The following is a 56,642-nucleotide window of genomic DNA, read 5'->3' on the forward strand; positions in this document are numbered from 1 at the left end:
CCGGTCAGCTCGGCCAGGAGCGCCAGCGCCACCAGCCCCGGCGCGAGGTTCAGCCGCCCCGGATGCGGGCGGAAGGGCGATGCGCGGCCGCTCGGGTCCAGCACCTCATTGGTGACGGGAACCGTGATCCGCGCCAGCGCGAGCGCGAGCAGGCCAGCAAAAAGAAATCCCGCAAGCCTGATGAGGCGCGAAGCCGCCTCTGCCTCGCCCAGGGCCATCTGAACCCTCGCCCAGAGCGCGAGCGCCGCCAGCGCCAGCACCCAGCCGGTGAAGGAAAGCACCCGGTCCGTGCGCTTTTTCCAGGACAGCGCCAGCAGATAGCAGGGCAGAAACCCAAGCCAGATCAGATCGGCAATCGCTGCGGGCCAGATCAGCAGATCCGCGCCTGTCAGCCCGCAAATCCGTGCAAATCCCCAGGCGGCGACCAAAACCCAGAGGCTCCGCCCTTGCAGGCGCGGCGTGTCGGTCCATTCCGGGGCGGCGGTGGTCAGAAAGCCGATCAGCGCCGCGCCCCAGGCGCCGAAGACCATCTCGTAGCCATGCCAGATGCCGGGCGGCAGATCGCGCGCGAAAGGCAGCTCAAACGACCAGAAGAGCACCCAGACCAGCGGCCAGAGACCTGCATGCAGCGCCGCCAGCGGGAAGAAGATGCGAAACCCCTCATCCGAGAGGATCCGGTGCAGCGGCGGATGCGTGCCCTGGCTCATGGCCGCAGCCTTTCATCAAGATCGTGGATATGGGCAAAGAGCGGATCCTCGCCAAGAAAGGCCTCGCGCTGCGCGAAGACCGAAGGCTCGCTGCGGGTGGCGGGATCGCCTGCGATGATCCGCTCGCCCGTGATGCCCTGGCCCATGGGATCAAGGACAAGGATGCGGTGGCTGATGCGGATCGCCTCCATCAGATCATGGGTGATGAAAAGCGCGCTGAACCGGGCCGCGGCGGCGGCGGCGATCACCAGATCCTGCATCCGCCGCTTCAGCGCGACATCCAGCGCGGTGAAGGGCTCGTCAAAATAGAGGAAATCCGGCTCGGTGACGAGGGCGCGCGCAATGGCGCTGCGCTGGCGCATACCGCCGGACAGCTCGACCGGGTATTTGTCCAGGTCTTCGGGCATCAGGCCAGCCGCAAGCGCCGCCGCAAGCACCCGGCTCACGCGGGTTTCGCGCGGCACATGCGCCATTTTCAGCGGGAAGGCGATATTCCCGGCGACGGTCGCCCAGGGCATGAGGCGCGGCTCCTGAAACACCATTGCGTGGTGGCGGTAGCCGCGCGTGATGCGCCCGCTGCGGGGCGTGATCAGCCCCGCCGCGATATGGGCGATGGTGGATTTCCCGGATCCCGAGGGGCCGACGAGCGAGACGACCTCGCCCTCGCCAATCGAAAAACCGATCCCGTCCAGCACTTTGCGCCCGAAATAGGAATGGCTCACGCCCTGCAATGTCAGAAGGCTCAATGCTTTACCCCCCAGGGCCGGGCGGCCTCGCGCCAGCGTTCCAGCTCGGCCTGGATCGGGCGCAGCACTGCATATTCCGCAACGATCAGCACCGCGACCGCCAGCAAAACCCAGGCCATGGCGCCCGAGATATCCAGCATCGACCGCGCACGGGCCAGCGCGCCGCCGACCCCACCAGCGTTTGACAAAAGTTCCGCCATCACCGCCACCTTGAAGGCCGATCCAAGCGCCAGCACCAGCGCAGGCAGCAGATGCGCCGCGATCTGGCGGCTGGCGATATGGGTAAAACGGCGGATCGGGCCGGCACCAAACACCTCTGCCATGGCGTCAAGGCCCCGGTCGCGGGTGGTGACGCCCTCGACCGCGCCCATGAAGACGACCGGCGTGCCCGAGATCACGATGGTCAGCGCCACCGTCATCATCGAGGCCCCGAACCAGATAATCGCCAGCACGATCCAGGCAATCGGCGGCACCCCGATCACCACTGTCAGCACCGGGCGTGACAGGCGCAGAATGGCGGGGGAATAGCCGGCGATCACCCCCGCGACGGTGCCGATCACTGCGGCCAGCGCGAAACCAAGCGCGGCCCGCAGGCTGGTCAGCCATAAAAGCGCCTGCGCCTCACCCTCCCGGATCAGCGCCGAGGCGGCTTGCAGCGTCTCAAGCGGCGCGGGCAGGATGAAACTGCCATAGGCCTCATGCCCCAGCTGCCACAGTGCCGCGAGCAGGCAAAGCCCGGCCAGCCCCGCCCAGGCGGACCAGAGGAAGCGGCCAAGGCGGGACAGACGGTCGGTGACGGCGCGGATCATGGATTGTGACGGGTTACAAAGCGTAGAAAGCGTCATCCGGCAGCGTGCCGCCGATGATCGCCGCATCGCTCGCCGCCATCAAAGACAGCATGGCCTCGATCTGCGCCCGCGCCGCAGTTGCGGGCCGCGCCACCAGGTTTGATCGCGGGATCGACGCTGCAAGGATCGGCGCGGGCAGGTTCAGGGCGCGCGCGGCCTGTTGCGCGGCCTCTTCCGGCGCGGCATTGACCGAGGCTGCCGCCAGGGAAAGCGCCGCCTGCAAGGGGGCGATCAGCTCGGGCGCGCGCTCCAGAAAGCCGGGCGTCACCGCCAGCCCCGCCTGCGGGATCACCGCGCCATGGCCAGAAATCGCCCCCCATTCCACCTGGAGATCGACCGCGCGGGCAAACACCTTTCCGACCTTCGCGCCCATGATCTCAACCCCGCTTGAAGCGGGCTCCGACAAGAGCGCCGCGTCGATGCGCCCGGTCAGCAAAAGCTGCGCGGCCTCGATCGGGCTGCCGACCGCCACCTGTTCGATCTGATCCGCCACACTGTGATGCGCCAGCACGGCGCGCAGGATGAAATCCGGGGTGTCATTGACGAAGGGCACCGCGAGGCGTTTGCCTTTCAGCGCTGCGACCCCGGAAACCCCTTCGGGCGCCATGATCGTCATCAGCCCGTCGGTCATCACATTCACCAGCCTGAGCCCGAGGCCCCGGTTGTAAAGATTGGCCGCCGCCTGGACCGGCACGACCGAAAGCTCCATCGCGCCCGAGGTCAGCCCCGCCCGCAGTTCATCGGGATTGGTCCAGGTGGTGAGCGTCACCTCCTCCGCCAGATCCTTCAGGAACCCCGCTGCCACCGCATGGGCCAGCGTGATCGAAGGCCCGGCGGGCGGGCCGTAAAGCGCCAGCTGCCGGGGCCGCGCCCTGAGGATCGACGGCGCGGCAAGGGCGGCCAGAAAGACCGTGTTACCTAGGAAAAAGCTGCGGCGGGTGAGGGACATGATCAGGCCTCCGGTTCAGGTGAGGGCGTGCGGGGCCGGCTGGGGCCGCCCCCCGAGCGGCATCAGAATTTCAGCTTCGCGCCGATGGAAACCGTCCGGCCCGTGCCGGGGATGAAAGCGGCCTGAAGAGGCGAGGCCTGATCCAGCACGAGCGTCGAAGAGGCATAGGTCTCATCAAAGAGATTGCTCACCTCGGCAAAGATCACCGCGCTGTCATTCACCCGGTATTCCGCCCCCAGATCGACCAGCGCATAGGACCCGTTGAAGACGGTGTTCATATTGTCGACCGGGGTTTTCCCCGGCACCCAATGCAGGCGGGTGTTCAGTGCCAGCCGCTCGCTGGCCTGCCAGTCGAACGTGAGCGAGATCACATGTTCAGGTGCCCCCGCCAGCCGGTTGTTGCCCCGCACAGGGTCGTTGTCGAAGCGGAAATCCTGCCAGGTCCAGGACAGGCGGGCGGCGAGGCTGTCGCTCAGATCGGCACCGACGCCCAGTTCCAGCCCGGAATGGGTGGTCCGCCCGGCATTCATCGCCGCAATCGCCGCGCCGGAGGTATCGCGCAGTGACAGCAGCTCGTTCTTCAGCCGCGCATGATACGCCACCGCGTCCCAGCGGACCCTGCCCGCCTCTCCGCGCCAGCCGATTTCCAGCGTCACGGCGCTTTGCGCCTTCAGATCCGGGGTCGAGAACATCGCGGTGCCTGCCGAAGGCGCGCCGGGATTCGGGCGCCCGGGGCCGGAATTGGGCGTGCCGCCGGTGGTGCCCAGCAGATCATCATGGGTCGGCGGCTCGAAACTGCGCGACAGCGAGATCCAGGCAAGCTGATCCGCTGTCGGGGCCCAGGACAGCGCCAGCGAGGGGGCAAAGCCCGAATAGCTGCGGTCGTAATCGGTGGGTGCTGTGGAAATCGCCCCGCCAGGCAGGGGCTGGCCCGGGTTCATCGGGCTGAACCCCACGGTCGGGCGCAGGCCGCCGCCCCAGCGATCCGCGTTTTCGCGGCTGGCATGGATGAAGCTGACCGAGGGCGACAGCGTGAAGCGCCCCAGCTCGATATTGCCGCCGGCATAAAGCGAGACCGTTTCCGCGCGCAGGCGGTTTTTCCCGAAAACCGCCCCCCGCTCGCCCCGGATATTGTGGGAATAATCGCGGTCAGAGGCGCCTTTCGACCAGCTCAGGCCTGCCTCGAACAGGGGCAGAACCCCCTCGCCCATCAGGCTGTAACGCGCGGTCAGGGTTGCGTCATAGCCTTTGGTATCGCGGAACCCGGCCGAAATCGGGAAGGCAAAGCTGTCATCGGTTCGGGACGCGCTGAAGCCGATATCGAAAATCTGGTTCCCGGCCTCCCATGTGGTGCGCGCGCCCAGCAGCGTCTGTTTCGTCTCGCGATGCGGCAGGTCGCGCAGCACATTGGGGCCGGGATTGGTGGGAGTGCCGCCGACGACCACCGGGCCGGTATGATTCTGCGTCGGGTCGGCCTGCAAGGCGGCCCAGGTCAGGGGGCCTGCCACATCGAATTTCAGATCGGTATGGCGGAAGAAAAGCCGCGTGGTGGCCTCGCCCGTGCGGAAGGTCAGATTGCCGCCAAGCACCGTCCGCTCCGAGCTGTTATAGTCGCGGAAACCATCGGCCTCGCTATGTTCGGCAAAGACCCAGGCGGCGTGGTTCTCGCCCGCCACACCATAGCTCAGCCTTGCGTCAAAGCGCCCGAAGCTGCCCGCGCTGATCGCCGCGTCAAAACCTGGCGCCTCCTCGCCGGAGGGTGAGGTGAAATTCAGCGCGCCGCCGATCACCGCCGCGCCCAGACGGTTGGCGCTGGCGCCGCGGAAGACCTCGATCCCGTTCGCAGTGCCGGGTGAGGCAAGACCGACCACATAAGAGCCGTCGGCGCGGTTGACCGGCATCCCGTCGCTCAGGATCAGAAGGCCCCGCTCAGCCGGGTTCTGTTGCTGGCCGGACCCCCGGATCTGGATGCGCGGCTGGTCATTGCCGCCGAAAAACTCCTGTACCACGATGCCCGGCTGGCCCAAGAGCGCGTCGGACAGGGTGGGGGCGGCCGATTTCTCGCCGCCGGTCGCCCCGATCAGATCGACCGCTCCGGGCGTGACCCCCATCCGCGCGCGGGCGGGATTGTCGGCCTCAAGGTAAACCGTGCCAAGCTCGATCACCGCGCCGGGCGAGACGGATTGGGCCAGGGCAGGCTGCGCCACCAGCGCCGACATGCCCGCGAGAACGGCGGTTCCGATGCCACGCATCGCTGAGGAGGGGATCATCCGATCATCCTTGTCATGGCCAGAGAGCTGCCTCTGACACGGGGTTTAACTGTGATCGGCTGGCATCATTGCTGGCACCGGGCGCGCGGCCCGGAGGCCGTCATGGCCCATTCCCCCTATGGCAGAGCAAGGGCCGCGCGAATTTGCGCCAGCGCAAAGAAGCGACATGACAGTCAGAGGCTGCAGCACCGGGCGCGGTCGGGGGCGCGGTTGGGGGGTGGACAATTCGTCCAGTTGGGCGCGGCGGGCAAAGCGCCCTAACCCTTGGGGCATTGCCCCGAACGGGACCGGCTCAGAGGCCGTCTGCCTCGCCGCCCGGACGACAGAAAGCGGGCAACAGATTAAAGAAGGAACAGGCCATGTCCGGCACGCCCCAAACACATTTCCCCCCTCCCGCCGGTTTTCGCATCTCTGCGGCAGCACGGCGATGGCCGCGCTGATCGCACTGATCGCCGCCCCCGCTTATAGCCAGAGCAGCGAGGACGGTACCCATGCGGAACACCTGGGCACTGTGCTCCTGAAAGCCTATATGCCCGGCAATGCGGCCTCCCTCTCGTCGGGCGAAGCACCGCTTGCCGGGCTGGTTACGACCACCAGCGACAGCGCGGCGCTGTTTTCGCGGATGACCGGGGTGTCGCTGCAAGGCGCGGGCGGGGTTTCGGCGCTGCCCGTGGTGAATGGCTTTGCTTCGGACCGGGTGAAGACGGTGGTGGACGGGATGCAGATCACCGCCTCCTGCGGCAATTTTATGAACCCGGCCCTGTCATACATCGCGCCGACCGCCATCGCGGATCTGGCGCTTTACGCGGGCCTCACCCCGGTTTCCGAGGGCGGCGACAGCATCGGCGGCACCATCCGCGCCAACAGCCCCGAGCCGGAGTTTTCGGAACCAGGCGAAGGGGTGAAACTCTCGGGGCAGCTCTCGGCCTTCGGGCGCTCAAACGGCGATGTGCGCGGTGCGGCGGCGGCGCTTCGGGTCGAGGGAGAGCGGTTCAGCCTGTCTTACGACGGGTCACACAGCTCTGCCGGGAATTACAAGGATGGCAGTGGTGCCGAGGTGAAATCCACCGAATACAGCGCCGGCAATCACAAGATCAGCGCGGCGGCGCGGTTTGGCGATCACACGGTCGGGCTGGCCTATGGCTGGCAGAACATCCCCTACCAGGCCTTCCCCAACCAGGCCATGGACATGACCGACAATTCCAGTTCCTCGCTCAATGCCTTCTGGAAGGGCAGCTTCGACTGGGGCGATCTGGAGGCACGGCTCTACCAGAACAAGGTCCGCCATTCGATGGATATGCTGGCCGATAAATCGGGCACCATGCCGATGGAGACCGATGGCAGGGATCGCGGGTTGACGCTGCATGCCGGGATGGATGTCAGCGCAGAAAGCCGCCTGCGCCTGGGCGCGGAATATCTGACCTACCGGTTGGATGACTGGTGGCCGCCGGTGGGCATGATGGTGGGGATGATGGGGCCGGATACCTATCTCAACATCAATGACGGCCAGCGCGACCGCGCAGCGGTGTTTGCCGAGCTGGACACCCAGTGGAACGACCAGTGGCAGACCGTCTTTGGCCTGCGCTATGAGCGCGTGACCACCAATGCCGGCGAGGTTCGCGGCTATTCGATGATGTACCAGGCCGAAGCCGATGCCTTCAACGCCCGCGATCACAAGCGGGTGGATCACAACCTGGATCTGACCGCGACCGCGCGGTTTACCCCCGCCGAGGGCCAGGCGCTGGAATTCGGTCTCTCGCGCAAGACCCGCTCGCCCAACCTCTATGAGCGCTACACCTGGTCTTCGATGGCGATGGCGGCGTCGATGACCAACTGGTTTGGCGATCTGAATGGCTGGGTCGGCAATGTCGATCTGAAGCCAGAAACCGCCAATACCCTGGCGCTGAGCTATGAATGGCATGATCCGGACCAGAATGACTGGCACCTGAAAGCCTCGGCGCAGTATTCCCGGATCGAGGATTACATCACGGGTGAGCGGATCGGGTCGGCCTCGATGGGGCGCCGCGCGATCTACCGCTTCGTGAACCATGATGCCGATATGTTCAGCCTGAACCTGGAGGGCGCGAAGGTGCTTGGCGAATGGTATGGGAATGGAACATCAGCGGCCAGCTTTCCTACACCCGTGGCAAGGACCGCACGACCGGCGTGAACCTCTACAATATCATGCCGCTGAACGCAAAAATCGCGCTTGGGCACCAGGCTGGCAACTGGACCAATGCAATCGAGCTGGAGGCCGCATCGGGCAAGACCCGTCTGGCCGAAGACCGGATGGAGGCCGCGACCTCGGGCTATGGTCTTGTCAATCTGCGCTCCAGCTATCAGGCGGGCGCGGTGCAGGTGGATTTCGCCGTCGAAAACCTCTTTGACCGCGACTATGCGCGGCCGCTTGGCGGGGTGGACCGGGCAAAGTTCCGCGACGGGGCCAATGGATCGGATGCGCTGGTGCATGGGCCGGGCCGTTCGGTCAGCCTTGGCGTCAGCTATAAATTCTGACGCCTGCCCTGAATCTGGCCGGAAGGTTCCTCCGGTCGACCGTTCCGCATGGCCCCGCATCGCGTCTTTCCGGGCCGTTGCCGGAAACCCCTGCCGGCAACCCCTGCCCCTGGCCTTTGGTCGGGGGCTTTTTCTTTGCCGGTTCACAAATTGCCTGATCTGCCGCAAAGAAGCAGGCAGTGAAAAGCCACAATCAGGGGCAGAGATCGCAAACCGCCGCTGACGGAAAGGCCGGGAATGGACGAAGGCTACAGCACCCGCGCGAACCGCCGGACACTGGCCCTGCTGGTGCGGCTGCGCTGGCTTGCGATGGCGGGCCAGGCGCTGACCATTGCCATGCTGCATTTCGGGTTCGACCTGCGGCTGCCGCTTTTGCCGATGGCGGCGGTGCTGGCGGCGCAAAGCCTTCTGAACATCGCCTGCCAGGCCCGGGCCAGGCGCGGTGCACCGGTGACGGAACGCGGCATCCTCGCGCTTTTGCTTTTGGATGTGCTGGCGCTGGCGGTGCAGCTGGGCCTGTCCGGGGGAACGACAAACCCTTTCATATCATTGTTCCTGCTGCATATCATCCTTGGCGCGATGCTCTCCGGCCCGCGCGCCGCCTGGGTGTTGACCGGGTTCAGCGCTCTGGCCTGGATGGTGCTGTCGCGCGTCAATCTCGCGCTGGAGCTGCCCCATGACCACGGTGCCGCGCCTGGCGGTGACTTTCTCGACCTGCATCTGTGGGGCATGTTCATCTGTTTCCTGCTGGCGGCCGGGCTGATGGTCTGGGCGATCACCCAGATCCGCGACACCCTGGCCGAGCGGGACGCGGCGCTGGCGGCGCTCCGGCTGCAGCGGAGCGAAGAGGACCACCTTGTTCATATCGGCCTGCTGGCCTCTGGCGCGGCGCATGAGCTGGGCTCGCCGCTGGCGACGATCTCGGTGATCCTCGGCGACTGGGCGCAGGAGCCCGCGATCCGGCAGTCACCGGAGCTCGGCGCCGATCTGGCCGATGTCACCACCCAACTTGCGCGCTGCAAAAGCATCATCACCGGGGTGCTCGCCTCATCGGGCGCGGCCCGCAGCGAAGGCGCCACCCGCGGCGATCCGGCGGTGTTTTTCGATCAGGCCCTGCGGGACTGGCGTGCCCACCATCCGGGTCCGGGCCTGGATTTTCGCAATGACCTCGCCCCGGGGCAGGAGGCGATCCTGGACCTCTCGCTGCGCCAGGCCCTGTTCAACCTGCTGGAAAACGCCGAAACGGCCGGGCCTGGCACGGTCGCGCTGCATATCTTCCGCGAAGGCGATCTGGTCACGCTGCGCGTCACCGATCGCGGCCCCGGTTTCGCGCCGGAAATCCTTGCGGCCCCGGCCCAGCCCTGGAACTCGACCAGCATGCGCGAAGGCGCGGTGCTCGGGCTTTTCCTCTGCCATAATGTTGCGCGCCGGTTTGGCGGCTCGCTTTCCCTGCGCAACCTTTCCAGCGGTGGGGCAGAGGCGGTGATGCGCCTCTCGCTTTGGCCGATTGCCGGAGATCTGTGATGGAACAGCTTCTGATCATCGAAGACGACCTCGCGCTGGCGGGCGCGCTGACGCGATCCTTCGAGCGGCGCGGCTATGCCGTGCGGCATCTGGCGCGCTATGAGGATCTGGCGGAAACGCTGGAGGGCACCCAGCCCACATGGACCCCCACACGGGCCATTGTCGATCTGAAACTGGCGGGCAGCCCCGGCCATTCCGGGCTTGATTGCGTGCGCGACCTGCACCGCCATGATGCCGGAATGCGGGTGGTGGTGCTGACGGGCTTTGCCAGCATCAATACGGCGGTCGAGGCGATTAAGCTGGGCGCCTGCCATTACCTGCCGAAACCCGCCAACAGCGACGATATCGAGCGGGCGTTTAATATGGGCGAGGGTGGCGATGATCTCACCAAGGTCGCCCGCCTTCGCCCAGAAGTTGTCCGAGGTGATGTCAAAGGCAGCCTGAGTTCTGGACAGGATCCCGGTCATGCCGCCAGCGCCTTGTCAGCATCGCGGGCCGCTTTTTGACTCGCAATCAGGGCCTCATTCTCCTTAGAAAGGCTACGGGGCTTCCGTTCGGGGTAGCGAACAGGGAACAGTTCGGCGGCGGGCACACCGAGATATTCGGAGATAGCCCTTTCGGCGGGCCGCACCACGCGCGATCAGACGGCCCGGAAATTTTTGGGATTAAGACCCTTGAGCTCGGCGAGACCCGTCATGGTCATGCCGCGCTCTTCAAGGGAACACTATTATCCTGACTTTTGTCCAGGGCAGTTTAGCCATGGGATTCCTCCGGCTTGGGCGGGCTGTTGGCGCAGCTCGCCTTTGTTTGGGACTGTGAAACGCAACAGCGGGGCAGATCAGCGCACCGCACAAGCATAGGGTCAGCAGAAAAATGCCAATCATAAAGCAGAAAACTGCTTGATTTGGTGTTTTTTGCCATCAGGCACATGGAAGGTCTGGGAGAACGAATGAGAGCTGCCGCTGAGCGTATCGGCGGGCTGGATGCGCTGTCTGAGCGCTTGACAGATGTTTTCCGACACACACTTACCGATTGGGCGAGTGATAAGACGGAGCCTCGAGCGTCATCCATAGCAGAAATCTGCGAGCTTACGGGCGCGACGTATGAATGGCTTCTTGCCGGGGAAAAAATAACCGACCCGACCATGGGTAGCGCTGGTTTCTTAGTTACCGCCAGCGAGGCAATTCAGGCTACTAAGAGTGATGAAGCATTGATCGCATTACCATTTTATGAAGATGTGGCGGCGTCTGCTGGCCATGGCGCGATGGCGGGGTATGAGCGCTCAGACGCAATAATTGCCTTTGCCCGGAAGTTCCTTCTCAGTAAGGGAGCGGCTCCCGAAAACTGCACTATCATCCGCGCGACGGGCGATTCCATGCAGCCCAATATTCCTGACGGATCCTTACTGGTCATAGATCACGGGCAGACCGAGGCCAGGAACGGGCACATCATGGTCATCAACCCTGGAGATGATCTTCTGTAAAGCGCATCCGGCGCCGCCTCGATGGGCTGGTCGATCTAATCTCAGACAACCCTGCTTATGCGGCAGAGACCGTGGGAGTTAATCGAATACAGCAACTGCGCATCATCGGGCGTGTCGTGTACTTCTGTCGGGCAGGATATCCTCCCACAGCCCGGCCACGGTCCAGAGACGGAACTGGCGGCAGACCGACGACCACCTGCCGAACTCTTCAGGCAGGTCTCGCCACGGCGCTCCCGTCCGTGCTATCCAGAAAATTCCCCCCAGAACAAGACTATGATTGGATGCCTTGCGCTCGTTCTGACACCGGATTGCCAGAATGAAGTCCGCGAAAAACGCCCACTCATCGTCGGATATCAGCTTGCGCGCCATGGTCATCTCCCATGTGGAAACGAGCTTGAATCACAGGGCGCAGCTCAAGGAAATCCCTTTTGTCAAAACATCCTAAACTCGCCGCCCGCTCCAACGCAACCTGGATCAACGTTTTTTGTGAATCCAGCTTCACCGCGCTCTTCCGTTGCGGCGATTTCTGTAAATCCAATGAGAGCAATACCTTTAATAATAATTCGAACAAGAAGTTCAATTTTTATACCTGACACCACACCATTTAATATACGGATCGCTTTTCAGATTACACGCCTCAGGCAATAATAAAATTGGCGTTTATTGATAAATCGTCAATATTATTCTATCAACGGCGGCGGGCTCTGATGATGTGATCACGACCCCGACGGCACCGACGTGCCAAGGCGGGATTGCAACAATCCATTTTGGGAGGCGGTCATGTCGGAGCTTACCACTGTCGTACTCGATCTGGCGAAGAGTGTGTTCAGGCCCACGGGGCAGATGCCTCCGGTCGCACTGCGCTGCGCAAGAAGCTGCGGCGGGATCAGGTGTTGGACTTTTTTGGTCGGCTTCCCTCCGGCGGCGGCTGAGCGGGCGGTTCTGACCTCAGGTAACCACCAGTGCGGGCGCGGCGCAGGGGTGATCCAGCAGCGCGGTCAGATCCTTGTCCAGATGCATCAGGGTCAGGGAAACGCCCGCCATATCCAGCGAGGTGTAATAGGGGCCGACAAGGCTCAGATGCACCTCGATCTGATGCGCTTTCAGCCGCTGCCGGATGCGGCGCAGGATGATGTAAAGCTCCATCGCGGGCGTGCTGCCCAGCGAATTGACCAGCACCGCCACCCGGTCGCCCGGCTCGGGCCGCATCTCTGCGAGGATCCGGTCCAGCAGCAGATCGGCCGACTGATCCGCCGAGGCCAGCGGCTGGCGCAGGATGCCCGGCTCGCCATGCACGCCGACGCCGATCTCCATATCATCGGGGCCCAGCTCGAAACTGGGACGGCGGGTTTCGGGCAAAGATGACGGTTCCAGCGCGAGGCCCATCGTATAGGTGCGCGCATTGGCGCGGCGGGTCAGCGCCTCGACCTCGGCCAGCGGCAACAGCCGTGCCGCTGCCGCGCCAGCGATCTTGAAGATGAACACGTTTCCCGCCACGCCGCGCCGCGCCGCCCGGCTTTCAGCGGGAGAGGAGGCGATGTCATCGGTCGTCACCACCGAGCGCACTTCGATCCCGGCACTTTCGGCCATCTCGGCGGCCATGTCGAAATTCATCACATCGCCCGAGAAATTGCCGTAGAGGTAAAGCACCCCTGCCCCGGCGCTGACCGCCTTCGTCGCCTCCATGATCGGACCGGGGGGCGGGGCGGCAAAGATATTCCCGACCACTGCCGCATCTGCGAGGCCCTGGCCGACATAGCCCCAGAAGCCCGGATCATGGCCCGAGCCGCCGCCGATCACGATGCCGACCTTCGCGACCTCGCGCCGCCCCCGCGCGACCACCACACGGGGCGAGCCCTCAAGGCTCTCGATCAGCCGTTCATGCGCCGCCAGCGCGCCTTTCAGGCTTTCATCCACCGCATCCTGCGGCGCGTTGATCAGCTTCTTGATCCTGGTCCGCGCCCCGATGGGCCGCAAGGGCACGGCCTGACGGTCACCCGGCGGGCGCAGACTTGTATCGGAATAGCCCTCAGCCGTCAGAATGCCGCGCCCGGTCGAGGTATCGGTAACCAGCACATTGACATAGCCGCCGCGCAAGGCCGCGAGGATCGCCGCCACCTTGTCGATACCGCCTGCCACCGCGATCCGCTGCGGAATTTTCTTCAGCGCCTCCAGATCAAGGCCAATCGTGCGCTCGTTCAGCGGCCCGATCACCGGCGCGCCGCGGCTGGAGATGAAACGGCCGATCAGGCAGCCGACCGCGTCCTGATACCAGGTATGCTGGGTCTGGCCATCCAGAAAGCCCGAAGTATGGATGGTGCTTTCCGGCCTGAGCGACGATATCCCGAGGATGATCCGATCTGCCTCGGCCAGCACGCCCAGCTGTTCCGTCAGCACCGATTCCGCCAGCAAAACCTCTCGCACCGCCGCCGAAGAGACGATTGCCGGAGCAGAGAGCGGCACGCAACGCGCCCCAAGCGCCTCGGCCATCCGCGACGCACAGGCTTCGGGCGTCCAGGGAATTTTCCCGGTGGTGCCTCCGGTGGCCTGGACGATCCGCACATCCGCAAGGCCCGGATGGTCCAGCGCCTCGGCCAGCGCCAGCATGGTGCGCCCCCAGGTGACCGCAATCGTATCGCCGGGCCGCGCGAAACGGGTCAGAACCTGCGCCCCGGCTGCGCCCAGCCGTTCGATCAGCGAGCGCTCGCCGCCATCCGACGGGATCACCAGGCAATCCTGCAACCCGAAATGGTCCTTCAGCGCCCGCGCGATGGAGAGGCTGCGAAAACGGTCCTGCTCGATCTCAATACTGACAATGCCCCGCGTCCGGGCGTCCTGGAGATAGGCATTGACCGAGGCCCGCGACAGGCCCATTTCCTGGGCAATATCGCTTTGGGTCATGCCCTCTTCGTAATAAAGCCAGGCCGCCCATAAAAGCGGGTCATCGCCATAGCGCAGAGGCATGACGCCACTTTCAGCGCGGATCGCGGGCTTTCCGGCAACGCGCGGCGCCATCAGGCAAGTCCTCGCGCCAGCAGATCATGCATCGCCTCGATCAGGATCACGGCCGAGACCGCGCCGGGATCGGTATGACCGAGCGAGCGCTCACCCAGCCGCGCGGCTCTGCCACGGGACGCGACCATCGCCCGGGTCGATGCCGCCCCTTCGCGTGCCGCCTCAAGCGCCGCGCGCATCTGCGAAAGCGGGTCTTCGCCACGCTCGCGCGCCGAAAGCACCGCCCGCGCTGCCGGGGCCCAGGCATCCATCATGGTCTTGTCGCCGGGACGGGCCTTGCCGCGCTCGGTGATCCCCTCGGCAAAGGCGGGGATCAGCAGCGGAAAATCCGCAACCGTGATCTGCGGGCTGTCGCCGCAAAGCTTTGCCGCCCGCAACAGCGCGCTGGCGTAAAGCGGGCCGGTCGTGGCCCCGACCGCGCCGAGAAACTCATGCGCGGCGCTGGTGAAGATCTCGCCCGGGGGGCCATCGGCCTGGCTGACCGCCCGCAAAACCGCACTGAAGCCCGCCGCCATAGACGATCCATGATCGGCGTCGCCAATCACCCCGTCCAGCATGCCCAGCTCATCGCGCGCCGCCATCATCCGTTCAGAGATGATGCGAAACAGCGTGATGATCTGAGCCGGACCGAGGGCGTCGATTGCGGGTTCCATCCGGCCATCAGTAGCCAAACCCCCGGCCATGGCAAGCACCCTCAGCCGAGGCGTCGCGTGATGGCATCCGCCAGCGTGGTCAGGATCAGACAGCACGAGGTCGCGCCCGCATCCGGCACCCCGCGCGAACGCTCCCCGAGGCGGCTGGCGCGGCCAAGCTTCGCCACCAGGTCGACCGTGGAATCGCGGCCCCGGATCGCAGCCCCGGACATCTGCACCAGCGCCGGAGCAAAGCCTTGAGCCTTCGCGGCTGAAAACGCCTCTACCGCAGGGACGAGGCAATCGACCAGCGTCTTGTCACCAACCTGGGCATTGCCGGTCTTGCGCACGCCCTTCAGCGCCGCCGCCAGCACCGCGTCAAACCCGTCGGCATCCAGCGCCGGGCGACCCGCGACTTCCGCCGCCATCGCCTCGAACATGAAGCCGTAAAGCGGGCCCATCGAGCCGCCGATTTCGCTCATCAGCACGTCGGACAGGATCGCCAGTGCCGCATCAAGGCTGGCATCCGCCGGGATCCGCTCTGCCGCGCGGCCAAAGCCCTTGGCCATGTTGATCCCGTGATCCCCGTCACCGATCAGCCCGTCGATTTCCGACAAATGCGCCTTGTTAGAGACGATAACCGCCGCCACTTCGCGCACGATCCCGGCGCTGCCCGCCACCGGAACCGAAGCGCCGGTGATGCTGACATCCCTCGCCACAACCTGCCGCGCCGCGGCCTTTACGGCAGCGTGGCGGCTTTGTCCCGCGCCCGCAGCAGTGGCGGCCGCCACCTGACCCGTCATCATACCGGGCGCTTCGGCGCCAAGGTCGAGCAGCTCTTTCATCTCGGCATCCAGCGCCATGATCGTCAGCGTGGCGCCGACCATCTCCAGCGAGGTGAAGTAATTGCCGACAAAGGCCTTATGGACATGGATACCCTTCGCATCCAGCTGGCTCTCAATCCGGTCGTAAAGAACGTAAAGCTCGTTGATCGGGGTGGCACCAAGGCCCGAGAGGAGGACCGAAACCTCGGCCCCCTCAGCGAGGCCATGATCCTCCAGCACGATCTGAAGCATATCATCGGCCACCGCATCTGCGGTTTTCAAAGGCTCCACCCGGACGCCGGGCTCACCGTGATGGCCGATGCCAACTTCCATCGTGCCCGGCTCGATCCTGAAATTCGGATGGCCCACCGCAGGCAGGGTGCAAGGCCCGAGGCCCACGCCGACCGAGCGGCAGGCATCAATCGCCTTTTGCGCCGAGGCGATCACCTCGGCAAGGCTGCCACCCTTCGCGGCCTTCGCGCCGCCGATCTTCCACATGAAAATCTCGCCCGCGACCCCGCGACGGCGCTCGCGTTCGGACAAAGGCGCCGAGCAGACATCGTCATTGGCGACAACGGTTTCGACCTCGATCCCCTCGGGCGTCACCATCTCTTTCGCCATGCGGACATTCATATTGTCGCCCGCGTAATTGCCGTAAAGCACCGCAACCCCGGCGCCGCCATCGGCCGCACGGATCGCATCGGCAAAGCTCTTCGCGGTTGGCGAGGAGAAGAGTTCCCCCACCGCCACCGCATCGACCAGATTGCGCCCGGTATAGCCGATAAAGGCCGGCTCATGCCCCGAGCCGCCGCCGGTCACAATACCAACCCGCCCCGGCTGCGGCGCGGAGGTCGAGACGACGACCCGCGGATTGGCCGGGTCCAGCCGCACAAGGCCGCGATGGGCGCGCACAAAGCCCGCCACGGTTTCATCGACAATATCGTCGGGATCATTGAGAAAACGCTGCATCCTCGCCTCACTTAACCGTATAGCCGCCATCGACCAGCAGGTCGGCGCCGTTGATCATTGCCGCCTCACCCGAGACGAGGAACACCGCCGCCGCCGCGACTTCTTCGGGTTCGGCAAAGCGGCCAACCGGGATCTGCGCCTTCATCGCATCCCCCTTTGGCCCGTCCCAGGCCTTGCGGCCCAGATCGGTCAGCACAACGGTCGGCGAGATCGAATTGACCGTGATGCCGTGACGGCCCCATTCCAGCGCCAGCGTCTTCGTCACCCCGATAATGCCGAATTTTGACGCGCAATAGGCCACATGGCCATCAATCGCCACCGATCCGGCCTGGCTCGCGAGGTTGACGATACGCCCGCCTTTGCCCGCTTTGATCATCCGCTGCCCGACCGCCTGCGCCATCAGGAAACTGCCGGTCAGATTGACGGCAATCGTGCGGTCCCAGGCGGTTTGGCTCAGCTCTTCCGCCGGGGCGAGATCGACAATCCCGGCGCTGTTGACCAGAATATCCGGCACATCGTACTCCGCCGTCACCGCATCCAGCGCCGCCGCGACCGAGGCCGCATCCGTCACATTGCAGCTGTAAGCCCGCGCCTCCGCGAAGCCTGCCGCCAGCGCCGATGCCGCCGCAAGGTTCATATCCAGCAGCGCCACTTTCGCGCCCCTGGCGGCAAAAGCGGTCGCAATCGCCGCGCCAATGCCGGAGCCCGCGCCGGTCACGACCGCGACTTTACCAAGCAGTGAAAAACCGAAATCGGGGGCGGCCATGCGGCACCTCATCTGGCTGTCGAAGGGAAATTCGGGAGAGGTGCGCCGCCGGAACCGGCCCGGCGGCGCGGGTTGTCTTACTGACGTTCCGCCAGCAGAGCGTCGACGTTTTCAGCCGTCACCGGCGTCCAGGGCACGTTATATTCCGCGTCCTTGCCGCCATTCCAGGGCATGTCAGGATATTTCTTCCAGATCGGCGACATCGGCTCATAGCCCGGGATCGCCGAGGCAATCGCCAGATCCAGCGCGCCCTGGGCCTGTGCCGCGCCATCCTGGAGGATCGAGGCCATATCGCCCGCCTTCACGGCATGAAGCGCATCGGTCACGCCGTCGATCCCGGCAATGGCGAAATCCCCGACATTGAGGTTTGCCGCCTTGATCGCCTCGATCGCGCCAAGCGCCATCTCGTCATTCTGGCCGATCACCCCGTTGATTGCGCTGCCGTGTTTGGTCAGCCAGTTCTCCATCAGGGTCTGCGCCTCGGCGCGGCTCCAGTTGGCGGTCTGCTGTTCCAGCACCTTCACATCCGGGCATTCAGCCAGCGCTTTCTGGTTGCCCTCCAGTCGCTGAATCTGCGCCGACTGGCCGATCGGCCCCTCGATGATCACCACATTGCCTTTGCAACCGATCTTATCGAGGATGTATTTTGCTTCCATATAGCCGGATTCAACATCGTTCGAGCCGACATAGGCGGTCAGCTTGTCGCTGTTTACCCGTGTGTTAGAGCCGAAAACCGGGATCCCCGCCTCGGCAGCGGCATCAACCGCAGCCGCACCGGCTTCGATATCAATCGGCACGAAGATGATGGCGCTGTAGCCCTCGGTGATCATGGTCTCGAACTGTTCCTGCTGGACCAGCGCGTCATAGCGGCCATCGAACACGGTCAGCTCAACGAGGCCCTCTTTCACCGCCGGATGGTTCTCGGCCGCATCAGCCCAGATCTGCATGAACTCGGCATTCAGCCCGTAAACCGCCGCCCCGATGCGCGGCTTACCCTCGGCCAGGGCGGCACCTGCCACCAGCGCCAGCGCGCTTGCCGTCACCATCGTCTTCGCAATCGTCTTCCTGAGCATCCGGTATCCTCCCATGGATGGCCTTTGTGAACTCTCTGCCGCGCCCGAAGTCGCGCGGCCTATTCCTGTTTGTTGCGCGAGCGGTCCAGCATCACGGCCGCCACGATCAGCGCGCCTTTGATGACCTGCTGGTAGTAGGATTCGACCCCGAGCAGATCGAGACCGTTATTCACCACCCCGATCAGCAGCGCCCCGATCAGCGTCCCCGAGACCCGGCCCACACCGCCCGCAAGGCTGGTGCCGCCGATCACCACTGCGGCAATTGCGTCCAGCTCATAAGCCGTGCCCGCCTGGGGCAGCGCCGAGCCGGTCCGCGCCGCAAGGATCATCCCCGCCAGCGCCGCCAATGCGCCCGAGATCACATAGACCATCAGCCGGATCCGCATCACCGGCAGGCCGGAGACCTTGGCCGCATGCGGATTGCCGCCCACCGCATAGACATGGCGGCCGAAACGGGTCTGGGTCAGCACCAGATGCGCAACCACGAACACGCCCAGCAGCAGGAAGATCGGAATCGGAATGCCGAAGGCGCTGCCGGTGCCGATCCAGCGGAACTCGGGCGTCAGCGCAGGGATCGGGCGGCCGCCCGAATAAAGCAGCGTCAGCCCCCGCGCCGCCGAGAGCATGCCCAGCGTCGCCACAAATGCAGGCACACCAAAGCGCGAGACGAAGACCCCCGAAACGCCGCCACAGGCCATGCCGACCAGAACACCGATCAGAATCGCCGCCGCCGCAGGCCAGGGCGCGCCGGGGATGAAACTGGCCGAGGTCGTCGCGAAAGAGGCCGCCACCACCCCCGCCAGCGCCACGACCGAGCCGACCGAAAGGTCGATCCCGCGCGTCAGGATGACGAAGGTCATGCCGATCGCCAGGATCCCGTTGATCGAGGTCTGCCGCAATACGTTCAGAATATTGCGCATTGTCAGGAAGTTGTCGCTGATCACGGTCAGCACCGCGCAGCACAGAAGCAGCGCAAGGATGATGCCGTATTTCTGAATGAGCTGAACCGCCCCCTGGCCGCCCGCTCCGGTTTTCGTCACATCCATCGCCACAAATCCCTCCCTCTCGCGCCCGCCCGCTTCAAACCGCGAGATGCAGCAGTTTTTCGGCCGAAAGCTCGCTCCGGCCCAGTTCTCCGGTCATGCGACCGTCCTTCAGCACGATCACCCGATCCGCCATGCCCAAAAGCTCATCCGTCTCGGAGGAGACCATCAGCACGGTTCCGCCCGCGCGGGCGAAATCCGACATCACGCGATAGATCTCGCGCTTGGCGCCGACATCGACGCCTCGCGTCGGTTCATCCAGTAAAAGGATGCGCGGTGCGGTCAGGAACCATTTCCCCAGCACGACCTTTTGCTGATTGCCGCCAGACAGGCTGGAGACCCCAAGCGCATCGCTGGCCGTCTTGATCGACAATTCGCCGATCATCCGCGCCGCCGCCTCGCGCTCGCGCGCGGCGCTCATCACGCCAAGGTTTGAGACCCGCTCCAGCGTGGTGAGACAAAGATTGTCGCGCACCGAGCCCGACAGCACGAGGCCCGAGCCTTTGCGATCCTCGGTGACATAGGCGATCCCGAGCGCGATGGCGTCCTTGGGCGACAGGATCCGCGCCTCGGTTCCGCCAATACGGATCTGCCCGCCATGGGTCGTGGACAGACCGAACAGCCGGTCGAGGATCTCGGTCCGCCCCGATCCCATCAGCCCGTAAATGCCGAGGATCTCGCCCTTATGCGCGGTAAAGCCGATGCCCGAGACACCCCGGTCTGCCGAGAGCGCCTCGACCTCCAGCACCTTTTCGGTGCCGGGGGTGTTTTCCTTGACGAATTCCTCATTCAGCGAGCGCCCGACGATCAGACGGATCAGCTCTTCCTTGTCGATGTCGCTGATCGCGCCGTCCTGGACGAATTCGCCGTCACGAAACACCGTATAGCTGTCGCAGATCGAGAATATCTCCGAGAGCCGGTGGCTGACATAGATCACCGCCCGGCCATTTTCGCGCAGGGCCCGGATGGCGCGGAACAGCTGCTCCGCCTCCGCCTCGCCCAGTGCCGAAGTCGGTTCATCCAGAATGATCACCTCGGCGTCAAAAGACAGCGCCTTGGCGATCTCGACCAGCTGGGTCTGCGCGACCGTCAGATCCATCATCAGCGTCTCGGCGCGAATACCAAAGCCGAACCCGTCCAGCAGGTCCTGGCTGCGCTTGTTCATCGTGGCAAAGTCGATGCGGCCCAGGAAGCCCACAGGCTCGCGCCCCAGCCAGATATTCTCGGCGACGCTCATGGCGGGGACCGGTGACAGTTCCTGCTCAACCATGGCGATTCCATTCGCAAGCGCATCGGCGGGCGACGTGAAGCTGACCGGCTTGCCGTTGCGGCTGATCGTGCCGCCATCGCGGGCCTGAATGCCCATCACAATCGTCAGAAAGGTGGATTTCCCGGCGCCATTGCCGCCGCAAAGGGCATGAACAGAGCCGTGTTCCAGCCGGAAGCGTCCATTGCGCAGCGCTGGCACGCCGGAAAAACTTTTGCGCAGGTTCTCAACGTCCAGAACTGGCTGCATCTCCCCTCCCCAAGGTTCCGACAGCGACGATCACGACATTATTCATTCGAGTTCGACTTTTGTAATAGAGGTCATATCTGACCTTTGTCAATCATGTAGTGAATAATGTCCGACCGGCTGCTTTTCCATTGCGACAAAGGGGCATTGGGCATTGTTGCAGAAGTCAGGCCGTTGCCGGACGCCCCCCCTTGCCGCGAAACGTCTCCGGGCGATGCAGGCGGCACGCGACCTGATCATGGATCGCAGCGGGTTGCTCCACACGCAGCTTGAGAAGGCCGTGGGCGAAGCACCCCACAAGGTTCGGGCACTGCGGGAAGCCAAGCAGAAGGCAGACAAGGCGTTCTCGCTCTGATCCAACCCTGAAGAGATCAAGGAAGCCGCATGTCGGACGCATCTGAAACCACACCTACGAAATGGGTGAAGGGTAAGCGCTTGGCGTGCATCGCGTCCGCTGCGTGGTCATGCTGGCCGACAAGCCTAGTGTAAGCACACCAGCGGAACTTCGCTTGCTCGCTCCATCAACTGATAGTAGCGTCATCCGTCATAAGCGCAAATGGAGGGAAGAGATGGACGGTGTGGTGACCTCGATAGCTCCGATGGCTAGGTCATGTTGACAAATGGCGAAGCCATAGCCTGATGCAGGCAACGTCTACGAAGCCGAGGAAACTGTCTGCGGTTTTGTCGTAGCGGGTTGCCAACCGACGGCTGTTTTTCAGCTTGTTGAAGCAGCGCTCGACCATGTTGCGCAGGGTGTAGATGGTCATGTCGACAGCCTTGCGCACCCTTCGGTTCTTTCGCATCGGTATCATGGGCAGGGCGTTGCGGTTCTCGATGTCTTCCCGAATTTTATCAGAGTCATAGCCCCTGTCGGCGACCAGAACTGCTGGCTGCGGCAGGTTGTCGGCCATCACCAGATCATAGCCGGTGTAGTCGGAAACCTGCCCCGGCGTGATCTCAGTCCTCATCGGGAGGCCTGCGCCATTGACGCGGAGATGGATCTTGGTCGAGAAGCCACCTCTCGAACGGCCAAGAGCCTCTTTCGGAGTCCCCCTTTTGCGCCCGCAGCATGATGATGAGCGCGGATCACAGTGCTGTCGACCATCTGGAGCTTGTCTGGCGCGATCCCAGCGTGGTTCAGCGCATCCAGGATATCCTCCCACAGTCCCGCCAAAGTCCACCGGCGGAACTGACGGTAGACCGAGGACCACTTGCCAAACTCTTCGGGCAGATCACGCCATGGCGCACCAGTCCTTGCGATCCAGAAAACTCCATCGAGAACAAGACGATGGTCCGCAGGTTTCCGCCCGTTAGGGTGCCGGACGGCACGAATGAAGCCCTCGAAGAAGGTCCACTCGTCGTCGGATATCAGGTTGCGTGCCAAGTTCATCTCCCACGTAGAGATGAGCTTGAATCATAGGACGAATGCCAGCGGAATCCCTTTTGTCAACACGACCTAGAAATCTAAAATGGCCGTTTGGTCACGGCAAAAGCATGTCCTGCAAGACTGCGTATCGGGTCGATCCCTTCGGAGCGAACGCCGCGATAGTGTAGCTCCCAGAAAGGGCCTGCGGCTCGGTCAGCCGCTTGAACACGGCCCATCGCTCCGCGCTGGTCATGTCTGGCGGCAAACCGGCATCACGGGACTTCTGATACCATGCTTCGGCCTCTGCGGTGTAAGCGGCATGTGCTGCGCTGTTCCCTCGGGGTTTCCGCTTACCCACGGCCTGCCATGTATCTGCCACCCCTTCCCAATACCCCGGTTCAAACATGATGCGGGTGGTCTCGGGGCTTGGCTTCATCCAGAGGCACCGCTTGCCCTCCCAGAAATGCGCCTCGGCTATGATCAGGCCCGCCGAAACAAGATAGTCTTTGGCTCGGTGAAACGATCTTTCCGCAGGGCGGTTCTCGCCCTCTTGCAGCTGGTCAAGCCAAGCTGGCACGGACCGGACGCACCATCGCTCATAACGGCCAAGGTCAGCATTCCACCGCGCGTTGCGAGACTGGTGGTGCCAAAACTCCGCATCCCGCAAGATGGCAACTGCCAGCGGCCCCCCGCCTTTGGCCAGTTTCGTGATGATCTTTTGCCAACCTTTCCGGCGAGGCACATGCGAGTGCATGAGCGGGGACTGAGGAACAATTGCCGCGCCCGTCTGGGTGAGGCTCACCGCCTTTGCGGTGGTGCTCGTGACCTGCCACAGCGGGAGAGCGGCCAATTCTTCAATGGTCTCTGCGGCGGCTTCATCCGCTGCGGCAACTGCATTATGCGGAGCAAGCCACGCCTGCAATTCGGCCTTGGCAGTGGGGGAATGCAGATGATCGGACATCGCTGTTTTCCTTGCATCGGGGGCGAGGATCAGCGACTCTTAGGCCGATCCTGTTGCATCGGGGTCAACAGGGGGCGTAGCCATGGCCGTGGCTCGCCCCCTTTCTCTTTTCAGGTCGCCGCCAGCTTCGCCCAAGTGTCAGCGTAAGCCCTGCGGAAGGTGGCTCGGGCTTTAAGCATGTCAGCAAGGGACGCCTTTCTCACACGCAAGAAAGCGGCAAGGCGATCCTCTCCCGCATCCATGCTCAGGGCGATCAAGTCCCCGGAGGCGCGGGGGGCACCGTTGAAAAGCGTTTCAGCGCGATCTTCGCGCCATGCTTTCGCAGTAAGCCAATGCGGATGCTTTTGGGTCATTGAAATGCCCCCGACTCACCCCAAGGTGCCCGGTATGCGCCAGGGGATACCAGGGAGTTTTCCAGGGAGTTTTCGTCCCTAAACAGGGATTTTGGCTCCCTTTCGTTCCCTTTGACGCCTTCCAAGCCCCCGAAGGGACTTGCGATTTTTCGTTTGTTTTCAGGGGGGGGGGGTAATTGGTCGGAGCGAGAGGATTCGAACCTCCGACCCCCTGCTCCCGAAGCAGGTGCGCTACCAGGCTGCGCTACGCTCCGACCATTGAGGCGGGGATAGCCTTCAGGGCGGAGTTTTGCAAGGGGGCATTCCGGGACGATAGAAGGAAAACAGCTCCGGTGTGCCGTCCGAAGTCAGATCGGCCCTCTTCCCCGCGAAAAGGGGCTGGAAAGGGTCTGATACGGCTCTGTGCGCGGACTGCCTTTCCGATTGCGGGGCGGGATTTAACCGGCACACAAGGTCGGGAGGGTTCCACGGATTCTCGTAAGGGTGACTGCCGCTGGCGGGGTTCGACAAGGCGGTGTCCTGGGTTTTCCAGTGGCTGTGGGCTCCTCCAGCCGTGGCCCTCAGGACCAAACAAGGCGGGTATCGCATCCGTCATTCTCCCTTCAGAAAGACCAGATGGTCGCCTGACACTACGCCCGGGGTACAAATCCCAATGAAGCGGATGGCCAGCATTCTGCGGCCTGCCGATATGCCGACAATTCGACAGATCCGGCCCGCAAGAGGCTTCAATCAATGAGATCCGCCGGGCAGCAGTTCCGTCGGGACCGGGCAAGCCTTCTGTCCTGGGGCTGGATCCGGCACAGGCTTTGTGACCGAATCCGGTTATTGCAACATCGAGGTTCCACAGCTGTAATCGTCAAGGATCAGATCGGCCTGAGCCACGCTGATCCCCAGCAGATCCAGCAGCGACTGTATGATCGCATCCACACCCAGCGACGCCAATACCCAAGCGATGCTGCTGATCACGCTGCTGAGGACAGAGAGCAGCGCGGCGAGCGCGGCGTTCACCACCGTGAAAAGCGGGCATATAAGCAGCGACAACAGCCCCCCTGCGCAGGCATTCGCATCCACCTGCGCCTGCAGATCGTCGCTGACGGTGTCAAGGAAGGTGCCCACATCCGCGACCAGCCCGGAAAGCGTCAGCGGATTGCGCACCGGCACCGGTTGGCGGAACTGGTCCAGGCGAATCGGCACGTCTTTCACGCCGCGCGCCAGTGAAACGCGACCCATATCGGCAGGAGCGACGCCTGGTCGGGAATCCAGAAGCCCGATCCGCAGCGCCAGCTCGACCGGGGCGGTTTCGGCGCGGAACAGGGCCAGCTGGTCCGAGGGCTCGCTTGCGCCGCAATTGAGGCTGAGCGCCACCGCATCCGCCGTTCCCACGCCCACATTCAGCGCCACCCGCAACAGGGCGCCGTTGCCCTCGCCCAGCACATCGGCACCAAGCGCCACATCGACCTGCGAGACCGAGGCGCGCGGCGGTGGGTCGTCTCCGATCCGCCCGATACCGATCACCGGCGGCCGCACGAGGCCGATCTTAAGCCCGACATTGGCCAAAGGCGCGAGGTTGAGGCCGGTGCCGATATCCAGCCGCTCTTCGGGATCGGCGGCGAGGCCGAGAAAGGCCATCATCAGATCATAGGCATTCACCGTCACATCCGGCAGCACATCGCCGATCCGCGCCTCCAGCAGCGAGGGCGAGACGCTCATCACCTCGGCCAGGGTCACCGGCTGGCCACCATGCGGCAGCGGCGGCAGCGCGCCCGAAGGCAGGCCGCCCGCCTGGGACAGGCCGGAAAACAGCCGCGGCCCGGTCAGCGGCAGATGCAACACGTCGTTGAAGGTGAAAACCTCGGCCGCAAGACCCAGTGAAAGCAGCGACAGCAGCTCCTCGACCTTGACCCTGGTATTGGCCAGCCCCTCATAGCTGAGGACCGAGACATTCAGCCCGATCCCAAGGCCCGACAGCACGGGATCCAGGATCGATTCCCGCGTATTTACCCCCAGCAGCCGGTTGCGCAGGGTGAAAACCACCACCCCACCCTTCTGCCCTGCCACCGCCGAGCGCCGGATCACCACATTCTCGTCGCGCATCACCGGGCCAAGAAGCAGCGGCCGGTAGCGCGAGGGCACCTTGACCATCACCGCGCTGGCACCGGTCGGGCTGGCCTGGTCCGGATGCGGTACGAAGCCACCAACGGCCGTGAAACTGCCCAGCAGGATATCGGAATCCTGCAACTGGATCTGACCATAAAGCGCATTCACCGCCACCACCCGGCGGGCAATCGCGCGCACCCTGACCGGATCGGGCAGGAAACGCGCAGCACTATGCGCCGCCAGATCGGCCTGGGACTGGGTATAGCGTTTCTGCGCATTCAGCCGCACCGCATCGGTTGCCAGCCCGCCGATCAGCATCAGAAGCGGAAAGATCACCACGAAAAAGATCGTGACGCTGCCTGTCGTATCGGCAAGCCATCGGCGCAGAGCGCCCATATGCGGAAAGCGGATCATCGCTGGCGGAATTGTCCGGAAGGGCTGCGGTCATTCGGAGGTAGTTTTCCCAGTCTGACCGCAGCCCCCTGCTCCACCAAGAAGATTAAGCCGCTGTTTCTATTAAACTTTGAACGATCTGTTCAGTCAGCAGCAAGCCGGCGCACCCGCACCTTGTCGATGGCGCGGCCATTCATCGCGACGATCTCGAATTCCAGACCGTCGAAATCCAGCTTTTCACCCTCGACCGGCATATTGCCGTGGCGCCAGAGAATATAGCCGGCGAGCGTCGAATAGCGCTCGGTCTCGTCCTCAAGATCCGTCTCGAACAGCTGCGAGGCGCGGCGGATATCCATCCAGCCATCGACCAGCCAGGACCCGTCCTCGGCGCGTTCCTCGGTCAGCGGCTCCTCATCCTCGTCGGGGAAGTCGCCGGCGATGGCCTCCAGAACGTCGGTGGGGGTCACGATCCCCTCCAGCGAACCGAATTCATCGACGATCACCGCCAGCTGCACCGGGGCGCGGCGCAGCTGCTCCATCAGGCGCAGGACCGAGACGCTTTCATGCAGCACCAGCGGCTCGCGCACCGAGCGCTCGACACTGATATGGCCATCGGTCAGAAGGTCGCGCATCAGGTCGCGGGCCAGCGCGACGCCTTCGAATTCGTCAAGGCTGCCGCGCGCGATCAGGAAACGCGAATGTTTCTGATCAAGGATCTGCTCACGGATCTTTGCCTCATCCGATTCAAGGTCGATCCAGTCGATCTCATTCCGGGGGGTCATCACCGAGGTTGCAGGCCGGTCAGTCAGGCCCAGCACGCCCTGGATCATCTCCTTCTCCTCCTGCGCGAACAGCTCCTGCTCGGCCGAGCGGTCGGCGATCACATCCGCCGTGCCACCCAGATCCTCACCCTTGCGACCGCCGAGGAGGCGCAGCACCGCCTCGGCGGTGCGGTCGCGCAGGTCGCCGGAGGTGATGTAACGTTCGCGATTGGCACGGCCGATCTGGTTCAGCGCCTCGATCCCCACCGAGAAGCCGATCGCAGCGTAAAGATAGCCTTTCGGGATGTGGAAGCCGAAGCCCTCAACGATCAGCGAGAAGCCGATCATCATCAGGAACCCAAGGCAGAGGATCACCACGGTCGGGTGTTTCGAGACGAAATTCATCAGCGTCTTCGACATCAGCAGCATGACCGCCATCGCGACCAGCACGGCGATATACATAATGGACAGATGCTGAACCATGCCGACGGCGGTGATCACCGAGTCGAGCGAGAAAACCGCGTCCAGCACCACGATCTGCAACAGAACCTGCCAGAAGGCGACCTGGACGACCGAGCCTTCCTTATGACCGGAATGGCCCTCAAGCCGCTCATGCAGCTCCATCGTGCCTTTGAACAGCAGGAACAACCCGCCGAAGATCAGGATCAGATCGCGCCCTGAGAAACCATGCCCGAATATGGTGAAAAGCTCATCCTGCAGCGTCACGATCCAGGCGATCGAGGCCAGCAGCACGAAACGCATCCCCAAAGCCAGCGACAGGCCAATGAGCCGGGCCTTGTCGCGCTGATGTGCCGGCAGTTTGTCGGCGAGGACGGCAATGAAGACGAGGTTGTCGATCCCCAGGACGATCTCAAGAACGATCAGCGTCGCGAGGCCGGCCCAGGCGGCCGGGTCTGACATCCATTCAAATAACACGAGGTTTGGCTCCGAAGTAAGAAAGCCGCGCGAGGGGAATCCCGGCGCGGTTGAGGAAAGAAATGCATGAGCGGGCCGCCGCGCGGCGGGGCCGGGCGTTCCTTTGGGCGTTCAGTAAAACGGAAGGCCTTCCAGCGAAGGCGGTGCGTCGTCGTATAGCGGCAGGCTGCGGGTCGGGACTTCGCCCGATACTACACGACCCGTCCCCGGCTGAAGCGGGCGCGGCGGCGGGTTCGGTCGGGGTGGTGCCCCGCCCGGCCGCCATGGGTGCATTGGTCATGGGCGCATTGCTACTGCGTCCCCGCATCCTCGCGGGGGCGCGGCATGCCGCACCGACTGACCTGCGCGCCTGCTGCGCTCTGACGTGACCGAGTTTCACCCGTGATCCCATATTTGCCGGCCCCGGAGCACGATCCGGCAGGTTACCCCCCGTTGCGCGCAAATCCGATGCGGCGGCCAGTTTTCTTCATGTCGCCGCCAGTCGCAAGCATTTCCACCCGGGATGGGCGGATTTGCCGGCACTATGGCGCTGCAGCCATGATCCGGATCAGGATTCCCCTAAAATTGTGAAGATTTTATAATCTTCCGGCGTCGAAACGGGATCTGCTGTTCTGTAACCAATTAATCCGCAGTGTTACCAATTAGGCCGCAATGGCTGGCTGAAGGCGGCTATTTCCGGGATTTGCTGGTGTAGGCCAGGATCAGCCGGTTGAGGTATACGGCGCGGCTCGATTGAAGCGCCGCCACCACCTGCTGATAGAGGACCGCGAGACCCAACGCTCGGCCGGAAACGTGGCGCGAACTGCGCTGACGATCTGATCATAGGTCTGGCTGCCGATCCGGTCGAGAATGAAGGCTCTTAGTTCCGGGTCAGCGTCGATTCTGGGTGGGTGCCCACTGCGGTGCTGCGCCCGCCATTCGGCTGGATTTAAACCCGTGTTTAAGGGGGGATTAAATTGCCCCTGAAGTGCGGCTGAAAGCTCTGTCATGCCATTCTGCGCCCGCCCGATATCTGCGGCGACCGCCCGAGCGAGGCGGGCCAGCGGCGCTGTTCTGCGTGTTTGTTCGGTCATGCCACACGCCCTGCCGAGATGTAGTTGCGAACTGTCACATCCGTAGCCCGAAGGGTGCGGGCGATCTGGGCGGTGGAATACCCCTGCCAGTGCAACATGAGTGCAAGCCAGCGCCGCGCGAGCGGCACCCTGCGGATGTGGTTTCCGATCCGATGGTGGGCGACCATTCGTCCCATAGCCTCACGGCCAACAAGCGCCTCGACCCCGCCCCCATTCTGGGGGTTGGCGGAAATGTAGAGTTCTGCGCCTCCGAACCGCAGCAGGAACTGCATCGCCAGTTCCGGCCCGAGGCATTCGACAAAGGGCGCAACCTGTGCGGAAGCTTTGGGCATCGGGCTGGCGGGCAAGGACATGGGAACCTCCGGCAGGATGAGAAAAGACCCGCATCCCGGAGAGTCACAGCCGGGATGCGGGCGGGTGGCGCTGGCTCCGCCCCCAACGAACAGAGCCAGCGCCGGGCGGATCGGGACGGGACAGCCCGATCCGGGTTCAGTCAGCCAGTGAGCCAGGTTTCAGGCCGAGTTGTTCGCAGATTGCGAGAGCAACGGGACTGTCTGCTGCGACGGGCCGGATCTGGGATGGCGGCAACGCGCTGGTATGCGACGGCCTTTGCAGATGCGAGAAAACCGGGCCGGCGCTCTGAATGAAGGTATCAAAAGCCGCCTCATCCGAGTGGCAAAGAGCCAAAGCCCAGGGCTTCATGCCTGCCGTCAGGTAGCCATCACGCATTGCCTGATCGACCTTCGCCCCGGCGCGATCAGCCGTGATTGCGCGGCGCTCCTGCATACGTTCGACCAGCATGGACTGCACCGCTGTAACCGGCATGTATTTGGCTGGGTCAGGCTCAGCGCCAAGCCGCTCTTTCAGCGCTGCCAGAATGTCTTCCGGTTTGGCCGTGAGTGGCAGGCCGGGAAGATCGGCCAGCGCCTGCCCGAAGCGAGCGAGATCGGGATTGGCGGTCGTTGCAATCCTGTCGAAGGGGGCGGGATTCATGCGGTCTTGCCTCGCTGGCCAGCGCCCGTGAGGCAGAGATTGGGGCTCTGAACCAGACCTGCGCCTTTCAGGCGGACAATCTGTCGGGTTTTCGGGTGGAACAGAAAGGACGGGCTGAGGGTGCGGTATTCCTTCCTCCCGATCATTTCATATGCGGTCGCGGTCCACTCGACGCGCTCCCGGATCCCGCTTTCGTCGGCTCGCAACTCCCTGATCCGGCCAGCGGCGGGCACCGGGCCGTTGAGCCTTGCTTCGGCTTTGTCGTTCTGGTGCTGGTAATCGACCGGAAGATCGATGCCCGAGGCCTGGAATGCGAGAATCAGCCCCGAGGGGTCCGGCAGGTCAAAGCTGCGACCATCCCGCCCGGCAACGGGGCCGGACGGCGACAGGTGAACCCATTCAGGCACGAGAGCCAGCTGGCGGAAGCGCAAGGTGACAGGTGGCGGTCTCGAGGTCGTTCATCCTCCCCGCCCCCCTCAGGCGATCCACGGGGTAACGATCAACTCTGCGGTCCCTTTCCAGACGTTCGACCCGCCATCGGGATTGAGAAGGGCATTGAGAATGTGCAATGCCTTCTGTTCCAGAACGGGCGGCACAACCAGGATTGTCGGCTGAATACCGGGAATGCGATCCCCATCGGCGCGGAAGTTCATCATCGCAGCACGGGCGCCGGCATAGCTTTCCGTCGTCAGGTCCTGTTTCGATCCCCAGCCGAGGTGCCAGAGGCCGAAACCGGCATTGACCCGTGCCCGGACGCAATAGATGTATTCATCATTCATGAACAGATGATGGTCATTGCTGTCGGTGATCGACTGGAACTCGTATTTTGCGCGCTCCTGCCAGATGATGGGGCGAACCCCGCGCGACACATCGAGCAGGAACCAGGGCGCGCCCGAACCGCCATCGGTATTGGCAACGGATTTGACCGCGCCATCCGAGCCGATCACCGGATGGTCAGTGTCGAAGTAGTTCTGACCATCGTAGCAGTTCGTGCTGAAGCCAGACTTCAGCAGACCGAAAACCAGTTCGTCGGGATGGCGGCGGGCATTGTTGCCCATCTTCGAGAAGGCCGGTTTGAAGATCCCGAGCCGGTCATCCTCGATATCGGTGCGCTGCACCGCCACCGTCGATTCGAAGCGGCGGTTCGTGATGGTAAAGCTGTGGGCGGCAAGGTTGTGGATGATGCGTTCCGCCAGCCATTCGCGCATCGCCGGGAACTGTCCTAGGCCAGCCATAGGTTTCATCGCGGCTGGAACTGGGCACAGTCATCGCGATCTTGTCGAAATGTGACGGCGCGGCGAGACAGGCATCGGAATAGACGGTTTTGAAGCCCTTGAAGGCGAGATCAAGGCTTTCCCGGTTGGCGAGCATGAACATGTCCCTTGGTAACTGACGGGCTGAAGCCCGTTCAGGACAAGGTGTAACAACGCGAGATAAGTCGGGATAAGCCACAACGGTTTGCGGGGGGCCGAGGTTGTAAACCGATGTCAGCAGATGCAGACGGCAGGGCCTCCCGATCCGGTTTCCCGGCAACCCTGCATGGCGCTCCGGTCGGCTGACCGTGATACGGCCGGGAGAATATCACCGCGTCACGCCTGCTCCTGCATGGTGCCAGAAGGCCTCACACTGCGCAACGGGGCTGATGCAGACGGCAGGGCCCCGCAGTCCGGTTGCCTGGAAACCCTGCATAGCGCTCCGATCAGATGATCGTGCTACGGCCGCGAGAATATTACCGTGTCACGCCTGCCCGAAAAGCATGATCAGGATGCGTGAAAAAGGCAAGGTCGGTCACCCCGATCCAGAATTGCAAAATTAAATGGGTTTCCGGCAAAATTAAACGGGCTGCGTCCTGTTTTGGTATCCGGGTAGCCAAAATCGGAAGATGGCGTTCAACGGGCCTCTCCGGCGGGATTTGGGCGCGGTGCTGAGACGGACGCCAAAACGAGCAAGGGCGGGCAAATCGCCCGCCCTCTCTCCGATCACCTGCCGCTGGGATCATGCCGCCCTGGCGGTCCTCGCCTTCCAGGCTTTCAGCGCGGTGATGATCTTGCGGGCCGCGTCCAGGGTGACAAAGCGCAGGCTGTCCACCTTATGGTATTTGCGGAGCCAGCCGATCAACGCCTCGTCATCGCAGATCCGTTCGCGGCGAAGCTCACGCCAGAGTTCGCGGATCAGCTCAAGCTGGGCGAATGTTGCCATGCCAGGCCGGTTGCCATAGCGAGGCGCGCCCGAGGCCAGCGGCCGGAAGCCGCAATATTCTGCGAAGCCCATCATCGCCTCGAAGCCTTCCCGATCCAGTTCAGTCGAACTGGTAACGCCCGCAATGCGAACAAGGGCGGAACGGTAAAGGTCATCATCCCAGCCGAGCTTCGCTTTTGCGACATGCAGGAGGGTGATCTGTGCCCGGGAGATCGTCATGCCCGCTCCTCCTCGACGCCAGCGGCCTTCAGCACTGCATCGGCAAGACCCTGCAACATGTCCCGGTCGCGATGAACGATGGTTTCCAGCCCAAGGGCTGCGAGATGGAACACGCCCTTGATCCGCCCCATGTCGCCACCATGCCGGGCGAAGTTGTTGAGGAAGAACATCAGCCCCGCTGCGCTGTCGAGCGCCTGGGTCATTTCGTCCAGCACATTGCCAAAGGTTTCAGCCTGGGCGCGCGGCACGGGCACGAATACGATCTGGCCTGCATGGCTCTGATCGGTATTGATCCGGTCATTCAACAAGGTCATTGCACCGATCCTTTCTGTTCCAGATTGCTGGTGATGATCGCGCGACCGATGAACTGACAGGCCGCATCCATCATGCGCTCCGCCTCGATCGCATCCTCAATCAATTGGTCGATGTAATCGCGCATGCCCTTTGAGGCCGCAGCCTCGCGGACAGAGCGAAGCGCTTGTCTCTGGGCGCGTGTATAGGTGAGACTGTTCAGGATATTTCGCCCGAACTCCTGCAAATTGGATGTGGTTGCCGGGATGACCATCACCGCGCCCGTGGGAGATTCCAGAATGGAATCGTAAACTTCCGCCAGTTCCACTTTGATCATCAAAGACGCCATCACTTGCCCCCCATCATCTTGATGGCCTGCCGCAGGTGCGGAATCGCGACCGTGCCGCCATCTGCGATCTGTTCCGCGCGCCGCGCGGCAATTGCCATGCTGCGCAGATTGCCTTTCGCCATGCCGAGATCAGCCAGTTCACGGACAAGCGCCTCGTCCTGCCAGATGCTCACCGCGAATCCGGTGCATTCGGCCCGGTTCGGTGCAGGGAGTCGGATATTGTGGGTCAGGCGGCTGATCAGCGTCTCGAAAGATGCCGTGCGCTGGATGCCGCCCTTGCCCATGAAAGTCGGGTTGCCGACAAGAACACAGCCGAAAGCATGGGCTGCGGGATCGCCTTCGCGCGCAGCATCGCCACGGTCGTAAAGGTCTCGGATCGTTTCCAGCACACGCACCGCCAGCTTCTGCGCCTCGTCCACCATCAGCAGAACCTTGCGTCCGCCAGCCGAGAATGGACGCCCGGCAAGCAGGCTCCACATGGCTTCCTCGGCATCGGCGCTGGACGAAGTGTCCGTATAATACTGCGCGAGGATCGAGCGCAGGAAGGCATTGACCTGCCCGGCCACCGTTTCCGTGGCGGTCAGGAACACCACGTCGATGCCCTGCGCTTCAAGTTCCGGGATTGCCTGCTTGATGGCATAGCTCTTGCCGATGCCGACCGTGCCACGAAGGATCGCAAGCCCTGCACCTTCCGCCACCTCGCGGCAGACTTCGGAGAGCATTGCCCCCACGCCGGTTTCGATGTTACCATTTTCTTCCATATGACGCCCCTTACCCAAGGTCACGTTGCATTCAGAGAGGCTTGGTGGATGCCGCCACCGGCCTCTCGCCTTCCTGCCCGCTTCATGGACAGGTATTCATCATTCATCGCTCGGTATTCCTCGTTTCGCCGTTCGCGGGCTTCCGCCTCGCTGATCGGCGCGGCCGATGAAGCCGCCCTTGTCGATGGCATTGAAGCCCCAATTCACAGGCGCGTTGTGCTGGACCGGCCCGAGATCGGCGGCATCTGACAGCAGCTGCTGCACATCGACCTCTGCCGCTGTGGCCTTGCGTCGGGCGATTTCGGCTTTCTGAAGCCCGACCATCCCGGATTTCCGAACCGCGCCTTCGCGGTCGTTCAGCGCAAAGGTTTCCTCCGTCAGATGGTGAATGATGCCATCCCGGAACAGGATGATCGGGCCATTCGAATCGCGCCAGGGCACAAGAACCGGCACCTGCTTCTCACCGATCAGTTCAGCCAGAACAGCCCCTGAATATTTGCGTTTGCCAATAAGGATGGTGCCCTGGCGAACGTCACGGCGTTCTTCCCGGCTGAACACCAGGTCGAACATGTCGGGATCGTCAATCCGCTGCGCTTGCCAGCCTGTCGCCTCGGCCTTGTCACTGAGCATCGCCTTGGGGGATAGACCGGCCAGATCGCCTTGCTGGGCGGTGCCGTTGTATTGCGCAATGGCGAGGTGAAGGTCCTCGACCAATTGCTTCGCGCCACGATTGTAAGACGCAACGGCTTTTCCGCGCGATTTCAGGCGTGGTTTCAGTATGTTGCCGCCATTGTAGCCCGGAAGGGCGCTGATGAAGCCCCGGGTGATAACACCGAACGCCCCTTCAATCCGTGCCTTGCCCTCGGGGTGATAGGGGCGGCACCTGACCACACCCAGCCCGGAAATCTCGGCCATGGCGGCGAAGCGGATCACGGATTCGGCCAGAAAGCCGAACTCGCCGCCGTTGTCGATCATGAACTCATCCGGCATCCCGCCCCATGGGCAGCTCAGCACCTCATAGAGCGACAACGCGACATCCTGTTGGGTGATACCCTGTCCGGGGGCGGTGATCACCGGCGTGGCCCACATATAGCCGCTGGAACCGTCCATCCAAGCGATCAGCCACGCCTTGACACTGACCTGGCCCGCCAAAGCGGCATCGAAGGCAACATCGTGCAACTTACTGAATTTTGACGACAAAGCCTCGGCTATGGTCAGGTCCACCGTGTGAACATCGCCCATGAGCACTTCCATCGGGCGAGCCGTCAGGCCGCGTCTGACGTGGAATTCATGCTTGTCGGTATAGGTCTTGTTATCGGCGGTGAAGGCGTGAACGGCTTTCATCTCGCAGAACTGGGCGCTCCACTTGGCATTGAGTTTGCAAAGCTGGGCCAGCTGCGCCTTGGGCAGTTCGACCCCGGCCTCCACCGTCAGCTTTTGAAGCTCGACCGCGCAGAGAGTGCGCACATTCCGTTCGGAGCGCCCCTTCGCCAGAAGGCCACGCACGACCCCGGCCAGTTTGCCAGAAATTTGATCCTGCACATCCTCTGGCAGGCCGCATCCCGTGTCCCATGCGCGGCTGATCCGCACCCGCCGCTGCCCGCGATCACTGCGGGAGCCGGGAACCAGGCCGGAAACATCGCCCTCCGCCGCGTTGAGCCAGTCATAAAGCGTCCGCTGCTTCACCTGAGTCCAGCTGTTGCCAATCTGGTGCGCGGGCAGCGCCGCCAGATCGCGGATCGCTTGTGCCCGTTCGGGAGAACCGGGCAGCGTCCGAAGGACAGGCGTGATGACCCGGTATTTGTCGGCTGCAATGTCAATCTGCCAAGGTTCGGCACGGCCTTTAAGGCGCTCTTCAATGGTCGTTGAAGGCAGGGTTTCAGAAAGGCCAAGAAGACCGCGAAGCGCGGGAGAACTCCGGGGAACGTCGACGGCCAAGACAATGCCGCCTTTACCCGAACTCTGCCCAGAAAGCTTCACGGCGCACAGGTTAAACCCGCGCCATGGCTTGCCCTGAATAGCACTTGAAAGCACACGATGTGCTGATTGTCTGGATATCTGTGCTGCTTTGGCAAAGTCAGATGTGGTGAGCAGGGTCATTTTTTCTGCCCGACCCGGTCTAGGGCTTTCGCGATCAAGAACGCCTTGCCGTAGTTTCCCTTATTGTGGCCAGATATAACAGCTCGCACTGATCTCAAGGAAAATCCGTTCTCAGCCGCCCACGAACGAACGGTTTTGCCTTCGCTCCATAGTCTTTCGACGACGCCAGATCGGGGCTTTGACATTCTTACTGATCCGTGTAGGCTTGTCACATCATCAGCACAATATCAGCACAACAGCACATGTCAACACAAGATCAGAAACGTGAGCTAGGGTTGCGCCTGCGGCAGCTCCGTGGCGATCAGAGTCAGGAAGAGTTTGCGCAGGAGATCGGTCTTACGCGGGCGGCGTTGGCAAACTACGAAACTGGCAGAACGATGCCTAAGCGGGCGATGATCAGGGCCATTTCTCAGCGCCTAGGACTGTCTGACGACTATCTTCTTAGCGGAGAGGTCCGTAACGAATTTGAGTTCAATCGTGCGCTTACCGGGAACTTTCGGCTAAACCGGAGTGTAGAGACGAGAGACGAACGGGCGGTTATTGAGGCCATGCGCGCGGTCGATCCCCAAACCGTCTCTGAGGTGATTGCTGCTCTGCTCCGTGACCTAGGTGAAAACGCAGAAAGTCGTGGTCGGCTCGGATCGGAAAAGGTTGGTGTAATTGTTCACCGCTTGCATGTCATCCACAGTGCAGGCGGTGAGTTCACCAAGGGAATGTCGCAAGAAGAGGCTGACGCTGCCACGCGCCAGTTGAAGGAAATCGCTAAAGAGAACGGCCAGATGCTCGCGAAGGAAGCCGCTGAAGAGGCGAAAGAACCCTCAATAAAAGGTGACAGCTAGGGTTACAGGCCGACACCACATTGAGCAAAATCAATAGCTTACAGATTGCGGCAGTGTAACCAATTGCGCTGCAATCAAACAGCCTAACCAACTGAAATATAAAGGCTTTATGCGCGACAGCCGATTGCGGCAGATTGCGGATTAATTAGTTGCGCTTCACTGCCGCAAAGAAAAAGGAGGGCCGGGGCCCTCCTTTCAATCCTTCCAGCGCCGGATCAATGCGCGGAAGAGGCACCGAACTGCTGCTCGACCTGCCGTTTATGCAGCGCGAAAGACGCATCCGAACGCGAGATCAGCGTGTAGAACATCGGCACCACGAACAGGGTGAACAGCGTCCCGACCAGGAGCCCGGTGAAGATCACCAGACCCATGGCCTGACGGGCCGCAGCGCCCGCGCCCTCGGCGATGATCAGCGGCACCACGGCCAGCGCCATGGCGGCAGTGGTCATCAGGATCGGCCTGAGCCGGGTCTTTGCCGCCGCCACGATGGCCGCGCGCCGCGAAAGCCCGTGATCCTCGCGCTGCTGATTGGCGAATTCCACCATCAGAATCCCGTGTTTCGTGATCAGGCCTATCAGCGTGATCAGACCCACCTGGGTATAGATGTTCAGCGTGCTCGCCCCCATGTAAAGCGGCAGAAGCGCGCCGAAGATCGAGAGCGGCACCGACATCATAATGATGAACGGGTCGCGGAAGCTCTCGAACTGGGCCGCCAGCACCAGGTAGATCACGATGATTGCCGCGCCAAAGGCCAGCATGATCGTATTGCCCTCGGTCTTTTCCAGCCGCGACTGGCCGGAATAGTCAATGAAGAACCCGTCGGGCAGCACTTCGGCGGCAATCTCCTCCAGCTTTGCCAGCGCGGTTCCGGTGGCAACGCCCGGCATCGGCATGGCCGAGATGGTCGCCGAGTTCAGCTGGTTGAACTGCTCGATGGACGAGGCGGCAACGCCGGGATTCAGGGTGATCACCGCCGACAAAGGCAGCATCGCCCCCGAGGAAGACCGCACGAAGAAATCGTTCAGCCGTTCCGGGTTGTCACGCCAGTCGGCGGGCACCTGGGTCACGATGTCATAGCTGTTCGAATCGCGGTCGAACTGCGCCACCGCGCCGCCGCCAACCAGCAGACCCAGCGTGGTGCCGATATCCGAGACCGAGACGCCCAGATTGGCCGCACGGTCGCGGTCGATGGTCACCCGCACCTGCGGCGCGTCAAAGGACATCGAGTTCTGCACCACGATGAAGAGCCCGGTCTGCATCGCTTTCTGATAGACCTCATCCGCGATTTCGACCACGCGTTCGGGGTCATGGATGGATTGCAGGATCATCGAGATCGGCAGACCACCCCCCGCCCCCGGCAGCGAGGGCGGCGCGAAGACGAAGCTTTGCATCCCCGGCGCATTGTCGAGAACACCCTGGATCTCCTGCTTGATCTCTGCCTGGCTGCGCGTGCGGTCGGCCCATTTCTTCAGCACCCAGATATAGAAGCCGGTATCCGGCGTTCCCATGCCCGCAACCGAGAAATAGGTCTCGACCTCGGGAATATCCTTGGTGCGTTTGGTGATCTCGGTTGCAAAAGCCTGGGTGTAATCCAGCGTCGCATAGCGCGGCGCATTCATCAGGGCGAAAAGCGCGCCGCTGTCTTCCTCGGGCGCCAGTTCCGACGAGGTGTTCACCACCATGAAGCCGGTCGCGCCCAAAAGCGAGACCACCATCAGGAAAGTCACGGGCCGGTAATCCAGCGAAGAGGAAATCCGCCGCTCATACCAGTTCGAGACACCGTTCAGGGTCTTGTCGACGATCCGCTGGAACCGCCCCGGCTCGCCATGCGTCAGCAGGCGCGCGGACATGGTGGGCGTGATCGTCAGGGCGACAATGCCGGAAATGATCACCGATCCCGCCAGCGTCAGCGCAAACTCCGCGAAAAGCGAGCCGGTCAGGCCGCCGGTAAAGGCCAGCGGCGCCAGCACGGCTGCCAGGGTGATCGTCATCGCGACCACCGGGCCGGTGATTTCCTTCATCCCGAGAATCGCGGCCTTTGGCGGCGACAGCCCCTCATCGATATGGCGGTGGATGTTTTCCACCACCACGATGGCGTCATCCACCACCAGCCCGATGGCCAGAACCATTGCCAGCAGCGTCAGGAGGTTGATCGAATAGCCAAGCGCCAGCATGACCGCGCAGACGCCGATCAGCGACAGCGGAATGGTCACGATCGGCATCAGCACCGAACGGAACGAGCCGAGGAACAGCAGGATCACCACCACCACGATCACCACCGCCTCGGCGATGGTCTTGAACACTTCCTCAATCGAGGCCGCGATGGTTTCGGTGCTGTCATAGACCAGGGTGATCTGCATCCCCTCGGGCAGGGTCGCCTGCAGGTCCGGCAGTTCCGCCAGCACATTCGAGGCCACATCAAGCTGGTTCTCACCCGGAGCCGGGATGATGCCGATAAAGGTGCCGGGCTGACCCTTGAAGGTCACGATGCCTTCCGGCTCCCCCGAGGAAAGCTCGATCGTTGCCACGTCGCGCAGACGGACCACGCCATTCTTCCCCTCGACCAGCGGCAATTCGCCAAAGGCCTCGGCATCCTGCAGCGTCGAGGCCAGCGTCAGCGAATAGACGAAATAATCGTTCTTCGTCTTGCCCGGCGCCGAAAGGAAGTTCGATGAACGGATCGCCGCCAGCACCTCGGCCGCGGTCACCCCGCGCGACGAGAGTTTCAGCGGATCCAGCCAGACGCGCATGGTGAATTCCTGGCCGCCCAGGATCTCCATCTGTGCCACGCCCTGAATATTGGTTACGCGCGGGCTGACCACGCGTTCCAGATATTCGTTCAGCTGTTCGGGCGTCATATTGGGGTTCAGCACCGCCAGATACATCAGCGCGAAGGTCTGGCCGGTGCCTTTCAGGATCACCGGGTCATCAGCCTCGGTGGGCAGCTGGCCGCGCACCTGGTTGACCTTGGACATCACCTCGGTCAGCGCCACGTCCGGATCGGCGCCCAGTTTCATCTGCACCGTCACCGTCGAGGATGATTGCCGCGACGCGCTGGTGATGTAATCGACGTTTTCCGTGGTCGAAACCGCCGCCGCGATGGGCGAGGTGATGAAGCCCTGGATCAGCTCGGCATCGGCGCCGGCATAGACCGTCGAGATGGTGATCACCGATTCCTCGACCTCGGGATATTCCCGGACCGGCAGGTTCAGCACCGAGACGAGGCCGATGAACAGGATCATCGCACCAAGGACCGTGGAAAGGACCGGGCGTCGGATGAAGATTTCTGAAAAATGCATCCTGCCCCCTCACTCTGCCTGGGTTTCGGCTTTGGGCGTCAGATCAACCGAGTTGTCGACTTTCACCCGCGCGCCCGAGGTCAGACGGTTCTGGCCCGAAGTCACGATCAGATCGCCCGCTTTGATGCCCTCGGTCACCTCGATACGCCCGCCCGAGCGGCGGCCGATTTTCACAAAGATCTGTTCGGCCTTTTGTTCCCCGGCAGTCTCGCCGGGACGGATCACATAGATCGTATCGCCGTAAAGCGAAGAGGTGACAGCGGTTTGCGGCACCGCGATCACGCCTTCCTCTTTCGGCAGCGAGATGCGCACCCGCAGGAACTGCCCCGGCACCAGCTGGCCCGAGAGGTTCTCGACCTCGGCCCGGACCGAGACCATCCGCGTATTCGGATCGACGCGCGGCTCGATCCCGATAATGGTGCCGGTGGCCGAGAAATCGCCGACCTCGGTGGTCACCGTCACCGCGCCGCCCATTTGCAAGGCGGCAAGCTGTTGTTCCGGAACCGAAAAATCGACCCGCATTCTGGTCAGATCCTGCAGCGTCGCATAGATTTGCCCGGCCGAGACATATTGCCCGACCTCGACCTGCGGAATGCCGATCACGCCGGCAAAGGGCGCGGTCAGCGTCTTGCGGTCCAGCGCCGTCTGGGCCAGCGCCACCTGGGCGGCGGCGCTTTCGACCTGGGCCTCGGCGCTTTCCAGCGTGGTCGCAGCGCCGACACCGCGATCCGACAGGGTGCGGGCGCGGCTTTCCTCGGCACGCGCCACTTTCAGCCCGGCCTGAGCTGCGCCGAGCTGCGCCTTTTCACTGTCATCGTCGATCAGGATCATCGGCTGACGCTCGGTCACCCTGTCATTGGCCGCGAAATGCACCGCGCGCACCAGCCCGCCGCTTTCAATCGCCAGATCAACGCCCTGGCGTGACAGCGAAGTGCCGATGGCGTCGATCCCCGGCTCCCATGTCACCGGCCCGACCGGCTCGGCATTGACCGCCACCGGAGGCGGCACCATGCCCCCCAGGAATTGCGCAATCATCTGATCGCGGAAGAATTTGAAATAGACGATCCCGCCGACAATGAGACCCAAAAGAATGACTGCAATAATGAGCCGCTTGATCATCGGTTACTCCTGCTGGCGCGGTTCGGTCGAAAGCCGGCAATATCCCGGTCGCGAACCGCACTTAACTGAACTGTCCGGTTCGATTAGTCAATCAGACAAAGCTGTATCCGACTGACCGCGTTCCCCTTCCTTTGGCGGCAATGCTTATTTGTTCCTGTCCGGATCACAAGAGCGGGCATGCGCAGCGGGGGCCTTGATTTCATATTTTCTGTCATGTTAGCCCTTGGGTGTTCTCAGGGCGGGGCGAGATTCCCCACCGGCGGTTATAGCCCGCGAGCGCCTTTCCCCAAAGGAAAGGGTCAGCAGATCCGGTGAAATTCCGGGGCCGACGGTATAGTCCGGATGAAAGAGAACCTGTCTGATGGGAATCCGGCTTGGCCGGTCTGTCAGATGGGAGATTGCTCTGGGGCCGAAAACGTTAACTCAACGGATAGGTTCCGAAATGGCTAAGAAATCCTCCTCCAAATCGCTGCGCATCGCGTTTATCCGCGCCCGCTGGCATGCCGAGATCGTCGATCAGGCGCTGAAAGGCTTTTCCGATCGCGCGGCCAAGGTGCTCCCGGGCACCGAGATCGACGTCTTCGACGTGCCCGGCGCGCTGGAGGCGCCGCTGGTGGCGAAGAAACTCGCGAAAACCGGCAAATATGAGGGCATCGTGGTTGCGGCGCTGGTGGTCGATGGCGGCATCTACCGCCATGATTTCGTCGCCGGTGCGGTGGTTGACGGGCTGGTGCAGGTCGGGCTTGAGACCGAGGTGCCGGTCTATTCCGTCTCGCTGACGCCGCACAACTTCCAGCCGGTCGAGGTGCTGGAAGGCTTCTACCACGCGCATTTCGTCAAGAAAGGCGCCGAGGCTGCAGAAGCCGTCAAGGCGATGCGCGACCTCGAAGCCCGGATCAAGGGCTGATGATCAGAGGCTGATTTGGGCGGCTGATCATTTCAGCCGCAGGCGGTTGCGGGATTTCAGACCCTCCCGCGCCCGCGCGATCTCCTGGCTCCGCCGCGCCTCGTCCCAATTGAGCGCGGCGGCAGCCACGCCGGCGGCCTGTTCAAGGCTCGCATCGGTCAGAATGCCGGTGACAGACAGCGCGGTGCGGCGTTTGACCAGATCCTCCAGATGCACAACCTGTTCATTGCGGATGATCCAGCCGAGTTCCTGCAAGCTGTAACCCGGCGCATCGGAAAGCGTGATCGGACGCGGCCCTTCCGCCTTTGCCACATCCCGCGCCGTGGTGCCGTACCGGGCGAACAGCGTCCTGACCCGGCCCTGGCCGGCGCCGGTTTCACCCGCGACCTGGGCAATCCAGCCCGCCTGATCAGCCGGATAATCGCGCCCGCCCCCAATGGCGAGGTCCTGGGTTGACACTTTCCGGGCAACCCCCAGCCGTTTCAGCACCACATCCGCCACCTCTTCCGAGAAGCCCCGGAAAGTGGTCCATTTGCCGCCGACCAGCGAGATCACCGGCCAGGTCCTGGCGCCCTCGGCCTCAATCACCGGCGCCGAATGGTCGCGGCTGATCAGCCCGGGATTAGCCGCATCCGAAGCCGGAAGCGGCCGGATTCCGGCATAGGCATAGACGATCTGATCCTTCGAGAACGAGAGCCCCGGCAGAAGCGAAGCAATAGCCTGCATGAAATAGTCGATCTCATCCTCTTCGCAGCGCACATCATCCGGATCGGCCGCCCGGATATCGGTCGATCCCACCAGCGCCCGGCCGAGATAGTCGAACACAAGGCAAATCCGCCCGTCATCGGCCTCGAAATAGATCATCCTTCCTTTCAGCGCGGCAATCACCCCGGGATGATCCAGCAGGATATGCGAGCCCTTGGTGCCGCCGATCAGCTTCGTCTCCAGACCCAGCTGCGCATTGACCCGGTCGATCCACGGCCCCCCCGCATTCAGCACGATCTTCGGGCGGAAGGCGCGTTCACCGCCGGTCGCATCGGTCAGCCGGATCACATCGCCCTGGGCGGCAAGGCCGGTGGTATGGTTCAGCACCTCTGCCCCTGGATTGGCGCCCTTGCCATCCATCAGGAGTTCCAGCACCAGCCGCTCGGGCATCCGGACGGTCGCGTCATAATAGGTGCCTGCGGCAACGATCTTCGGCGTCAGGGGCGGAATTTCCCGCAACGCGCGTTTTTTGGACCAGAGGCTGTGCTTTGGCATCACCCGCCGTTTCGCACCGTAAAAGTCGTAAAGGCTGAGGCCGATCTTCATCAGCACGGCCCCGCGCGAACGGGGCGCCGTGGTCGATCCGAACAGCGTCCGGATCGCCGCCGGGATGCCTTTGAACCAGGAGAAAATCGGGATCACCGTATGCAGCGGATGCACCACATGCGGCGCGTTCCGCAGCAGGAGATTGCGCTCCAGCGTTGATTGCGCGACCAGGCGGAACTCACCCGTTTCCAGATATTTGATGCCGCCATGAATCAGCCGCGACGGCGCGGCGGAAGTGCCAGAGCTGAAATCGCCCTTATCGGCGATCACCACGCTGACCCCCTGTTCCGCCAGATCGCGGAAGGTGCCCGCGCCATTCACGCCGGCACCAAGGATCAGCACGTCAATATCTTGTATATCAGTCATTCTCATCCACCAGGATCAGGGGAACACCCGCCGCGCGCAAATCGCGCCCGGTGTCATCGGGAAGGCCACGGTCGACATAGACCGCATCGAATTCAGTCAGATCCGCAAAGCGGTGCAGCGCCAGTTTGCCGAATTTGGTATGGTCAAGCAGCAGGACACGCCGCGCCGCCGCCTTCATCATCGCCTGTTTGACCCGCACCGCCCGTGCGTCCTGGATCAGCGCGGTCGCCCCGCTCGCCCCCGAGGCCGAACAGATCACGAGGTTCGCATGCAGCCCCGCCAGCGCGGTCTCGCACAGATGGCCGATGAAGGCATTGTAGGTCGGGTGGTAATCGCCGCCGAGCGCGATCAGCGCCGGCCCCTCTGGCCCGGCAAGGCGTTGCATCATGCCAAGGCTGTTGGTGATCACCGTCAGCGGGTCGATCCTCGCCAGATGCGGGCCGATGGCCGCGACCGTGGTGGAATCGTCAAGGATCACCGCCTGGCCCGGCTGGATTTCGGCCATGGCTGCGCGGGCAAGCGCCGCCTTGGCCCGGGCCGCATGGGTCTCGCGCCAGGCGATATGGCTTTCATAGACACCCGAAGGCTGGGCCGAGACCGCGCCATGCAGTTTCCTGAGCACCCCCTGGCGGGCGAGGTCTTCGACATGGCGATGGATGGTCATGCGCGAAACGCCGAAGGCCTGGACCAGATCGTCGATCCGGACCTCGCCCTTTTCGATCACCAGGGCGGCGATCTCGTCGCGGCGTCTGGTCGCGCTCATGCCAGCGCTTCCAGCTGCGGCCAGAGCGACGCCAGCGACGCCGCCAGATCGCAATGCAGCCGGTAACGCCCGGCCATTTCGCGGCTGCGAGCCGGGTCGGGCTGCCAGGTCTTGCCCAGTGCGGCCAGGTCGCGCGGATCAGCGGTCGGGCTGTCGAACAGCCCCACGCCCGAACCCGCGCAAAGCGCCGCAGCCCAGGCGGCGGGCTCTTCGGTCGCGGTGACGGTAACGGCCATATCCAGCACATCGGCGAAGACCTGGGCGAAAAGCGGGTTGCGGGAAATGCCGCCGGTCAGCATCGCGGTCTCGGGCCGGAAGCCGTCGCGCAGGGCATCGACATGGATGCGGTGGTTGAAGGCGATCCCCTCGATCACCGCCCGCAGCATATCCCCCCGGTCATGCCAGCCCCTGAGCCCAAGGAAGCTGGCCGAGGCCCCGGCACCATGCGGCGAGCCGAAAAGATAGGGGTGGAACATCAGCGTCGAAGGGCGCTGGAAAGCCGCCTCGATCCCGGGCGTGATCAGGGCGTGAAAGCTCTCGCCCGCTGCCTCGGCCTTTGCCCGGTCATCGCCGCAAAGCGTATCAAGGAACCAGTCATAATTCGCGGCCGAGGCCGGCGAGATCGACATATTGTTCCACTCGCCCTTCCTCAGCCCATTGCGGCAGAACCAGCGCGGGTCGGTTTTGGCCATATTCGAGACGGTTTCATTGATCGAATAGGTGCCGGCGACAATCGCCACCCGCCCCGCGCCATGCCCGCCGATTCCAAGCGCCGAAGCCGTCACATCATGCAGCCCGGCGACCACCGGCGTGCCTTCGCGCAGCCCGGTCAGACGTGAGGCGGCCTCGGTCACATGACCGACCACGGCGTCGGGCAGCGAGACCGGCGGCAGCGCATGGGCCAGCGCCTCAAGCCCGAAAAGGCGCAGGATCCCGGGGTCATAGTCCTGGGTCTGCACATTGGTGAAACAGGTGCTCGCCTCGGTCAGATCGGTGCCGATCACGCCCGAGAGACAATAGCGCAGCCAGTCCTTGCAGGCGAGGATATGGCCGATTTTTGCGAAGCGTTCCGGCTCGTGGATCCGGATCCAGGCCAGCAAAGCGGTCGGGGCCGAGGCATGTGGCATCTGGCCCGACAGCTCCAGCGCGCGGGCCGAGATGCCGCTTGCCTCCCACTTGGCCACCTGCTCCGCCGCCCGGCTGTCGAGCGAGAGCACCCCGGGCCCAAGCGCGGCCCCGTCCTGATCGAGCAGATAGAGCCCGTCCCCATGCGCGGTCGCGGCCACCGCCGCGATATCCTCTGCGCGACCCGAAACCGCCAGCGCCTCAGAGATCGCCTCGGCCGTCGCCGCCCAGAGCTGGTTCATATCGCGTTCGACATGGCGCGGGCGGGGCATCAACTGCGGCAGGCGCCGCCGCGCCACGGCAAGCGGGCGCCCCCTGGCGTCGAACACCACCGCCTTGGTCACCGTCAGCCCATTGTCGATGCCTAAGAGGCAGGGACCGCGCTCGCGCATGAAACAGATCTCCCATCCGCACGGGACGTGCGGTTCTCCGGAAATCACCGTCTCATATTGTTAACTTCACATCAAGTAATGTTACGTCACCACATCCTCGGCACTCAGCGGCGCGAGTTTCAGCCGCACCCCTTCGCGCAGAAGCTGGCTGGCAAGGCCCGGATCCAGCCCGTCATCCACGATCACCAGATCAAAGTCGCGCAGGCTGGCCATCGCGTGCAGCGCGCGGCGGGTGAATTTCGAATTGTCGGCCAGCAGGATCCTGCGATCAGCGCAATCAAGCATGGCGCGTTTGATCTCGGCCATTTCCGGGCTTTGGTGAAAGGCCTGGCCATCGGTGATCGCGGCGGTGGACATGAAGGCCAGATCAACCCGCAGATCGCGGATGCTGGTGGTGGTCACCGGCCCCAGAAAGGCGTTGCACCAATTGTGCAGCTGACCGCCCAGGCCCAGCAGCGTGACATCGGGCGTCGCCCGCAGCGCATTCATCAGCGTCAGCGAATTGGTGATCGCGGTCAGCGGCACGCGGGTGGTCAGATGCGGCACCATCTCGAACACGGTGGTGCTGTCATCGAAGAACGAGGCCTGCCCCGGCTCCAGCTCGGCCGCCGCCATGGCGGCGATGGCGCGTTTCTCGGCCCCCTGGCGGGCGGTGCGCCAGACATCCGAGGCCTCGATCAGGCTGGTCGGCGCGGCGGAAACCACACCGCGCATCTTGCGCAAAAGCCCGCGCCCGGCCAGGTCGTCCAGGTCGCGATGCGCCGTCATCAGGCTGATCCCGAAGCGCGAGGTCAGATCCTCGATCCGCATCGAACCCTCGGCGATCACCGTTTCCGCAATCAGTTGCCGCCGCGCGATCTGGCGGGCATGGCGGCTGTCAGAGGGAATGGCATCACCCCCCCCCAGCCGGTCGGGTCTCAGATCCTGCAAGGGATCGGACCAGTATTTATTCTCGGACATATCAGGCCTCCCGTCAGCCGGATAGCGCATTGCACCTGAAAGGCAAGCAACCGGCAAGCGAAGCGGAGGGAAGCCGGGCCGGGAAACACCGGCACCGGCAGGGAGCGGTCGGAAAGCGGGCCGGGGTGACCGGCCCGCCCGCAGAAATCACTCCGACAGAACGAAGGGAGCGGTGTATTTGTCGACATTATCCGCAGTGATCAGCAGGCAGTCGAACAGCTGCTTTTCCGAGGCCGCGCCGGTTTCACCGGTTTTGATGAACTTGTCGGCCTGAACCACGGCTTCGCGCGAGAAGATCGCGACCGGCTGGAGAACGGTATATTGCAGCTCGCCGGCCTTGATCGCCTCGACCGCATCGGGCGAACCGTCGAAACCACCGACCTTGACCTGAGCCAGCTTGCCGGCCTCTTTCAGCGCAGCAACCGCACCCAGAGCCATTTCGTCATTGCCGGCGATCAGGCCGATAACGTCGGGATTGGCCTGCAGCAGCGACTGGGTCTTCTGGTAGCCTTGGGTGCGGTCCCAGTTGGCGACTTCCTGACCGGCTTTCACCAGGTCCGGATATTGGGTGATGACGGTTTCATAGCCGTTCGAACGGGTCGCGGCATTGTTGTCAGCCGGGTTGCCGAACAGCTCGACGAAGTTGCCTTTGTCGCCAACCGCCTCGACCCATTGCTGGGCGCCCAGAGCCGCGCCCTGTGCGTTGTTCGAGACGAGCTGACCTTTGGCCAGACCTTCCTGGTTGATCTCGGCATTCACGAGGAAGACCGGGATGCCGGCATCGACGGCTTTCTGAACCGCACCGATCGAGCCGTCGGCATTTGCCGGGTCGAGAATGATCGCCACCGATTTATTGGTGATGGCGGTATCGACCAGGGTGCTTTCGGTATTGGTGTCGCCTTTATGCGAGGAGACATTGGCGGTGTAGCCCAGCTCTTCCGCGGTCGCCTTGGCGATCTCGCCTTCGGTGTACCAGTAGGGGTTGGCGGGGTCATTGACGATGATGGTGATCAGGCCCTCGGCGGATGCGGCGAAAGCCATCATCGGCAGAGCGGCAGCAGCACCCATCAGCGCGCGGTGGGTCAGTTTAAGCATGTGTAATCCTCCCAGGGGTTGCATGCAGTCTTGCGGTCTTGCCCGGTCAGTGCTCCCGCCCGGGCGAAGGTCGTGAGGCTCAGGCTTTCTTGCCGCCTTTGCCGTATTGGATCGAGTTCATCAGCACCGCGAGCACGATCACCGCGCCGGTGAAGACGGTCTGCCAGTAGGACGAGACGCCGGTGATCACGAGGCCCGCCGACAGGAAGCCGATCACGAAGGCGCCCAGCATGGTGCCCAGAACGGTGCCGCGCCCGCCGGTCAGCGCCGCGCCACCGATCACCACGGCGGCAATCGCGGTCAGCTCATAGGTGGTGCCCGCAGTGGGGCCGGCCGAGGTCAGCTGCGACGACAGCACAAGGCCCGCAATCGCCGAGAGCACACCCGACAGCGTATAGACGGTGATCTTGACGAATTTCACCGGCACGCCCGACAGTTCCGCCGCGCGCTCATTGCCGCCCGAGGCATAGAGCCAGCGACCGAATGCGGTGCGGCTCAGCACGGCCCAGGCGATGATCGCGCAGACGGCCAGCACCAGAACCGAGATCGGCACGCCGGCGATCCGCTCGGATCCCAGCCATTTGAAGCCGGTATTGCCCAGCTCGGGCGAGCCCGCCAGCCGGTTATAGGTCAGCCCGTTGGTCATCAAAAGCGCCACACCCCGCGCCACATACATCACGCCCAGCGTGGCGACGAAGGCAGGCACCTTGAGCCAGGCGATCAGCACACCATTTACCGCACCAACCAGCCCGCCGACGACACAGGTGATCACCACCACCGCCCAGACGGGCGGGTAAAGGATGACGCCCATCGCCTCGATCTCGACGCCCTGCATCAGCGCGCCGGCAATCACCCCGCACAGCGCCAGGATCGAGCCGACCGAAAGGTCGATGCCGCCATTCAGGATCACCAGCAGCATGCCGATGGCCAGAAGACCATAGATCGCCACCTGGCTTGCCATGATCAGGAAGTTCGACAGCGTGAAATAATTCGGTCTGAGCAGCGAGAAGACCACGATGATCGCGATCAGCGCGAAGAAGGCACGGCCTTCCAGCAGCAGCTTTACGAGGCTGACGCCTTCGCCCTTCGGGGCCGCGGTTTTGGTTGTGTCGGACATTGTTCTGTTTCCCCGGACTTCGCTGTCAGGCTGCATGCTGCTCGCCAGAGGCGGCCATGATCATTTCCTTGGTGGCGTCAGCGCCGAATTCGGCCGTGATACGGCCTTTGTGCATGACGATGATACGGTGGGCGATTGACAGGCACTCGCTGACTTCCGAAGTGGTATAGACCACGGCGAGCCCGCGTTTCGCACCCTCGGCCAGCAGGCGGAACACCTCGGCCTTGGCACCGATGTCGATGCCGCGTGACGGCTCGTCCAGCAGGATCACCTGTGGGTTGGTCGCCATCATCTTGCCGATCACCACCTTCTGCTGATTGCCGCCCGAGAGCGAGCCGATCGCCGCATCCGGGCCCGAGGTCTTGACCGTCACCCGTCTGATCGACTCGGCCACCAGCGTCTTTTCCACGCGGCGCGAGGTGAAGATCCCCCGTGTGAATGCCCCGATAGAAGCCAGGGACAGGTTCTGCCCCACCGACATCGTCTGCACCAGCCCGTCGCGCTGCCGGTCTTCCGGCACCAGCGCCAGCCCCTGCCCGATCCGCTCGGCGATGGTCAGATGCGAGACTTCCGCGCCCTTCAGCTCGATCCGGCCCGAGGCCTGGCGGTAACGGCCCGCCAGCGTCTCCATCAGCTCGGTCCGGCCGGCGCCCATCAGCCCGTAAATACAGACGATCTCGCCCGCTTTCACATCCAGCGACAGGTTGTCGACCACGTTATAGGCATTGCCGCCCGGATCCGGCACGACCATGTTCTGCACCGAAAGCGCCGGCCCGCCGAAATCGTAACCGGTGGGCGGGCTGCCGAGGTCGTAATTCTCGCCGACCATATTGCGCACGATCCAGTTCAGGTCGATCTCGGCGCGCGGCGCCCAGGCGGTCATCGCGCCATCGCGCAGCACCACGGCGTGATCGGTGATCTGCAGCGCCTCTTCCAGATGGTGCGAGATATAGACGATGGAGACCCCTTTCGAGGTCAGATCATTGATCACCTTGAACAAAACCTCGACCTCTGCGGCCGAGAGCGCCGAGGTCGGCTCGTCCATGATCAGGATGCGGCTGTCGACCGACAGCGCCCGTGCGATCTCGACGATCTGTTGCTGGCCAAGGCGCAGATCCTCGACCGGGGTAAGCGGGTCGATATCCTGCTCCAGCTCTTGCATCAGCTTGCGGGCCTGGCGCTCTTCCTCGGAGAAATTCACACCGGTCGGGCCTTTGATCTCGCGGCCCATAAAGATGTTGTCGCGCACCGAGAGGTTCGGGGCCAAACTCAGCTCCTGGTGGATGATCGAAATCCCCAGGTCGCGCGCATGGGTCGAGTCCTGGAAATGCACCGCCTTGCCGTCGAGGATGATCTCACCCGCACTGGGCTGGATGACGCCCGAGAGGATCTTCATCAGCGTTGATTTGCCGGCACCGTTCTCGCCGAAAAGCGTGGTGACCTGGCCGCGATGGATGTCGAAATTCACACCTTTCAGCGCATGGACCGCACCGTAGGATTTCGCCACATGGCGCGCGGCGAGAACCACTTCGACGGCATCGGGGGTCTCGGAGGGGCTGCTCATCACTGCACCGTCACCGCAACCGGAGTCACGCGCCAGGCTTTCGGATTGATAAGGGTGAAGGCGCCGGTGACCTCCAGCGTCTTGCCGGTCAGGTTCGCGGTGTCGATCCCGTCAAGCACCACCGCTTTCATCGCGCGGTTGATGGCCGAGCCGGCATCCTGATACTCGATCTGGTTCTTGAACTTGCCGAATTCGATATCGCCGGGCGCATCGCGCAGATCGGTGCCGTTGATCGCCGGGCCGGTCTGCAGGCGGATGCTGACGCCTTCGGGCATGCCGGCGACCGTCATCTCATAGACGCCCGACTTCGCCTCACCGGCGGTGCCGGTGAATGTCACCATCATCACCACGCCGGTGGTGGCGGGGGTGCCATATTCCTTTGACGCCGCCGCCTTATCGGCCTGAACCGCCTGGGCGAGCGTCACCGCGTCAACCGCCTTCGCGATCACGAATTCCTGGATGCGGGGAAATTCCCCCTGGCCATATGTGTCCGGGGAAAAGGCCTGCTGGCGGGTATCCGCATCGGAACCGACCTTCACAACCGTGGTATCCAGCGCAATCGCGGCGATCACCGCCAGGACGGCGCCGCCGATCCAATAGAGGCGACGGGCCTCTTTCCGCGGGGCGGTGGCGGCAGTTTCCAGGCTTTGGCTCATGTTCTGGTTCCCGGGAAAGTGGTGTCTGAGAGGGGCACAGACCGGCGCGCTGTCTTGCGGCTGGCACAGCTTGCATGGCCGCCGGCGGCGGGGGCCAGAACGTCCATGGGCATGACTTTTACTCCTCACCTTGCGACGGTCCCGGGTGTCACGCTCCTCAACGCGCTGGCTTTGGACCAGGGGACTTTCGCTTTCGTCTGCGGTCCTGTGATATTATAGTGGTATTTAATCCGTCAAGTAAGATATGAAACCAGGCAGGCACCGGGTTTGAAATTTCCGCGAAGCCAGGGTGTGGCAGGGCCGATTCCCCGCCACCAATGCCGGCGCAGCGAAGACTTTCCGGCGATGCTGCAACGGCATCCGATTCTTGCTGCAACACAGCATAACCCGATATCAATATATTGATTTTATAGAATATATATGCTGGCTGGCGTGCGATTCCGCTTTTGGCCGAATTGCCGCATCGCGACCGGGCGCGCGGGATATCGCGACGCCTGCCCAAGCAGGGCACCTTGTCGGCGCCCGAGCCTGCCCCTGTAAGATTACATGAAATAATTTACGGTGTCCGTAAAAAAATTCATTCACTATGATATGATTGTGGGATATATCTCTGCCCGGGTATCTGCCGGCTTGCCGGCCCCGGAATTTTCAGCCGAAACGGGGGAGGCCGCATCCTGCGATGCGGACGGGTCGGCGGGAGGAACTGATTGCGTATCGGCTTTCATATCGGGCGCGGGGCGATGCGGTCCCGGAACCTGCGGGCCTCCCCGTGGCTGGGTGTCGCGATGATCGCCGCAGCATCGGCCGGGTCCGGAGATCCGAGGCCCGAAAATCTCAGACCCGGAAATCAGAGACCGGAGAAATCTGAGGCCGGAAGATTTGGAACGCGGAGGTTTGGGTCATGGCCGGCACTGACATTCTGATCGGAATCGATGCAGGCACCTCGGTGATCAAGGCGGTGGCCTTTAATCTCGCCGGTCGGCAACTGGCCTCGGCTGCGGTGCCGAATCGCTATGCGACTGCGGCTGACGGCTCGGCGACGCAGCCTCTGAACCAGACCTGGGATGATTGCGCCCGCGCCTTGCGCGAACTGGGTGAGCTGGTCACTGATCTCGCCGCCCGCACCGCCGCGCTGGCGGTGACCGGACAGGGGGATGGCACCTGGCTTGCGGGCAAGGGCAACAGGGCGGTGGGGGATGCCTGGCTCTGGCTGGATGCCCGCGCGGCGCCGACGGTGGACCGTCTGGCAGCATCGGGCGCCAATCGCGCGCGCTTCGAGGCGACAGGCACCGGGCTGAACACCTGCCAGCAGGGCACCCAGATCGCCCATATGCAGGCCTTCCGCCCCGAGCTGCTGGAAGCGGCCGAGGTGGCGCTGCATTGCAAGGACTGGCTTTATCTGAACCTGACCGGCGTGCGGGCGACCGACCCGTCCGAGGCGAGTTTCACCTTCGGGAATTACCGCAACCGGCACTATGATGATCAGGTGATCGCGGCTTTGGGGCTGGAGCATCAGCGCCATCTGCTGCCGCCGATTGTCGAGGGCACCGAGACCACCCATCCGCTCAGCGCGGAGGCCGCAGGCGCAACCGGGCTCAGGGCGGGAATGCCGGTCAGCCTCGGCTATGTCGATATGGTGATGACGGCGCTTGGCGCCGGGGTCTATGGCGGCGGCGGTCAGGATGTGGCCTGTTCGACAGTGGGATCTACCGGCGTGCATATGCGGGCTGTCCGCTGGCAGGATGTGCATCTGAACGACGAGGGCACCGGCTATGTGATCTGCCTGCCGGTGCCAGGCGTGGTGACCCAGGTGCAGACCAATATGGCGGCGACGCTGAATGTCGACTGGGCGCTTGGCCTTGCCGGCAATGCGCTGAAGGCCTTCGGGCATGAGGTCAGCCACAAAGAACTGGTCGCGCGCATCGACAGCTGGCTGTCGGAAAGCCAGCCTGGCCAGATCGTCTATCACCCCTATATTTCCGAGGCGGGCGAGCGCGGACCCTTTGTCGATGCCCGCGCCCGCGCCGGGTTCACCGGGTTTTCGCAATATCACGGCTTCCCTGATCTTTTGCGCGCGGTGACCGAGGGCCTCGGCCATGCGATGCGCGACTGCTATTCCGCGATGGGCAAACTGCCAGGAGAGCTGCGGCTGACCGGTGGCGCCGCGCGCTCGGGCGCGCTGAGGAAGATCTTCGCGGCCTCGGTTGATGCCCCTGTCAGGGTGTCTTCGCGCGATGAGGCCGGTGCCGCCGGTGCCGCGATGATGGCCGCCGTGGCCATCGGCGCCTATAAAACCATGGATGATTGCGTCAACGAATGGGTGATCCCGCTGCTGGGCGCGCCTGAGGCCCCCGATGCGGGTCTCGTTGAAGCTTACAGCCGCATTTTCCCCGCCTATCAATCGGCGCGACAGGTTCTGGTCCCGGTCTGGGATCAGCTTTCCCGCGCCCGCCGCCCGTCAGGAGAATGACATGACCGATATGATTGACCTCTTCGTGATCGGAGGCGGCATCAACGGCGCCGGTATGGCGCGGGATGCGGCGGGCCGGGGGCTCTCGGTCGTGATGGCCGAAAAGGACGATCTCGCGCAGGGGACGTCTTCGCGCTCGGGCAAGCTGGTGCATGGCGGTTTGCGCTATCTGGAATATTACGAATTCCGCCTGGTGCGCGAGGCGCTGATCGAACGCGAGGTGCTCTTGAACGCCGCGCCCCATATCATCTGGCCGATGCGCTTCGTGCTGCCGCATTCGCCGACCGACCGGCCTGCCTGGCTCGTCCGGCTTGGTCTGTTCCTTTACGACCATCTGGGGGGCCGTAAGAAACTCCCCGGCACCCGCACGCTGAACCTGCATCGCGACCCGGAGGGGGCGGCGATCCTCGATCAGTATAAGAAGGGCTTTGAATATTCCGATTGCTGGGTCGATGACGCGCGGCTGGTGGCGCTGAATGCGCTTGGCGCGGCGGAAAAGGGGGCGAAGATCCTGACCCGCTCGCCGGTGACCTCGGCGGTGCGGGAGAACGGCGGCTGGACGGTGACTGTCCGTAATCCCCAGGGCGAAGACCAGATTTTCCGCGCCAAATGTATCGTGAATTGCGCCGGCCCCTGGGTGTCGGACGTGATCCAGAACGTCGCGCATACGAAATCGACGCGCGGCGTGCGGCTGGTCAAGGGCAGCCATATCATCGTGCCGAAATGGTGGGCCGGGCAGAATGCTTACCTGGTGCAGAACCACGACAAGCGGGTGATCTTCATCAACCCCTATGAGGGCGATCTGGCGCTGATCGGCACCACGGATATCCCCTGGGAGGGTCGTGCCGAGGATGTCGGGATCGCTGAGACCGAGATCGACTACCTGCTGAAATGCGTGAACCGCTATTTCAAGGAAAAACTGCGCCGCGAGGACGTGGTTCACGCCTATTCCGGTGTGCGACCGCTGTTTGATGATGGCAAGGGCAACCCCTCGGCAGTCACCCGCGACTATGTGTTCGATCTGGACGAGACCGGCGGCGCGCCGATGCTGAACGTCTTCGGCGGTAAGATCACAACCTTCCGCGAGCTGGCGGAGCGCGGGATGCACAAGCTGAAACACATCTTCCCGAAAATGGGACCGGACTGGACCGCGACGGCGAAACTGCCGGGCGGCGAGATGCCGAACGCCGATTATGAGAGCTTTATCAACAGCCAACGCGACGCCTTCCCCTGGATGCCGCGCGAGTTGATCCGGTATTACGCACGCCGCTATGGCAGCCGGATGAAGGATCTGATCGGGGCGGCTGGCTCGGTCGGGGGGCTGGGCCGGCATTTCGGCGGCGATCTTTATGAGGCGGAGGTGAAATACCTCGTCGCCAAAGAATGGGCGATGGAGGCGGAGGATATCCTCTGGCGCCGCACCAAGCACCGGCTGCATCTGACGGCGGCAGAAATCGCGGAATTCACCACCTGGTTCGATGGCTGGAAAGCAGGGGCGCGCGTATGAAACTGACGCTTTCCTTAAACACCAACCCGCTGGTGAACCGTTTCGCGGAACCTGCGGACCTGATCGAGACGGTGGCGCGAGATCTGAAGATCCGCGACCTGCAGCTGACCCATGAATTCATCAACCCGTCCTGGCCCGCCCCGGTGATCCGCCGTCTGACGCGGGAAATGCAGGCGGCCCAGGCGCGGACGGGGGTGCGGGTGACATCCGGCATGACCGGGCCTTACGGGCGGCTGAACCACTTTGGCCATCCGGATCCGGATGTGCGCCGCTACTATGTCGACTGGTTCAGGACCTTTGCCGATATCACCGCCGATCTGGGTGGGGTTTCCGTAGGCACCCAATTCGCGATCTTCACCTATAAGGATTTCGACGACCAGGCGCGGCGCGAGGAACTCACGCAAATCGCCATCGACCACTGGGCCGAGGTGGCCGAACATGCCAAATCCGCCGGGCTGAAATATGTCTATTGGGAGCCGATGTCGGTTGGCCGCGAATTTGGCGAGACGATCCAGGAATGTATCGCGCTCCAGGACCGGCTGACGGCGGCGAATATGGCGGTGCCGATGTGGATGATGGCCGATATCGACCATGGCGATGTCACCAGCCCGAACCCCGATGATACCGACCCCTATGCCTGGGCGCGGGCGGTGCCGAAATACTCCCCGATCATCCATATCAAACAGTCGATGATGGACAAATCCGGCCACAAACCCTTTACCGCCGGGTTCAATGCCAAAGGCCGCATCCAGCCCGAACCGCTGCTGGCGGCCTTCCGCGAAGGCGGTGCGACAGATAATGAGATCTGCCTGGAGCTGAGCTTCAAAGAGCGGGAGCCGAATGACCGCCAGGTGATCCCGCAAATCGCGGAAAGCGTGGCCTTCTGGGCGCCGCATATCGACACCGGCATCCAGGATCTGCATATCTGACGCCCGTTTGAACAGGACAGAAATGGCACCGCGCCGCGACATCGACCCGGAAGAAAGCCTCGCGATCCGCGCGGCCTGGCTGCATTATGCGGGCGGGCTGACGCAGGCGGCGGTGGCAAAGCGGCTGGGGCTGGCTTCGGTCAAGACGCATCGGCTGATCGCGCGGGCGGTGACGGATGGCGCGGTCAAGGTCACGATTGACGGCGAGATCATCGAATGCGTGGAATTCGAGTATCAGCTTTCCCGCCGCTACGGCCTTGATTACTGCGAGGTGGCGCCGGACCTGGGCGAAGAGGGGATGCCTTTGCGCGCGCTCGGCATGGCTGGTGCGGGCTTTCTCCGGCGCGAGATCGAGCGTGGCGAGACGCCGGTGATCGGTCTGGGCCATGGCCGCACCATGCAGGCCACTGTGCGCCAGCTGCCCCGGATCAATGCGGCGGGCGTCAGCTTTGTCTCGCTTTTGGGCGGGCTGACACGGAACTACGCCGCCAATCC

General features: G+C 63.2%; 51 protein-coding genes, 1 tRNA gene, 3 pseudogenes and 1 riboswitch (2 of these 56 running past the window's edge). Of the genes and pseudogenes, 13 read left to right on the top strand and 42 right to left on the bottom strand.

Going from position 1 to position 56,642, the window contains the following annotated elements:
• From DRF71_RS08560 to DRF71_RS08580, 5 genes are all read right to left on the bottom strand, one after another.
• Window positions 1-707, bottom strand: partial view of an NnrS family protein gene (locus DRF71_RS08560; RefSeq protein ID WP_112310170.1) — the 5' portion only. The gene continues 493 nt to the left of window position 1, outside the view; the window shows 707 of its 1,200 coding nt (coding positions 1-707); its start codon is at window positions 705-707; its stop codon lies beyond the left edge, outside the window.
• Entirely contained in the window at window positions 704-1,453 is a 750-nt protein-coding gene (locus DRF71_RS08565; protein WP_112310171.1) for an ABC transporter ATP-binding protein, read from the bottom strand. The genes DRF71_RS08560 and DRF71_RS08565 overlap by 4 nt, the downstream gene beginning before the upstream one ends.
• The gene (locus tag DRF71_RS08570; RefSeq protein ID WP_198672121.1) at window positions 1,450-2,298 is read right to left on the bottom strand and encodes an ABC transporter permease; all 849 of its coding nucleotides are present in this window, start codon (window positions 2,296-2,298) and stop codon (window positions 1,450-1,452) included. The genes DRF71_RS08565 and DRF71_RS08570 overlap by 4 nt, the downstream gene beginning before the upstream one ends.
• Window positions 2,276-3,250: an ABC transporter substrate-binding protein gene (locus DRF71_RS08575; RefSeq protein ID WP_112310173.1), complete on the bottom strand. Its 975-nt coding sequence runs from the start codon at window positions 3,248-3,250 to the stop codon at window positions 2,276-2,278. The genes DRF71_RS08570 and DRF71_RS08575 overlap by 23 nt, the downstream gene beginning before the upstream one ends.
• A 62-nt stretch (window positions 3,251-3,312) precedes the next feature.
• Window positions 3,313-5,520: a TonB-dependent receptor family protein gene (locus DRF71_RS08580; RefSeq protein WP_112310174.1), complete on the bottom strand. Its 2,208-nt coding sequence runs from the start codon at window positions 5,518-5,520 to the stop codon at window positions 3,313-3,315.
• Window positions 5,521-5,947: 427 nt separating this feature from the next.
• On the opposite strand from DRF71_RS08580, the gene DRF71_RS08585 reads away from it, so the two are divergent.
• The 4 genes from DRF71_RS08585 (at window position 5,948) to DRF71_RS08600 (ending at window position 10,064) form a co-directional block, all read left to right on the top strand.
• Window positions 5,948-7,690 (top strand): TonB-dependent receptor, encoded by a 1,743-nt coding sequence (locus DRF71_RS08585; protein ID WP_198672122.1) that lies wholly within the window; start codon window positions 5,948-5,950, stop codon window positions 7,688-7,690.
• Entirely contained in the window at window positions 7,621-8,034 is a 414-nt protein-coding gene (locus DRF71_RS29015) for a TonB-dependent receptor domain-containing protein (protein ID WP_112310176.1), read from the top strand. Before DRF71_RS08585 ends, DRF71_RS29015 begins: the two co-directional genes overlap by 70 nt.
• A gap of 237 nt (window positions 8,035-8,271) precedes the next feature.
• A complete protein-coding gene (locus DRF71_RS08595) occupies window positions 8,272-9,558 on the top strand; it encodes a sensor histidine kinase (RefSeq protein WP_112310177.1) in 1,287 nt (428 codons plus the stop codon).
• Window positions 9,558-10,064 carry a response regulator gene (locus DRF71_RS08600; RefSeq protein ID WP_112310178.1) on the top strand — a complete coding sequence of 169 codons (507 nt, stop codon included), beginning with the start codon at window positions 9,558-9,560 and terminating at the stop codon, window positions 10,062-10,064. Before DRF71_RS08595 ends, DRF71_RS08600 begins: the two co-directional genes overlap by 1 nt.
• Here the strand turns inward: DRF71_RS08600 and DRF71_RS28515 are convergent.
• Window positions 10,022-10,192, bottom strand: a complete 171-nt coding sequence (locus tag DRF71_RS28515) for a helix-turn-helix domain-containing protein (RefSeq protein ID WP_332872055.1) — start codon at window positions 10,190-10,192, stop codon at window positions 10,022-10,024. The two genes, DRF71_RS08600 and DRF71_RS28515, sit on opposite strands and share 43 nt — an antisense overlap.
• 315 nt (window positions 10,193-10,507) lie before the next feature.
• Here DRF71_RS28515 and DRF71_RS08610 point away from each other — a divergent pair, with 315 nt between their 5' ends.
• Complete coding sequence (locus tag DRF71_RS08610) at window positions 10,508-11,041, top strand: S24 family peptidase (RefSeq protein ID WP_157970995.1); 534 nt, start codon at window positions 10,508-10,510, stop codon at window positions 11,039-11,041.
• Between the two features lie 132 nt (window positions 11,042-11,173).
• On the opposite strand, the pseudogene DRF71_RS08615 reads toward DRF71_RS08610, so the two are convergent.
• A pseudogene (locus DRF71_RS08615) lies at window positions 11,174-11,416 on the bottom strand (transposase); the annotation flags it as partial.
• Entirely contained in the window at window positions 11,382-11,621 is a 240-nt protein-coding gene (locus DRF71_RS27965) for a hypothetical protein (protein WP_198672123.1), read from the bottom strand. The pseudogene DRF71_RS08615 and the gene DRF71_RS27965, both read right to left, overlap by 35 nt.
• 200 nt (window positions 11,622-11,821) lie before the next feature.
• On the opposite strand from DRF71_RS27965, the pseudogene DRF71_RS08620 reads away from it, so the two are divergent.
• Window positions 11,822-11,961, top strand: a pseudogene (locus tag DRF71_RS08620) (IS110 family transposase); the annotation flags it as partial.
• 28 nt (window positions 11,962-11,989) lie between these two features.
• Here the strand turns inward: DRF71_RS08620 and DRF71_RS08625 are convergent.
• The 7 genes from DRF71_RS08625 to DRF71_RS08655 form a co-directional block, all read right to left on the bottom strand.
• Entirely contained in the window at window positions 11,990-14,056 is a 2,067-nt protein-coding gene (locus DRF71_RS08625; protein WP_112310180.1) for a bifunctional sugar-binding transcriptional regulator/dihydroxyacetone kinase subunit DhaK, read from the bottom strand.
• The gene (gene dhaL, locus DRF71_RS08630; protein WP_198672124.1) at window positions 14,056-14,739 is read right to left on the bottom strand and encodes a dihydroxyacetone kinase subunit DhaL; all 684 of its coding nucleotides are present in this window, start codon (window positions 14,737-14,739) and stop codon (window positions 14,056-14,058) included. The genes DRF71_RS08625 and dhaL (DRF71_RS08630) overlap by 1 nt, the downstream gene beginning before the upstream one ends.
• A gap of 11 nt (window positions 14,740-14,750) precedes the next feature.
• On the bottom strand, window positions 14,751-16,481 hold the full coding sequence (dhaL, locus tag DRF71_RS08635) for a dihydroxyacetone kinase subunit DhaL (protein ID WP_112310182.1): 1,731 nt from the start codon (window positions 16,479-16,481) through the stop codon (window positions 14,751-14,753).
• A 7-nt stretch (window positions 16,482-16,488) separates the two neighbouring features.
• Window positions 16,489-17,247 carry a GolD/DthD family dehydrogenase gene (locus DRF71_RS08640; RefSeq protein WP_232831397.1) on the bottom strand — a complete coding sequence of 253 codons (759 nt, stop codon included), beginning with the start codon at window positions 17,245-17,247 and terminating at the stop codon, window positions 16,489-16,491.
• A gap of 77 nt (window positions 17,248-17,324) precedes the next feature.
• Window positions 17,325-18,320, bottom strand: coding sequence for a substrate-binding domain-containing protein (locus DRF71_RS08645; RefSeq protein ID WP_232831399.1), 996 nt, complete (start codon window positions 18,318-18,320; stop codon window positions 17,325-17,327).
• Window positions 18,321-18,379: 59 nt separating this feature from the next.
• A complete protein-coding gene (locus tag DRF71_RS08650) occupies window positions 18,380-19,366 on the bottom strand; it encodes an ABC transporter permease (RefSeq protein WP_112310184.1) in 987 nt (328 codons plus the stop codon).
• 34 nt (window positions 19,367-19,400) lie between these two features.
• Window positions 19,401-20,879, bottom strand: coding sequence for a sugar ABC transporter ATP-binding protein (locus DRF71_RS08655; protein WP_112310185.1), 1,479 nt, complete (start codon window positions 20,877-20,879; stop codon window positions 19,401-19,403).
• A 211-nt stretch (window positions 20,880-21,090) separates the two neighbouring features.
• Here DRF71_RS08655 and DRF71_RS27350 point away from each other — a divergent pair, with 211 nt between their 5' ends.
• Entirely contained in the window at window positions 21,091-21,231 is a 141-nt protein-coding gene (locus DRF71_RS27350; RefSeq protein WP_157970996.1) for a hypothetical protein, read from the top strand.
• 253 nt (window positions 21,232-21,484) lie between these two features.
• Here DRF71_RS27350 and DRF71_RS08660 read toward each other — a convergent pair.
• The 17 genes and pseudogenes from DRF71_RS08660 to DRF71_RS29380 all read right to left on the bottom strand — a co-directional run bounded on the left by DRF71_RS08660 (window position 21,485) and on the right by DRF71_RS29380 (window position 35,913).
• Window positions 21,485-22,266, bottom strand: a protein-coding gene (locus DRF71_RS08660) for an IS5 family transposase (RefSeq protein ID WP_112310186.1) whose coding sequence is annotated in 2 segments (ribosomal slippage) — window positions 21,485-21,924 and window positions 21,924-22,266 — 783 coding nt in all. Because the reading frame shifts where the segments join, the coding sequence is not laid out codon by codon here.
• 91 nt (window positions 22,267-22,357) lie between these two features.
• A complete protein-coding gene (locus DRF71_RS08665; RefSeq protein WP_112310187.1) occupies window positions 22,358-23,203 on the bottom strand; it encodes a hypothetical protein in 846 nt (281 codons plus the stop codon).
• Window positions 23,204-23,733: 530 nt separating this feature from the next.
• Window positions 23,734-23,810, bottom strand: a tRNA-Pro gene (locus DRF71_RS08675).
• A 568-nt stretch (window positions 23,811-24,378) separates the two neighbouring features.
• Window positions 24,379-26,067, bottom strand: a complete 1,689-nt coding sequence (locus DRF71_RS08680; protein WP_112310189.1) for a pilus assembly protein TadG-related protein — start codon at window positions 26,065-26,067, stop codon at window positions 24,379-24,381.
• Between the two features lie 122 nt (window positions 26,068-26,189).
• Window positions 26,190-27,743 carry a TerC family protein gene (locus DRF71_RS08685; RefSeq protein ID WP_112310190.1) on the bottom strand — a complete coding sequence of 518 codons (1,554 nt, stop codon included), beginning with the start codon at window positions 27,741-27,743 and terminating at the stop codon, window positions 26,190-26,192.
• Window positions 27,744-28,444: 701 nt separating this feature from the next.
• Window positions 28,445-28,816 carry a hypothetical protein gene (locus DRF71_RS27355; RefSeq protein ID WP_157970997.1) on the bottom strand — a complete coding sequence of 124 codons (372 nt, stop codon included), beginning with the start codon at window positions 28,814-28,816 and terminating at the stop codon, window positions 28,445-28,447.
• Entirely contained in the window at window positions 28,813-29,169 is a 357-nt protein-coding gene (locus DRF71_RS08690; protein WP_112310191.1) for a terminase gpP N-terminus-related DNA-binding protein, read from the bottom strand. Before DRF71_RS08690 ends, DRF71_RS27355 begins: the two co-directional genes overlap by 4 nt.
• A 136-nt stretch (window positions 29,170-29,305) precedes the next feature.
• Window positions 29,306-29,809: a phage protease gene (locus DRF71_RS08695; protein WP_112310192.1), complete on the bottom strand. Its 504-nt coding sequence runs from the start codon at window positions 29,807-29,809 to the stop codon at window positions 29,306-29,308.
• Window positions 29,806-30,216 carry a phage protease gene (locus tag DRF71_RS08700; RefSeq protein ID WP_157970998.1) on the bottom strand — a complete coding sequence of 137 codons (411 nt, stop codon included), beginning with the start codon at window positions 30,214-30,216 and terminating at the stop codon, window positions 29,806-29,808. The genes DRF71_RS08695 and DRF71_RS08700 overlap by 4 nt, the downstream gene beginning before the upstream one ends.
• Window positions 30,217-30,285: 69 nt before the next feature.
• The gene (locus DRF71_RS08705) at window positions 30,286-31,044 is read right to left on the bottom strand and encodes a Mu-like prophage major head subunit gpT family protein (protein WP_232831402.1); all 759 of its coding nucleotides are present in this window, start codon (window positions 31,042-31,044) and stop codon (window positions 30,286-30,288) included.
• A 37-nt stretch (window positions 31,045-31,081) separates the two neighbouring features.
• A pseudogene (locus tag DRF71_RS28525) lies at window positions 31,082-31,186 on the bottom strand (Mu-like prophage major head subunit gpT family protein); the annotation flags it as partial.
• Between the two features lie 618 nt (window positions 31,187-31,804).
• Window positions 31,805-32,227 carry a regulatory protein GemA gene (locus DRF71_RS08710; RefSeq protein ID WP_112310194.1) on the bottom strand — a complete coding sequence of 141 codons (423 nt, stop codon included), beginning with the start codon at window positions 32,225-32,227 and terminating at the stop codon, window positions 31,805-31,807.
• A complete protein-coding gene (locus DRF71_RS08715) occupies window positions 32,224-32,541 on the bottom strand; it encodes a hypothetical protein (protein WP_112310195.1) in 318 nt (105 codons plus the stop codon). The genes DRF71_RS08710 and DRF71_RS08715 overlap by 4 nt, the downstream gene beginning before the upstream one ends.
• Window positions 32,538-32,855, bottom strand: a complete 318-nt coding sequence (locus DRF71_RS08720) for a hypothetical protein (protein WP_157970999.1) — start codon at window positions 32,853-32,855, stop codon at window positions 32,538-32,540. Before DRF71_RS08720 ends, DRF71_RS08715 begins: the two co-directional genes overlap by 4 nt.
• A gap of 11 nt (window positions 32,856-32,866) precedes the next feature.
• Window positions 32,867-33,628 (bottom strand): ATP-binding protein, encoded by a 762-nt coding sequence (locus tag DRF71_RS08725; RefSeq protein WP_112310197.1) that lies wholly within the window; start codon window positions 33,626-33,628, stop codon window positions 32,867-32,869.
• Between the two features lie 99 nt (window positions 33,629-33,727).
• A complete protein-coding gene (locus tag DRF71_RS08730) occupies window positions 33,728-35,728 on the bottom strand; it encodes a DDE-type integrase/transposase/recombinase (protein WP_112310198.1) in 2,001 nt (666 codons plus the stop codon).
• Window positions 35,725-35,913, bottom strand: a complete 189-nt coding sequence (locus DRF71_RS29380; protein WP_112310199.1) for a helix-turn-helix domain-containing protein — start codon at window positions 35,911-35,913, stop codon at window positions 35,725-35,727. Before DRF71_RS29380 ends, DRF71_RS08730 begins: the two co-directional genes overlap by 4 nt.
• Before the next feature lie 57 nt (window positions 35,914-35,970).
• Between DRF71_RS29380 and DRF71_RS08740 the strand changes: the two genes are divergently transcribed.
• On the top strand, window positions 35,971-36,567 hold the full coding sequence (locus tag DRF71_RS08740) for a helix-turn-helix domain-containing protein (protein WP_112310200.1): 597 nt from the start codon (window positions 35,971-35,973) through the stop codon (window positions 36,565-36,567).
• A gap of 215 nt (window positions 36,568-36,782) precedes the next feature.
• On the opposite strand, the gene DRF71_RS08745 is transcribed toward DRF71_RS08740, so the two are convergent.
• The gene (locus DRF71_RS08745) at window positions 36,783-39,866 is read right to left on the bottom strand and encodes an efflux RND transporter permease subunit (protein ID WP_112310201.1); all 3,084 of its coding nucleotides are present in this window, start codon (window positions 39,864-39,866) and stop codon (window positions 36,783-36,785) included.
• 9 nt (window positions 39,867-39,875) lie between these two features.
• Entirely contained in the window at window positions 39,876-40,985 is a 1,110-nt protein-coding gene (locus tag DRF71_RS08750) for an efflux RND transporter periplasmic adaptor subunit (protein ID WP_112310202.1), read from the bottom strand.
• A gap of 225 nt (window positions 40,986-41,210) precedes the next feature.
• Window positions 41,211-41,343, top strand: a riboswitch (FMN riboswitch).
• Between the two features lie 84 nt (window positions 41,344-41,427).
• Here DRF71_RS08750 and DRF71_RS08755 point away from each other — a divergent pair.
• Window positions 41,428-41,892 carry a 6,7-dimethyl-8-ribityllumazine synthase gene (locus DRF71_RS08755; protein ID WP_112310203.1) on the top strand — a complete coding sequence of 155 codons (465 nt, stop codon included), beginning with the start codon at window positions 41,428-41,430 and terminating at the stop codon, window positions 41,890-41,892.
• Between the two features lie 27 nt (window positions 41,893-41,919).
• Here DRF71_RS08755 and DRF71_RS08760 read toward each other — a convergent pair whose 3' ends face one another.
• From DRF71_RS08760 to DRF71_RS08795, 8 genes are all read right to left on the bottom strand, one after another.
• The gene (locus tag DRF71_RS08760) at window positions 41,920-43,569 is read right to left on the bottom strand and encodes a glycerol-3-phosphate dehydrogenase/oxidase (RefSeq protein WP_112310204.1); all 1,650 of its coding nucleotides are present in this window, start codon (window positions 43,567-43,569) and stop codon (window positions 41,920-41,922) included.
• Window positions 43,562-44,332, bottom strand: a complete 771-nt coding sequence (locus DRF71_RS08765) for a DeoR/GlpR family DNA-binding transcription regulator (RefSeq protein ID WP_112310205.1) — start codon at window positions 44,330-44,332, stop codon at window positions 43,562-43,564. The genes DRF71_RS08760 and DRF71_RS08765 overlap by 8 nt, the downstream gene beginning before the upstream one ends.
• Window positions 44,329-45,849 (bottom strand): FGGY-family carbohydrate kinase, encoded by a 1,521-nt coding sequence (locus DRF71_RS08770; protein WP_112310206.1) that lies wholly within the window; start codon window positions 45,847-45,849, stop codon window positions 44,329-44,331. The genes DRF71_RS08765 and DRF71_RS08770 overlap by 4 nt, the downstream gene beginning before the upstream one ends.
• 81 nt (window positions 45,850-45,930) lie before the next feature.
• A complete protein-coding gene (locus tag DRF71_RS08775; RefSeq protein ID WP_112310207.1) occupies window positions 45,931-46,809 on the bottom strand; it encodes a DeoR/GlpR family DNA-binding transcription regulator in 879 nt (292 codons plus the stop codon).
• Between the two features lie 147 nt (window positions 46,810-46,956).
• A complete protein-coding gene (locus tag DRF71_RS08780) occupies window positions 46,957-47,904 on the bottom strand; it encodes a D-ribose ABC transporter substrate-binding protein (RefSeq protein ID WP_112310208.1) in 948 nt (315 codons plus the stop codon).
• A gap of 79 nt (window positions 47,905-47,983) precedes the next feature.
• Window positions 47,984-49,021, bottom strand: coding sequence for an ABC transporter permease (locus DRF71_RS08785; protein ID WP_112310209.1), 1,038 nt, complete (start codon window positions 49,019-49,021; stop codon window positions 47,984-47,986).
• Between the two features lie 25 nt (window positions 49,022-49,046).
• Window positions 49,047-50,585, bottom strand: a complete 1,539-nt coding sequence (locus DRF71_RS08790; RefSeq protein ID WP_112310210.1) for a sugar ABC transporter ATP-binding protein — start codon at window positions 50,583-50,585, stop codon at window positions 49,047-49,049.
• Window positions 50,585-51,241, bottom strand: a complete 657-nt coding sequence (locus DRF71_RS08795; protein WP_112310211.1) for a DUF2291 family protein — start codon at window positions 51,239-51,241, stop codon at window positions 50,585-50,587. The genes DRF71_RS08790 and DRF71_RS08795 overlap by 1 nt, the downstream gene beginning before the upstream one ends.
• A 901-nt stretch (window positions 51,242-52,142) precedes the next feature.
• On the opposite strand from DRF71_RS08795, the gene DRF71_RS08800 reads away from it, so the two are divergent.
• The 4 genes in view from DRF71_RS08800 to DRF71_RS08815 are tightly spaced (at most 22 nt apart) and all read left to right on the top strand, a layout consistent with a single transcriptional unit that may run on beyond the window.
• Window positions 52,143-53,711 carry an FGGY-family carbohydrate kinase gene (locus DRF71_RS08800; protein WP_112310212.1) on the top strand — a complete coding sequence of 523 codons (1,569 nt, stop codon included), beginning with the start codon at window positions 52,143-52,145 and terminating at the stop codon, window positions 53,709-53,711.
• Window position 53,712: 1 nt separating this feature from the next.
• Complete coding sequence (locus DRF71_RS08805; RefSeq protein WP_112310213.1) at window positions 53,713-55,218, top strand: glycerol-3-phosphate dehydrogenase; 1,506 nt, start codon at window positions 53,713-53,715, stop codon at window positions 55,216-55,218.
• Window positions 55,215-56,147, top strand: a complete 933-nt coding sequence (locus DRF71_RS08810; protein ID WP_112310214.1) for a sugar phosphate isomerase/epimerase family protein — start codon at window positions 55,215-55,217, stop codon at window positions 56,145-56,147. The genes DRF71_RS08805 and DRF71_RS08810 overlap by 4 nt, the downstream gene beginning before the upstream one ends.
• 22 nt (window positions 56,148-56,169) lie before the next feature.
• Window positions 56,170-56,642, top strand: partial view of a sugar-binding transcriptional regulator gene (locus DRF71_RS08815; RefSeq protein WP_112310215.1) — the 5' end (the start) only. The gene runs 475 nt beyond the window's last position; only the first 473 of its 948 coding nucleotides appear in the window; the start codon lies at window positions 56,170-56,172; the stop codon falls past the right edge of the window.

Origin of the sequence: Pseudogemmobacter bohemicus (assembly GCF_003290025.1) — a bacterium.
Taxonomy (GTDB): Bacteria; Pseudomonadota; Alphaproteobacteria; order Rhodobacterales; family Rhodobacteraceae; genus Pseudogemmobacter; species Pseudogemmobacter bohemicus.

Excerpts from the sequence above, each read along its gene's own strand:
- DRF71_RS08785 (WP_112310209.1), bottom strand. The coding sequence starts at position 49,021 with ATGTCCGACACAACCAAAACCGCGGCCCCGAAGGGCGAAGGCGTCAGC.
- DRF71_RS08680 (WP_112310189.1), bottom strand. The coding sequence starts at position 26,067 with ATGATCCGCTTTCCGCATATGGGCGCTCTGCGCCGATGGCTTGCCGAT.
- DRF71_RS08795 (WP_112310211.1), bottom strand. The coding sequence starts at position 51,241 with ATGAGCCAAAGCCTGGAAACTGCCGCCACCGCCCCGCGGAAAGAGGCC.
- DRF71_RS08665 (WP_112310187.1), bottom strand. The coding sequence starts at position 23,203 with ATGTCCGATCATCTGCATTCCCCCACTGCCAAGGCCGAATTGCAGGCG.
- DRF71_RS08800 (WP_112310212.1), top strand. The coding sequence starts at position 52,143 with ATGGCCGGCACTGACATTCTGATCGGAATCGATGCAGGCACCTCGGTG.
- DRF71_RS08725 (WP_112310197.1), bottom strand. The coding sequence starts at position 33,628 with ATGGAAGAAAATGGTAACATCGAAACCGGCGTGGGGGCAATGCTCTCC.
- DRF71_RS08740 (WP_112310200.1), top strand. The coding sequence starts at position 35,971 with ATGTCAACACAAGATCAGAAACGTGAGCTAGGGTTGCGCCTGCGGCAG.
- DRF71_RS29380 (WP_112310199.1), bottom strand. The coding sequence starts at position 35,913 with ATGTCAAAGCCCCGATCTGGCGTCGTCGAAAGACTATGGAGCGAAGGC.
- DRF71_RS08780 (WP_112310208.1), bottom strand. The coding sequence starts at position 47,904 with ATGCTTAAACTGACCCACCGCGCGCTGATGGGTGCTGCTGCCGCTCTG.
- DRF71_RS08810 (WP_112310214.1), top strand. The coding sequence starts at position 55,215 with ATGAAACTGACGCTTTCCTTAAACACCAACCCGCTGGTGAACCGTTTC.
- DRF71_RS27355 (WP_157970997.1), bottom strand. The coding sequence starts at position 28,816 with ATGACCGAACAAACACGCAGAACAGCGCCGCTGGCCCGCCTCGCTCGG.
- DRF71_RS08690 (WP_112310191.1), bottom strand. The coding sequence starts at position 29,169 with ATGTCCTTGCCCGCCAGCCCGATGCCCAAAGCTTCCGCACAGGTTGCG.
- DRF71_RS29015 (WP_112310176.1), top strand. The coding sequence starts at position 7,621 with ATGGTATGGGAATGGAACATCAGCGGCCAGCTTTCCTACACCCGTGGC.
- DRF71_RS08575 (WP_112310173.1), bottom strand. The coding sequence starts at position 3,250 with ATGTCCCTCACCCGCCGCAGCTTTTTCCTAGGTAACACGGTCTTTCTG.
- DRF71_RS08580 (WP_112310174.1), bottom strand. The coding sequence starts at position 5,520 with ATGATCCCCTCCTCAGCGATGCGTGGCATCGGAACCGCCGTTCTCGCG.
- dhaL (WP_198672124.1), bottom strand. The coding sequence starts at position 14,739 with ATGGCCGGGGGTTTGGCTACTGATGGCCGGATGGAACCCGCAATCGAC.
- DRF71_RS08770 (WP_112310206.1), bottom strand. The coding sequence starts at position 45,849 with ATGCGCGAGCGCGGTCCCTGCCTCTTAGGCATCGACAATGGGCTGACG.
- DRF71_RS08760 (WP_112310204.1), bottom strand. The coding sequence starts at position 43,569 with ATGACTGATATACAAGATATTGACGTGCTGATCCTTGGTGCCGGCGTG.
- DRF71_RS08600 (WP_112310178.1), top strand. The coding sequence starts at position 9,558 with ATGGAACAGCTTCTGATCATCGAAGACGACCTCGCGCTGGCGGGCGCG.
- DRF71_RS08650 (WP_112310184.1), bottom strand. The coding sequence starts at position 19,366 with ATGGATGTGACGAAAACCGGAGCGGGCGGCCAGGGGGCGGTTCAGCTC.
- DRF71_RS27350 (WP_157970996.1), top strand. The coding sequence starts at position 21,091 with ATGCAGGCGGCACGCGACCTGATCATGGATCGCAGCGGGTTGCTCCAC.
- DRF71_RS08595 (WP_112310177.1), top strand. The coding sequence starts at position 8,272 with ATGGACGAAGGCTACAGCACCCGCGCGAACCGCCGGACACTGGCCCTG.
- DRF71_RS08610 (WP_157970995.1), top strand. The coding sequence starts at position 10,508 with ATGAGAGCTGCCGCTGAGCGTATCGGCGGGCTGGATGCGCTGTCTGAG.
- DRF71_RS08715 (WP_112310195.1), bottom strand. The coding sequence starts at position 32,541 with ATGACCTTGTTGAATGACCGGATCAATACCGATCAGAGCCATGCAGGC.
- DRF71_RS08750 (WP_112310202.1), bottom strand. The coding sequence starts at position 40,985 with ATGATCAAGCGGCTCATTATTGCAGTCATTCTTTTGGGTCTCATTGTC.
- DRF71_RS08655 (WP_112310185.1), bottom strand. The coding sequence starts at position 20,879 with ATGCAGCCAGTTCTGGACGTTGAGAACCTGCGCAAAAGTTTTTCCGGC.
- DRF71_RS08710 (WP_112310194.1), bottom strand. The coding sequence starts at position 32,227 with ATGACGATCTCCCGGGCACAGATCACCCTCCTGCATGTCGCAAAAGCG.
- DRF71_RS08790 (WP_112310210.1), bottom strand. The coding sequence starts at position 50,585 with ATGAGCAGCCCCTCCGAGACCCCCGATGCCGTCGAAGTGGTTCTCGCC.
- DRF71_RS08720 (WP_157970999.1), bottom strand. The coding sequence starts at position 32,855 with ATGATCAAAGTGGAACTGGCGGAAGTTTACGATTCCATTCTGGAATCT.
- DRF71_RS08585 (WP_198672122.1), top strand. The coding sequence starts at position 5,948 with ATGGCCGCGCTGATCGCACTGATCGCCGCCCCCGCTTATAGCCAGAGC.
- DRF71_RS08730 (WP_112310198.1), bottom strand. The coding sequence starts at position 35,728 with ATGACCCTGCTCACCACATCTGACTTTGCCAAAGCAGCACAGATATCC.
- DRF71_RS08570 (WP_198672121.1), bottom strand. The coding sequence starts at position 2,298 with ATGACGCTTTCTACGCTTTGTAACCCGTCACAATCCATGATCCGCGCC.
- DRF71_RS08645 (WP_232831399.1), bottom strand. The coding sequence starts at position 18,320 with ATGCTCAGGAAGACGATTGCGAAGACGATGGTGACGGCAAGCGCGCTG.
- DRF71_RS08805 (WP_112310213.1), top strand. The coding sequence starts at position 53,713 with ATGACCGATATGATTGACCTCTTCGTGATCGGAGGCGGCATCAACGGC.
- dhaL (WP_112310182.1), bottom strand. The coding sequence starts at position 16,481 with ATGCAGCGTTTTCTCAATGATCCCGACGATATTGTCGATGAAACCGTG.
- DRF71_RS08695 (WP_112310192.1), bottom strand. The coding sequence starts at position 29,809 with ATGAATCCCGCCCCCTTCGACAGGATTGCAACGACCGCCAATCCCGAT.
- DRF71_RS08775 (WP_112310207.1), bottom strand. The coding sequence starts at position 46,809 with ATGTCCGAGAATAAATACTGGTCCGATCCCTTGCAGGATCTGAGACCC.
- DRF71_RS08625 (WP_112310180.1), bottom strand. The coding sequence starts at position 14,056 with ATGGCGCCGCGCGTTGCCGGAAAGCCCGCGATCCGCGCTGAAAGTGGC.
- DRF71_RS08755 (WP_112310203.1), top strand. The coding sequence starts at position 41,428 with ATGGCTAAGAAATCCTCCTCCAAATCGCTGCGCATCGCGTTTATCCGC.
- DRF71_RS08745 (WP_112310201.1), bottom strand. The coding sequence starts at position 39,866 with ATGCATTTTTCAGAAATCTTCATCCGACGCCCGGTCCTTTCCACGGTC.
- DRF71_RS08705 (WP_232831402.1), bottom strand. The coding sequence starts at position 31,044 with ATGGCTGGCCTAGGACAGTTCCCGGCGATGCGCGAATGGCTGGCGGAA.
- DRF71_RS08640 (WP_232831397.1), bottom strand. The coding sequence starts at position 17,247 with ATGGCCGCCCCCGATTTCGGTTTTTCACTGCTTGGTAAAGTCGCGGTC.
- DRF71_RS08765 (WP_112310205.1), bottom strand. The coding sequence starts at position 44,332 with ATGAGCGCGACCAGACGCCGCGACGAGATCGCCGCCCTGGTGATCGAA.